The sequence below is a fragment of the Streptomyces caatingaensis genome (genome assembly GCF_001187435.1).
GTDB lineage: Bacteria > Actinomycetota > Actinomycetes > Streptomycetales > Streptomycetaceae > Streptomyces > Streptomyces caatingaensis.
In genome coordinates this window covers 343,952-401,622 of sequence record NZ_LFXA01000002.1, presented here as the reverse complement: position 1 = coordinate 401,622, position 57,671 = coordinate 343,952, and the positions used below count along the sequence as shown (strand labels likewise).

The 57,671-nt window shown below is 72.0% G+C and carries 45 protein-coding genes and 3 pseudogenes (2 of these 48 running past the window's edge); 13 read left to right on the top strand and 35 right to left on the bottom strand.

Translation table 11 applies throughout. The features are described 5' to 3' along the window. A protein-coding gene (locus AC230_RS02535) for a glycerate kinase (RefSeq protein WP_049714264.1) crosses the window boundary here: on the bottom strand, positions 1–953 show its 5' portion. It extends 163 nt beyond the left edge of the window; the window shows 953 of its 1,116 coding nt (coding positions 1–953); its start codon is at positions 951–953; the stop codon falls past the left edge of the window. Positions 954–1,050: 97 nt separating this feature from the next. On the opposite strand from AC230_RS02535, the gene AC230_RS02530 reads away from it, so the two are divergent. Together AC230_RS02530 and AC230_RS02525 are read left to right on the top strand one after the other, a co-directional pair. Continuing rightward, a complete protein-coding gene (locus tag AC230_RS02530; RefSeq protein ID WP_049714263.1) occupies positions 1,051–2,781 on the top strand; it encodes a BCCT family transporter in 1,731 nt (576 codons plus the stop codon). 76 nt (positions 2,782–2,857) lie between these two features. Next, complete coding sequence (locus AC230_RS02525; protein WP_049714262.1) at positions 2,858–3,802, top strand: MerR family transcriptional regulator; 945 nt, start codon at positions 2,858–2,860, stop codon at positions 3,800–3,802. Between the two features lie 229 nt (positions 3,803–4,031). On the opposite strand, the gene AC230_RS33355 is transcribed toward AC230_RS02525, so the two are convergent. Together AC230_RS33355 and AC230_RS34615 are read right to left on the bottom strand one after the other, a co-directional pair. Then, complete coding sequence (locus AC230_RS33355) at positions 4,032–4,331, bottom strand: hypothetical protein (protein ID WP_049714261.1); 300 nt, start codon at positions 4,329–4,331, stop codon at positions 4,032–4,034. 1,680 nt (positions 4,332–6,011) lie between these two features. Further along, positions 6,012–6,332 (bottom strand): annotated as a pseudogene (locus AC230_RS34615) (SH3 domain-containing protein); the annotation flags it as partial. A 480-nt stretch (positions 6,333–6,812) separates the two neighbouring features. Between AC230_RS34615 and AC230_RS02515 the strand changes: the two are divergent. Then, positions 6,813–8,138, top strand: coding sequence for a radical SAM protein (locus AC230_RS02515; protein WP_049714260.1), 1,326 nt, complete (start codon positions 6,813–6,815; stop codon positions 8,136–8,138). A gap of 132 nt (positions 8,139–8,270) precedes the next feature. Here the strand turns inward: AC230_RS02515 and AC230_RS02510 are convergent, their stop codons facing one another. From AC230_RS02510 to AC230_RS02500, 3 genes are read right to left on the bottom strand one after another with little or no spacing between them, the layout of a single operon-like run. Continuing rightward, positions 8,271–8,795: a hypothetical protein gene (locus AC230_RS02510; protein WP_157868489.1), complete on the bottom strand. Its 525-nt coding sequence runs from the start codon at positions 8,793–8,795 to the stop codon at positions 8,271–8,273. Positions 8,796–8,809: 14 nt separating this feature from the next. Continuing rightward, on the bottom strand, positions 8,810–9,325 hold the full coding sequence (locus tag AC230_RS02505) for a methylated-DNA--[protein]-cysteine S-methyltransferase (protein WP_049714258.1): 516 nt from the start codon (positions 9,323–9,325) through the stop codon (positions 8,810–8,812). Positions 9,326–9,330: 5 nt separating this feature from the next. Next, on the bottom strand, positions 9,331–10,818 hold the full coding sequence (locus tag AC230_RS02500; protein ID WP_049714257.1) for an AlkA N-terminal domain-containing protein: 1,488 nt from the start codon (positions 10,816–10,818) through the stop codon (positions 9,331–9,333). A gap of 97 nt (positions 10,819–10,915) precedes the next feature. Here AC230_RS02500 and AC230_RS02495 point away from each other — a divergent pair, with 97 nt between their 5' ends. Beyond that, complete coding sequence (locus tag AC230_RS02495; RefSeq protein WP_049714256.1) at positions 10,916–11,140, top strand: hypothetical protein; 225 nt, start codon at positions 10,916–10,918, stop codon at positions 11,138–11,140. A 4-nt stretch (positions 11,141–11,144) separates the two neighbouring features. Then, entirely contained in the window at positions 11,145–11,714 is a 570-nt protein-coding gene (locus AC230_RS02490) for a Clp protease N-terminal domain-containing protein (RefSeq protein WP_053160947.1), read from the top strand. A gap of 240 nt (positions 11,715–11,954) precedes the next feature. On the opposite strand, the gene AC230_RS02485 is transcribed toward AC230_RS02490, so the two are convergent. The 3 genes from AC230_RS02485 to AC230_RS02475 form a co-directional block, all read right to left on the bottom strand. Beyond that, complete coding sequence (locus AC230_RS02485; RefSeq protein ID WP_049714960.1) at positions 11,955–13,361, bottom strand: phytoene desaturase family protein; 1,407 nt, start codon at positions 13,359–13,361, stop codon at positions 11,955–11,957. 58 nt (positions 13,362–13,419) lie between these two features. After that, positions 13,420–14,241 (bottom strand): inositol monophosphatase family protein, encoded by an 822-nt coding sequence (locus AC230_RS02480; RefSeq protein WP_049714255.1) that lies wholly within the window; start codon positions 14,239–14,241, stop codon positions 13,420–13,422. A 78-nt stretch (positions 14,242–14,319) separates the two neighbouring features. Further along, entirely contained in the window at positions 14,320–16,044 is a 1,725-nt protein-coding gene (locus AC230_RS02475) for a gamma-glutamyltransferase family protein (RefSeq protein ID WP_049714254.1), read from the bottom strand. Between the two features lie 181 nt (positions 16,045–16,225). On the opposite strand from AC230_RS02475, the gene AC230_RS02470 reads away from it, so the two are divergent. After that, positions 16,226–17,281, top strand: coding sequence for a lipoate-protein ligase LplAB (locus tag AC230_RS02470; RefSeq protein WP_049714253.1), 1,056 nt, complete (start codon positions 16,226–16,228; stop codon positions 17,279–17,281). A 25-nt stretch (positions 17,282–17,306) separates the two neighbouring features. On the opposite strand, the gene AC230_RS02465 is transcribed toward AC230_RS02470, so the two are convergent. From AC230_RS02465 to AC230_RS02445, 5 genes are all read right to left on the bottom strand, one after another. Then, positions 17,307–18,212, bottom strand: a complete 906-nt coding sequence (locus AC230_RS02465; protein ID WP_049714252.1) for a hypothetical protein — start codon at positions 18,210–18,212, stop codon at positions 17,307–17,309. 71 nt (positions 18,213–18,283) lie between these two features. Continuing rightward, positions 18,284–19,282 carry a TIGR03842 family LLM class F420-dependent oxidoreductase gene (locus AC230_RS02460; RefSeq protein WP_049714251.1) on the bottom strand — a complete coding sequence of 333 codons (999 nt, stop codon included), beginning with the start codon at positions 19,280–19,282 and terminating at the stop codon, positions 18,284–18,286. Between the two features lie 18 nt (positions 19,283–19,300). After that, positions 19,301–20,686 (bottom strand): dihydropyrimidinase, encoded by a 1,386-nt coding sequence (hydA, locus tag AC230_RS02455; protein WP_049714250.1) that lies wholly within the window; start codon positions 20,684–20,686, stop codon positions 19,301–19,303. Then, positions 20,683–21,930 (bottom strand): aspartate aminotransferase family protein, encoded by a 1,248-nt coding sequence (locus tag AC230_RS02450; protein ID WP_049714959.1) that lies wholly within the window; start codon positions 21,928–21,930, stop codon positions 20,683–20,685. Before AC230_RS02450 ends, hydA begins: the two co-directional genes overlap by 4 nt. Before the next feature lie 32 nt (positions 21,931–21,962). Further along, positions 21,963–22,805 carry a nitrilase-related carbon-nitrogen hydrolase gene (locus AC230_RS02445; RefSeq protein ID WP_049714249.1) on the bottom strand — a complete coding sequence of 281 codons (843 nt, stop codon included), beginning with the start codon at positions 22,803–22,805 and terminating at the stop codon, positions 21,963–21,965. A gap of 172 nt (positions 22,806–22,977) precedes the next feature. On the opposite strand from AC230_RS02445, the gene AC230_RS02440 reads away from it, so the two are divergent. After that, positions 22,978–23,532 (top strand): isochorismatase family protein, encoded by a 555-nt coding sequence (locus AC230_RS02440; protein WP_049714958.1) that lies wholly within the window; start codon positions 22,978–22,980, stop codon positions 23,530–23,532. 92 nt (positions 23,533–23,624) lie between these two features. On the opposite strand, the gene ggt is transcribed toward AC230_RS02440, so the two are convergent. Continuing rightward, positions 23,625–25,430 (bottom strand): gamma-glutamyltransferase, encoded by a 1,806-nt coding sequence (ggt, locus tag AC230_RS02435; protein WP_049714248.1) that lies wholly within the window; start codon positions 25,428–25,430, stop codon positions 23,625–23,627. 192 nt (positions 25,431–25,622) lie between these two features. Continuing rightward, positions 25,623–26,516, bottom strand: coding sequence for an SGNH/GDSL hydrolase family protein (locus AC230_RS02430; RefSeq protein ID WP_078870899.1), 894 nt, complete (start codon positions 26,514–26,516; stop codon positions 25,623–25,625). Between the two features lie 174 nt (positions 26,517–26,690). Here AC230_RS02430 and AC230_RS02425 point away from each other — a divergent pair, with 174 nt between their 5' ends. Next, positions 26,691–27,137 carry an RrF2 family transcriptional regulator gene (locus AC230_RS02425; protein ID WP_049714247.1) on the top strand — a complete coding sequence of 149 codons (447 nt, stop codon included), beginning with the start codon at positions 26,691–26,693 and terminating at the stop codon, positions 27,135–27,137. 84 nt (positions 27,138–27,221) lie between these two features. Then, positions 27,222–28,412, top strand: coding sequence for a globin domain-containing protein (locus tag AC230_RS02420; protein ID WP_049714246.1), 1,191 nt, complete (start codon positions 27,222–27,224; stop codon positions 28,410–28,412). Between the two features lie 82 nt (positions 28,413–28,494). Here AC230_RS02420 and AC230_RS02415 read toward each other — a convergent pair whose 3' ends face one another. From AC230_RS02415 to AC230_RS02400, 4 genes are read right to left on the bottom strand one after another with little or no spacing between them, the layout of a single operon-like run. Continuing rightward, on the bottom strand, positions 28,495–29,364 hold the full coding sequence (locus AC230_RS02415; RefSeq protein ID WP_049714245.1) for an amino acid ABC transporter permease: 870 nt from the start codon (positions 29,362–29,364) through the stop codon (positions 28,495–28,497). After that, a complete protein-coding gene (locus AC230_RS02410; RefSeq protein WP_049714244.1) occupies positions 29,361–30,005 on the bottom strand; it encodes an amino acid ABC transporter permease in 645 nt (214 codons plus the stop codon). The genes AC230_RS02415 and AC230_RS02410 overlap by 4 nt, the downstream gene beginning before the upstream one ends. Beyond that, a complete protein-coding gene (locus AC230_RS02405; protein WP_049714243.1) occupies positions 30,002–30,925 on the bottom strand; it encodes a glutamate ABC transporter substrate-binding protein in 924 nt (307 codons plus the stop codon). Before AC230_RS02405 ends, AC230_RS02410 begins: the two co-directional genes overlap by 4 nt. Before the next feature lie 15 nt (positions 30,926–30,940). Then, positions 30,941–31,684, bottom strand: coding sequence for an amino acid ABC transporter ATP-binding protein (locus AC230_RS02400; protein WP_049714242.1), 744 nt, complete (start codon positions 31,682–31,684; stop codon positions 30,941–30,943). A gap of 255 nt (positions 31,685–31,939) precedes the next feature. On the opposite strand from AC230_RS02400, the gene AC230_RS02395 reads away from it, so the two are divergent. Continuing rightward, positions 31,940–32,713, top strand: a complete 774-nt coding sequence (locus tag AC230_RS02395) for a GntR family transcriptional regulator (protein WP_049714241.1) — start codon at positions 31,940–31,942, stop codon at positions 32,711–32,713. Positions 32,714–33,073: 360 nt separating this feature from the next. On the opposite strand, the gene AC230_RS02390 is transcribed toward AC230_RS02395, so the two are convergent. Then, positions 33,074–33,505, bottom strand: a complete 432-nt coding sequence (locus tag AC230_RS02390; protein ID WP_049714240.1) for a DUF6278 family protein — start codon at positions 33,503–33,505, stop codon at positions 33,074–33,076. A gap of 170 nt (positions 33,506–33,675) precedes the next feature. On the opposite strand from AC230_RS02390, the gene AC230_RS02385 reads away from it, so the two are divergent. After that, complete coding sequence (locus tag AC230_RS02385) at positions 33,676–35,505, top strand: SGNH/GDSL hydrolase family protein (protein WP_107082039.1); 1,830 nt, start codon at positions 33,676–33,678, stop codon at positions 35,503–35,505. A gap of 27 nt (positions 35,506–35,532) precedes the next feature. On the opposite strand, the gene AC230_RS02380 is transcribed toward AC230_RS02385, so the two are convergent. The 5 genes and pseudogenes from AC230_RS02380 to AC230_RS02365 form a co-directional block, all read right to left on the bottom strand. Then, complete coding sequence (locus tag AC230_RS02380; protein ID WP_049714238.1) at positions 35,533–36,312, bottom strand: exodeoxyribonuclease III; 780 nt, start codon at positions 36,310–36,312, stop codon at positions 35,533–35,535. A gap of 29 nt (positions 36,313–36,341) precedes the next feature. Then, positions 36,342–36,998 (bottom strand): MBL fold metallo-hydrolase, encoded by a 657-nt coding sequence (locus AC230_RS02375; protein ID WP_049714956.1) that lies wholly within the window; start codon positions 36,996–36,998, stop codon positions 36,342–36,344. Between the two features lie 21 nt (positions 36,999–37,019). Then, positions 37,020–37,313, bottom strand: a pseudogene (locus AC230_RS33340) (carboxymuconolactone decarboxylase family protein); the annotation flags it as partial. An 852-nt stretch (positions 37,314–38,165) separates the two neighbouring features. Continuing rightward, positions 38,166–39,077, bottom strand: a pseudogene (locus tag AC230_RS02370) (alpha/beta fold hydrolase); the annotation flags it as partial. Between the two features lie 94 nt (positions 39,078–39,171). Continuing rightward, positions 39,172–40,377 carry a tyrosine-type recombinase/integrase gene (locus AC230_RS02365; RefSeq protein ID WP_241833045.1) on the bottom strand — a complete coding sequence of 402 codons (1,206 nt, stop codon included), beginning with the start codon at positions 40,375–40,377 and terminating at the stop codon, positions 39,172–39,174. Positions 40,378–41,389: 1,012 nt separating this feature from the next. On the opposite strand from AC230_RS02365, the gene AC230_RS02360 reads away from it, so the two are divergent. Both AC230_RS02360 and AC230_RS30630 read left to right on the top strand, forming a co-directional pair. Then, complete coding sequence (locus AC230_RS02360; RefSeq protein ID WP_157868488.1) at positions 41,390–41,611, top strand: hypothetical protein; 222 nt, start codon at positions 41,390–41,392, stop codon at positions 41,609–41,611. Further along, positions 41,598–41,996 (top strand): hypothetical protein, encoded by a 399-nt coding sequence (locus tag AC230_RS30630; RefSeq protein ID WP_157868487.1) that lies wholly within the window; start codon positions 41,598–41,600, stop codon positions 41,994–41,996. Before AC230_RS02360 ends, AC230_RS30630 begins: the two co-directional genes overlap by 14 nt. Positions 41,997–42,055: 59 nt before the next feature. Here the strand turns inward: AC230_RS30630 and AC230_RS30625 are convergent, their stop codons facing one another. The 9 genes from AC230_RS30625 to drmD form a co-directional block, all read right to left on the bottom strand. Next, positions 42,056–43,267: a DUF4365 domain-containing protein gene (locus tag AC230_RS30625; protein ID WP_157868486.1), complete on the bottom strand. Its 1,212-nt coding sequence runs from the start codon at positions 43,265–43,267 to the stop codon at positions 42,056–42,058. A gap of 327 nt (positions 43,268–43,594) precedes the next feature. Continuing rightward, positions 43,595–44,290: a hypothetical protein gene (locus AC230_RS02350; protein ID WP_049714235.1), complete on the bottom strand. Its 696-nt coding sequence runs from the start codon at positions 44,288–44,290 to the stop codon at positions 43,595–43,597. A 146-nt stretch (positions 44,291–44,436) separates the two neighbouring features. Further along, the gene (locus AC230_RS02345; protein ID WP_198535391.1) at positions 44,437–45,042 is read right to left on the bottom strand and encodes a PIN domain-containing protein; all 606 of its coding nucleotides are present in this window, start codon (positions 45,040–45,042) and stop codon (positions 44,437–44,439) included. Beyond that, on the bottom strand, positions 45,039–46,145 hold the full coding sequence (locus AC230_RS34200; protein ID WP_198535390.1) for an XRE family transcriptional regulator: 1,107 nt from the start codon (positions 46,143–46,145) through the stop codon (positions 45,039–45,041). The genes AC230_RS02345 and AC230_RS34200 overlap by 4 nt, the downstream gene beginning before the upstream one ends. A gap of 110 nt (positions 46,146–46,255) precedes the next feature. Further along, positions 46,256–46,996, bottom strand: a complete 741-nt coding sequence (gene drmC, locus AC230_RS02335) for a DISARM system phospholipase D-like protein DrmC (protein ID WP_049714233.1) — start codon at positions 46,994–46,996, stop codon at positions 46,256–46,258. Next, positions 46,989–49,016 (bottom strand): DUF1998 domain-containing protein, encoded by a 2,028-nt coding sequence (drmB, locus tag AC230_RS02330; RefSeq protein ID WP_049714232.1) that lies wholly within the window; start codon positions 49,014–49,016, stop codon positions 46,989–46,991. The genes drmC and drmB overlap by 8 nt, the downstream gene beginning before the upstream one ends. Next, positions 49,013–52,741, bottom strand: a complete 3,729-nt coding sequence (gene drmA / locus AC230_RS02325; protein WP_049714231.1) for a DISARM system helicase DrmA — start codon at positions 52,739–52,741, stop codon at positions 49,013–49,015. The genes drmB and drmA overlap by 4 nt, the downstream gene beginning before the upstream one ends. Continuing rightward, entirely contained in the window at positions 52,738–56,766 is a 4,029-nt protein-coding gene (locus AC230_RS02320) for an Eco57I restriction-modification methylase domain-containing protein (protein ID WP_049714230.1), read from the bottom strand. The genes drmA and AC230_RS02320 overlap by 4 nt, the downstream gene beginning before the upstream one ends. Beyond that, positions 56,763–57,671, bottom strand: partial view of a DISARM system SNF2-like helicase DrmD gene (gene drmD / locus AC230_RS02315; RefSeq protein WP_078870896.1) — the end only. The gene runs 2,319 nt beyond the window's last position; 909 of the gene's 3,228 nt are visible here — the last part of the coding sequence; its start codon lies beyond the right edge, outside the window; its stop codon occupies positions 56,763–56,765. The genes AC230_RS02320 and drmD overlap by 4 nt, the downstream gene beginning before the upstream one ends.

Genomic DNA, 57,671 nt, shown 5'->3' with positions numbered 1-57,671 from the left:
ACGGCCGTCACGGGGACGCCGCGGGCCGCGGCGGCCGCGGCCACACCTGCGACCGCCTTGCCGCGCAGCGTCTGCGCGTCCAGCGACCCCTCCCCCGTGATCACCAGGTCCGCCCGTTCCAGCGCCGCGTCGAAGCCCAGCGCCTCCAGCAGCACCTCGATCCCGGGCCGGAAGGCGGCGCCGAGCCCGACGAGGGCCGCGTAGCCCACGCCGCCGGCGGCCCCCGCGCCGGGCGCGGACGCCTCGGCGGGGCCGAGGATCCGGGCCGCGTGGGAGAGCGCCGCGTCCAGCGCGGCGACGTCCGCCGGCGAGGCGCCCTTCTGCGGGCCGTAGACGGAGGCCGCCCCCGCCGGCCCGGTCAGCGGATTGTCGACGTCGCTCGCCAGGACGACGTCCGTCGTGGCCAGCCGCGGGTCCAGGGCGGACAGGTCCGCGCGGTCCAGCGCGGCCAGGGCCGCACCGCCCGGGGCGAGCGGCCGCCCCGCCGCGTCGAGGAGGCGGGCCCCCAGCGCGACGAGCATGCCGGCCCCGGCGTCCGTCGTCGCACTGCCGCCGACCCCGAGGACGACCGTCCGCACCCCCGTGTCCAGCGCGGCCCGCAGCAGCTCCCCCGTGCCGAAGCTCGTCGCGGTCAGCGGCGCGAAGCGCCCCGGCGGCAGCCGGCGCAGCCCGGACGCCTCCGCCATCTCCACCACGGCCGTGCCGCCGCGCAGCGCCCACGCCGCGGTGACGGGCTCGCCGAGCGGCCCGGTCACCCGCGCGGTGCGGCGCTCGAAGCCGGCGGCCACCGCCGCGTCCACGGTCCCGTCGCCCCCGTCGGCGACGGGCAGCGCCGTGACGCGCACGCCGGGCGCGGCCCGGCGCAGCCCCGCCGTCAGGTGTGCCGCGACCTCGACGGCCGTCAGCGAACCCTTGAACTTGTCCGCGGCGATGAGCACCTGTGCGTCCGTCATCCGCCCGACCCTAGCCCCGCGCCGCCGTACCGCCCACCCCCTCGACGCGGCGTGCCAGCCCGCGCAATGCGCACCGATCCGGCCATAGTGGGGCGTCATGAGCAGCGAGACCACCGACGAACACGCCCTGCCGCACGACCCGCGCGCCGCGCGCGACGAACGCCCGGACGCGCCCCTCGTCGTCATCGGCGCCGTCGCCGTCCTGGCGGTGGTCGCCTGGGCGGCGATCGGCAAGCACTCCTTCGACCGCGTCGTCACGGACGCCCTCGGCTGGGTGCTGTCCAACTTCGCCTGGCTGTTCGTCATCGCGGCCGACGTGTTCCTGGTGCTGTGCGGGGTCATCGCGGTCAGCCGCTACGGCCGGATCCGGCTCGGCGCGGACGACGACCGGCCGGAGTTCAGCAACCTGGCCTGGATCGCGATGATGTTCAGCGCCGGCATGGGCATCGGCCTGATGTTCTACGGCGTGGGGGAACCCCTCCAGCACTTCGTCTCCCCGCCCCCCGGCAGCGGCGTCGGGCCGAACACCCCGGCCGCCGCCCGCACCGCCCTGGAGTACTCGTTCTTCCACTGGACGCTGCACCCGTGGGCCATCTACGGCCTGTCCGGGCTCGCCCTCGCCTACGCGGGCTTCCGCAAGGGCCGGGGAAACCGGCTGAGTTCGGCCTTCGCCCCGCTGCTGGGCGAGGAGCGCGCCGACGGCTGGCCGGGCCGGATCATCGACCTCCTCGCCGTCCTCGCGACGGTCTTCGGCACCGCGACGAGCCTGGGGCTGGGCGCCCTCCAGGTGGCCAAGGGCCTCAACATCACCACCGGTGTCAAGGACACCACCTCGCTGGAGCTGATCATCATCGGCACGCTGTCGGCCGCGTTCGTGCTCTCCGCCTTCTCCGGCCTCCACAAGGGCGTCAAATGGCTCAGCACGCTCAACATCGCGCTGGCCGCCTGCCTGATGCTCTTCGTCTTCCTGCTCGGGCCCACCGTCTTCGTCCTCAACGCCGTGCCCGCCGCGGCCGGCGGCTACCTGCAGGACCTGCTCACCCTCGCGACCCGCACCGGCGCCTTCACCGACTCCAAGTGGCTGGGCGCCTGGACGGTCTTCTACTGGGCGTGGTGGCTGTCGTGGGCGCCGTTCGTCGGCACGTTCATCGCCCGGATCTCGCGCGGGCGCACCATCCGCGAATTCCTCGTCGGCGTCCTGCTCGTGCCCAGCGGGGCGACGGTGCTGTGGTTCTGCGTCATGGGCGGCAGCGCCCTGCGGCTGGACCTGACCGGCGCCGCCGACATGGCCGGGACGGTCGCCCAGGGCGCGGAGGCGTCCCTGTTCGCCCTGCTCGACACCCTGCCGCTGTCCACCCTCGTGTCGTGGATCGCGATGGTCCTGGTGATGACGTACTTCATCACCAGCGCCGACTCGGCGTCCCTGGTCATGGGCTCCCTCACCAGCCGCGGGGCGCTGCACCCGAGGGACTGGCTGGTCGTCACCTGGGGCGTCCTCATGGCCGCCGTGGCGGCCGTCCTGCTGCTGGCCGGCGGCCTGCGGTCGCTGCAGTCCGCGACGATCCTCGTCGCCCTGCCGTTCGTCCTCGTGATGCTCGCCCTGTGCTGGTCGCTCCTGACGGAGCTGCGCACCGACCCCGGCGCGGGCCCGGCCCGCCACCACGCGCTCCACGGCCTGCGCGACGCCCTCCGCACGATGATCGGCGAGGCGATCACGGAACACGGCCCGGTCCGGCACCCCCGGCTGCGCCGCGTCGCCGCCGGCGCCCGCGAGCGTGAACGGGGGCAGGGGGACGGCGGGACGGGCGGCGAGGACGGGGGAGCCTGACCCGCGCCGCTCGGGGTTGACCCTGCCCCCGGGGGCAGGGTTTAGCTTCTGCGAGAACGACGCGGAGGCGAGCGGGATGAGAATCGGCGAGGCCGCCCGGAGGGCGGGCGCGACGGTCAAGGCGGTGCGCTACTACGAGGCGCTCGGGCTGGTCGCGCCCGCGCGGCTGGGGAACGGCTACCGCGACTACGACGAGCACGACGTACGGGTCGTGCGCGAGATCCGGACGCTCGGCCGGCTGGGGATCCCCGTCGAGCTCACCCGCCCCTTCCTCGACTGCCTAGATTCCGGCCGGCCGCATGCCGACGACTGTCCCGCCTCGCTCGCCGGCTACCAGGACGCGATCGACGACCTGACCCGGCGGATCGGCGAACTGACCGCCCGGCGTGAGGCGTTGGCCCGCCGTCTGCACGAGGCCGCCCACCGCGACAGCACCGTTCCCCCAGGAGAACCCATGCACGACTTCACCCGGCTGCCCGCCGGACTGCCCGTCCCCGAGGACGACGGCGCCTGCGACCACCTGCCCGGCCTGCCCGTCCCCCGCCTCGAACTGCCGGGGACCGACGGCCGTACGGTCCGGCTCGACGCGCCGGGGCCCGGGCGCACGGTCGTCTACCTCTACCCGCTGACCGGCCGGCCCGACCGGGACCTCCCGGACGGCTGGGACTCCATCCCCGGCGCCCGTGGCTGCACCCCCGAGTCCTGCGGCTTCCGCGACCACCACGAGGAGCTCGTCTCGGCCGGCGCCGGGCGGGTGTTCGGCCTCTCCAGCCAGGACACCGTCTACCAGCGCGAGGTCGTCGAACGTCTCCGCCTGCCGTTCGCCATCCTCTCCGACCCGGCCCTGCGGCTCGCCGACGAACTGAAGCTCCCCACCTTCGAGGCCGGCGGGCAACGCCTCTTCACCCGCCTGACGCTCATCCTCCGCGACGGCGTCGTGGAACACGTCTTCTATCCGGTCTTCCCGCCCGACCGGCATGCTCAGCAGGTTCTGGAGTGGCTGGGTGGTCATTCGGGCTGATGGGGGTGGGGAGGGTGGGGCGGGTGGGTGGCTGGAGTTGGCCAGGTCGTTGGCCGGGTGGGCCGGGGTGGCCCCGGGGGCTGCATAGCCCCGGGGGGCCGGGCCGGGTTAGCCGGGTCAGCTCCATCGGCCGGGTTGGCCACGGGCCACCCCGACCGACCCGGCTGAGCCCGGCTGTCCGCCGCTGCCCGACCCGGCCCGGGTCAACGGGCCGGGTCAAGCGGGGTGTTCAGCCCGCGAGGCACACGCCGAAGACCTTCATGTCGACGGCTGTCGGGCTCGTGTTGCTGACGGTCACGAGGTAGTGGTTGCTGTTCGCGACCGGGTAGGCGTCGAGCTTTTCGACGGGCTGGTCCCGGTTGCCGGACTGGACGTATCCGCCACCGATGATCCGCATACCGGCGGGGCAGGAAGGGCTGGTGAGCGCCTGCTGCCGCGCCAGGGCGGGGACGGTGTAGTCCCGTTCGACGGTGCGGAGTTCCAGGGGGCGGGGCTGGCCCGCCGGTCCGGGAGGTCCGGCCGGGCCCATGGGGCCGGCGGGTCCGGGGGGTCCGGCGGGGCCGGTCGCTCCGGCCGGCCCGGTCGGACCCGTCGGTCCTGCGGGACCGCCGGGGCCCGTGGGGCCGGTCGCACCACTGGGACCGGGCGGACCCATGGGGCCCGCATCTCCCTTCGGTCCTGCCGGTCCCATCGGACCCTGAGGACCACCGGGGTCACCCGGGTCACCCTTCGGACCGGCAGGACCCATCGGACCGGGCGGCCCGGGGGGCCCGCCGGGATCGCCCGGGTCGCCCTTGGGCCCGGCAGGTCCTACCGGCCCGGCGGGTCCGGGCGGTCCCCCCGGGCCCGCAGGCCCCGGCATCCCCCCGGGCCCCATGGGACCGACCGGCCCTTGGTCTCCCCTGGGACCGGCAGGACCGGTGGGCCCGGGGATGCCAGGGTCGCCCTTGTCTCCCTTGGGACCGGTGGGCCCAACCGGCCCGGCGGGACCTGTAGGCCCAGCAGGCCCAACAGGGCCGGCGATACCGGGATCACCCTTGTCGCCCTTGGGGCCCGCAGGCCCAACCGGACCCACAGGGCCCACAGGACCGGGAGGTCCGGAGGGCCCGGCCACGCCAGGATCACCCTTGTCCCCCTTCAGCCCAGCAGGCCCGTCAGCACCAACCGGACCGGAAGGTCCGACAGGGCCCGTGGGACCAGCGGGACCGGCGACACCGGGGTCTCCCTTGTCACCCTTGTCACCCTTGTCTCCCTTGGGGCCCATGGCCCCAGGTGCACCGGTAGGGCCGGTGGGGCCGACCGGACCGGCCGGACCAGCAGCCCCCGCCGGTCCGGAGGGACCGACAGGACCGATGGGGCCCACAGGTCCCGTAGGTCCCGCAGGACCGGTGGGGCCCACCGGACCCGGGAAGCCCGTCGGTCCCAGAGGTCCGGGCGGGCCGACAGGACCCACTGGTCCGGGGGCGCCCGGGTCGCCCTTCGGGCCCGCGGGCCCGGTGGCACCCGCAGGGCCGGGGTCGCCCTTGGGCCCCTGGGCACCCGCCGCCCCGGGGTCTCCCTTGTCCCCCTTCACTCCGGCTGCCCCGTCAATCCCGGGCGCGCCGTTGTCACCCTTCGGTCCGGCAGGCCCCGGTTCCCCCTTGTCACCTTTCGGCCCCGTAGGTCCGACCGGACCGGGGTCACCCTTCTCCCCCTTCGCTCCGACAGGCCCGATAGGCCCGGCAGGGCCTGTGGGGCCACCAGGACCGACGGGGCCCGGAGGACCGGTAGGTCCTGGAGGGCCGGACGGTCCGGCCGGGCCCACGACACCCGGGTCACCCTGACTTCCTTTATCTCCCTTGTCTCCCTTGTCTCCCTTGTCGCCCTTGGGGCCCGTCGGCCCCGGCACCGGGTAACCAGCAGGCCCGGGCGCCCCGTCATGCCCGGCCGGTCCGGGGGGCCCAGCAGGGCCGGTGGGGCCGGTGGGGCCGGCAGGTCCGGTGGGCCCCACCGGGCCAACCGGGCCCTCAGGCCCCACGTCCCCCTTCGGCCCCGCCGGTCCGGGCGGGCCAGTGGGTCCGGGCGGACCGCTGGGACCCGGCGGGCCGGGAACCCCCGCCGGGTCGTGGTGGTGCCCGTCCCCGCCGTGGTGGCCATCACCCCCGTGATGACCGTCGCCGTCCCCCTGCCGGCAGAACGGCACCGCGCCCGACACCCGCACGTACCGCGCGCTCAACCACCCACGCCGTTCCACGAGTCGGTACCAGAGGCTCTCCCCCTGCACCCGCTCGCCGTTGGCCTTGCAGTCGATGCGGACGCGGGCGCCGGGTTGGTAGACGCCGATGACGGGGGCGCCGGTGCTGGGGGCGCTGCGGACGTTCTGGCCGGTGTCGGCGACGATCTTGCCCTGGACGGGTCCGTCGGTGCCGCCGCCCGTGGCGATGGCGCCGAGGGCGGTGCCCGATGAGGCGCAGAACACCGACAGCAGCCCGAGGGCGAGGGCTCGCCGTCTCGGGACCGGAACGTCGGGTCTCCTCCGAAAAATCGACATATCACTCCTTTCACTCTGCATGGCTCCAGGAGTGGCACAGGAACACGGAAAGAAGGCGGCATCGGCGAGGCGAACGGCAGAGGGGGCCGAACGCAGCCGGTATGCCACCCTCCCGGGGGACAAGCCGGGCATACAAAAGCATGAGAGGGCGCCGGAACCCACGGACGCCCCGGCGCCAAACAAGTCGACAAATCGCCATACGGCGGCTCGGGAGGCCGCCACCGCGCCGGGTGACACGGCGCGAACGCCCCCGCCCGCGGCGGTGGGGACGGCCGCGCACCGGCCCGCGCATCCGCCCCCGGACCTAGGTCGCCGGCGGCGAGAAGCCGCAGGCTAGCATCGGCGGAAGCGCCGTCCGGCCCCCGGAGGGCGCAAGTGCCGCCCCGGCTCACTTCGTTGTGCGTCGTTGCCCGCGCCGGGGCGGCACCTGGCCCGGCACCTGCCGGGCGACACCACGTGTGCACGGACGAGGGAGCGGTCATGGGACGGAGCCGGACGGACGAGGTCGAGGATCTGATGGCGCGCTTCCCCGGGGTACCGCGGGAAGCCGTGATCAAGGAGGACCTGCTGCGCGGCGGCGTCGCCTTCGACGACGAGGCCCTGACCGGCGACGAGGGCGGCGACGTCAAACCGAAGTCCTACTTCATCTTCTCCTTCGACCACGGCACCCTCCCCGAGCTGGGCGCCGCCGCCCTCAACCGCCCGCCGGAGGAGATCGTCCTCACCGGCGGCCCGTACGAGCTGCGGCGCACCGTCGTCTCGGTGCGCGTCAACCCGAACTCGCCGTACCGCGTCGGCGTCACGCCCGACGGCACGCTGGGCCTCATGCTCGACGGGCGCCACATCGCGGACGTGGGCCTGCCGCCGATGCCGGACTACTACCGGCACGCGCTCGCGAACGGCAAGTCGGTGATGGAGGTCGCGCCGACCATCCAGTGGGGCTACCTCATCTACCTGACGGTCTTCCGGGTCTGCCAGTACTTCGGCGCGAAGGAGGAGTGCCAGTACTGCGACATCAATCACAACTGGCGCCAGCACAAGGCGGCCGGCCGCCCCTACACGGGGGTGAAGTCGGTCGAGGAGGTGCTGGAGGCGCTGGAGATCATCGACAAGCACGACACGGCGGGCGCGTCCCGCGCCTACACGCTGACCGGCGGCTCGATCACGTCCCGGGTGAACGGCCTGGGCGAGGCGGACTTCTACGGCCGTTACGCGCAGGCGATCGAGGAGCGCTTCCCCGGCCGCTGGATCGGCAAGGTCGTCGCGCAGGCGCTGCCCAAGGAGGACGTCCAGCGCTTCCACGACTACGGGATCCGCATCTACCACCCCAACTACGAGGTGTGGGACCGCCGTCTCTTCGAGCTCTACTGCCCCGGCAAGGAGCGCTACGTCGGCCGCGACGAGTGGCACCGCCGGATCCTGGACTCGGCGGAGATCTTCGGGCCGCGCAATGTGATCCCCAACTTCGTGGCGGGCGTGGAGATGGCGGCGCCGGCGGGCTTCACCACGGTCGACGAGGCCATCGCCTCGACGGAGGAGGGGCTGCGGTTCTTCATGTCCCGCGGCATCACCCCCCGGTTCACGACGTGGTGCCCGGAGCCGACCACGCCGCTGGGCAAGCAGAACCCTGCGGGCGCGCCCCTGGAGTACCACATCCGGCTGTTGCAGACCTACCGCGGCACGATGGAGGAGTTCGGGCTGTCGTCCCCGCCCGGCTACGGGCCGTCGGGCGCCGGGCGCGCGGTGTTCTCGGTGAGCTCGTTCATGGACAGCCTGCCCGAGGGCATGCAGGGCGCCGAGGACTGAACCCGGGGGATTCCGCGGGGCGTTGGAGAGAGGGGCTGCCACGGCCTTCCCGGCCGCGTCGGCCCCGGGCAGGGAGCGCGGCAAGGTGACGGCCCGTCACCACCCGCCCCCGTCCCCACCCCGTGCGCCCCTTCAGTCGCCGTCCTTCCGCCCCCGCGCCCACTGGAGGCCCCAGCCGTAGAGCCGGTCGAGGTCGGCCTGGTAGCCGTAGACGTAGCGGGCCTCGCGGCGCAGGAGGAGGTGGCCGTCCCGGCTCTCGACGAGGGCGACGGCGCAGGAGCGGGCGTGCGGGTCCCGTTCGTGGAGCTCGACGACGAAGCGGCGGCCGGTGGGCGGGGAGAAGGCGACCGCCGCGTGCACCCGGCTGAAGGCGGGGCCGTCGCCGTAGAGGTAGACGAAGACCAGCAGGCGCCGCAGCTCCCCGGCGCGGTCCAGGTTGACGAAGAGCGTCTCCCCCGACGCTGAGCCGAAGCGGTTGTCGTCGCCCAGGGCCACGTAGGGCGGGCCGTGCAGGTCGCCGGCGAGGCCGCCCAGCGGCTGGACGACGCCCCGGCTGCCGTCGGCGAGTTCGTACAGGCAGGCCAGGTCGAGGTCGACGGTCACCATGACCGGGCCCGGCGCGACCCCAACAGGCGCGGCCCCAACAGGTGTGGGCACCAAGGGACCTCTCCTCAGAAGAGCCCTTCCTGCTCCTCCGTCCCCGCCACCTCGCGCTCGAAGGCCAGCAGCCGCCGCTTGCGGTCGAGTCCTCCCCCGTAGCCGGTGAGGCTGCCGTCGGCCCCGACGACGCGGTGGCAGGGGACGATGATCCCGACCGGGTTCCTGCCGTTGGCGAGGCCGACGGCCCGGGAGGCGCCGGGCGAGCCGATGCGGCCGGCGAGTTCGCCGTAGGAGACGGTGGTGCCGTAGGGGATCTCCTGGAGGGCGGCCCACACACGCCGCTGGAAGGGCGTGCCGTGCAGGGCGAGGGGCAGGTCGAAGCGGGTCAGCTCGCCCGCGAAGTACGCCGCGAGCTGCCGCGCCGTCTCGGCGAAGGGGGCGTCGCCGGGATCGCCGGGCGCCCCGAAGTCCTCCTCGGGCGGCCGGTGCCGCTGGTCGGTCATGTACAGGTGTGAGAGGGCCCCGTCGGTGGCGACCAGCGTGAGCGGGCCGCAGGGGCTCTCCAGGACGGTGTGGACGACGGACATCGTGGTCAACTCCGGTGCGGGGACGGTTCGGTGGGCATTCTGGCAGCCGGGTGGTCGTCCGCCGCCCACAGGTACTGGACGGCGTAGGCGCGCCAGGGCCGCCAGGCGGCGGCGTGCCGGGTGAGGGCGCCCGGGGTGGCGGGCAGGCCCGCGCGGGCGGCGGCGCGGCGCACGCCCAGGTCGGTCGGGATGAAGGCGTCCGGGTCGCCGAGGGCGCGCATGGCGATGATGCCGGCCGTCCAGGGGCCGATGCCGGGCAGGCCGTCGAGGACGGCGCGGGCGCGTGCCCAGTCGCAGCCGGCGCCGAGGTCGAGTTCGCCCGAGGCGAGGGCCTCGGCCAGGCGCAGGAAGGTCCTGCGCCGGGCGGCGGGCATGGCGAGGCCGCCCGGGTCGAGGGCGGCCAGCGCCCCGGCCGTGGGGAAGAGGCGGGTGAGGCCGCCGGGCCCGTCGACGGGGGTGCCGTGCGCGGCCGCCAGGCGGGCGGCGAGGGTGCGGGCGGCGGCGGTCGAGACCTGCTGGCCGAGGACGGCGCGGAGGGCGAACTCCCCGGCGTCCACGGTGCGCGGGACGCGGCGGCCCGGGCCGCGCTGCACGAGCGGCGCCAGGTGCGGGTCGGTGCGCAGCTGGGCGTCCACCGCCTCGGGGTCGGCGTCCAGGTCGAGCAGGCGGCGGCAGCGGCTGATGGCCTCGGCGAGGTCGCGCTGGTCGGTGAGGGAGAGGCGGCAGTCGATGTGGCCGGGGCGGGGCGTGAGGGAGACGGTGCCGTGCCCGTGGGACAGGCGCAGGGTGCGGTGGTACGCGCCGTCCCGCCACTCCTCCACGCCGGGTACGGCGGTGGCCGCGAGGTGGCCGAAGAGGTTGCCGGGCCGGAAGGGCGTGCGGAAGGGCAGGCGCAGGGCCAGGGTGCCGGGGGTGGCCGGCGGGCGGCCGTTCGCGGCGCGGATGCGCAGCTCGGTCGGGGCGAGGCCGAAGACCTCGCGGACGGTCTCGTTGAAGGCGCGGACCGAGGCGAAGCCGGCGGCGAACGCCACGTCCGCCATGGGCAGTTCGCCGGCCTCGATCAGGATCCGGGCGGTCTGTGCGCGCTGGGCGCGGGCCAGGGCCAGCGGTCCGGCCCCGAGTTCGGCCCGGAGCCGGCGCTCGATCTGCCGGGTGCTGTAGCCGAGGCGGGCGGCGAGGCCGGGGACGCCCTCGCGGTCCACCGTCCCGTCCGCGATCAGGCGCATGGCGCGGGCGACCAGGTCGGCGCGCTCGTTCCAGCGGGGCGAGCCCGGGCTCGCGTCGGGCCGGCAGCGCTTGCAGGCCCGGTAGCCGGCCTGCTGCGCGGCGGCCGCGCTCGGATAGAAGCTCATGTTCCGGTCCTTGGGCGGAACGGCGGGGCAGCTGGGACGGCAGTAGATGCGCGTGGTGCGGACGGCGGTGAAGAACCAGCCGTCGAAACGGGGGTCCCGGGACCGCACGGCCCGGACGCAGCGGTCGACGTCGGTGTGCATGCCGTCCAGGATCCGCCGTGGCGGGGGCGGTGGCTCGCGGAAATCCGACGTCAACGAGGGTTGACACGACGAGAGCGTGTCATCCAAGGTTGACACCATGGCCGGAACCGAAGCGAAGGACGCCCTCGGCATCACCGAGGGCGCCATGGACACCGATCCCCGCGTGGGTCTGCGCGCCGTCGCCGCGCTGCGACGGCTGGTCGAACGCCTGGAGGCGCTCCAGGTCGACAACGCCCGGCGGCACGGCTGGTCCTGGGAGGAGATCGGCACCGCCCTCGGGGTCAGCAGGCAGGCCGTCCACAAGAAGCACGCCAGGAGGTAGCGGCATGTTCGAGAGGTTCACGGAGGAGGCGCGCGCCACGGTCGTCGCCGCCCAGGAGGAGGCGCGTCTGCTGCGTCACGCGAGCATCGGTGCCGAGCACCTGCTGCTCGCGCTCGCGACGCGCGCCGGGACGCCGGTGGCGGCGACGCTCGCCCGGTTCGGCGTCACGCCGGACGCCTGCCGTACGGCGATCAGCCCGCCGGAGGCTCTGGACGAGGCGGACGCGGAGGCTCTGCGGCTCCTCGGCATCGACCTCCACGCGGTGCGCGAGCGCGCCGAGACGGCCTTCGGGCGCGGCGCCCTCGACCGCCCGCCGGCCGCGCCGCGCTCCCCGCTGCTGCGTCGTGCCGGTATCTCGGCGCGCCTGCCGTTCGGGGCGAGCGCCAAGCGGGCGCTGCGGCTTGCGCTGCGGGAGGCGGTGGGGCTTCGGAGCGGGGTCATCGGGGCCGAGCATGTGCTGCTCGGCGTCACGGCTCTCGACGATCCGGCGGTCGTCGGGCTGCTGCGGCGTCTCGGCACGTCGCCGGCCGCCGTGCGGTCGGCCCTCCTCTCCGGCCTCCGCCCGGCCGCGTAGCGGTTCTCCCCGCGTAGCGGTTCTCTCCCCCACCCGGCCCTTCCACCGTTTCCCCGGGGCTCCGCCCCGGGGCCGGGACCGCGCTCCGCGCGGTGGGCGGGGGCTTCGCCCCCTGCACCCCCTGATCGCGGCTTAGCCGCTCGTCATCGAGCTCCCCCAGAGGGGGTACCCCCGGGACGTGCTGGATCGGCCCGTCCCGGGCCCCTGGGGGCTTGGGCGCAACCACGCGGAGGGCGCGGTTCACCCCCCGCACAACCGCCGCCACACCGCCCGGGCCGCATGATGCCCCGACATCCCGTGCACCCCGGGCCCCGGCGGCGTGGCGGAGGAGCAGAGGAAGACGGCGGGGTGGGCCGTGGCGTAGGGGACGCGGGCGAGCTTGGGGCGGATGAGCAGCCGGAGGCCCGCCACGGAACCGATGGCGATGTCGCCGCCGACATAGTTCGCGTTGCGGGCGGCCAGCCGCGGCGGCCCCGCGACCGCGCGGGCGAGGACGAGGTCCCGGAAGCCGGGAGCGAAGCGCTCGATCTGCCGCTCGATGAGGTCGGTCGCGTCGCCCTCCCAGCCGTTGGGCACGTGCCCGTACGCCCAGAACGTGTGGCGGCCGGCCGGCGCCCGGCCGGGGTCGGCCACGGTCGGCTGGGCGGTGATGAGGAAGGGGACGGACGGGTCGCGCCCGGCGACCGCCGCGTCGAGGGCCGCGTCGATCTCGCCGTACGTGGGCCCGACATGGACCGTGCCGGCCCGCCGCGCCTCCGGGGCGGTCCACGGCACGGGCCCCGACAGGGCGTAGTCGACCTTGAAGACTGCGGGGCCGTAGCGGAAGCCGCGGTAGGCGTTGCCGAGCCCGGCGATGCGCGCGAGGGCGGTCGGCGAGGTGTCGAAGACGTAGGCGCGGGCCGGCGGCAGGTCGTCGAGGCGCTTGACCTCGAAGCCGGTGTGGATCGTGCCGCCCTGCTCGCGCAGGTACGAGCCGAGCGCGTCGGCGATCGCCTGCGAGCCGCCGCGCGGCACGGGCCACCCCCGTTCGTGCGCGGCGAGCGCGAAGAAGAGGGCCATGCCGCCCGTGCCGAGCCCGGAGAGCGGCCCGATGCCATGCGCGGCGAGGCCCGCGAGCAGCCCGCGCGCCATCGGACCGTGGAAGCGCCGGGCCAGCAGGGCCGCCGGCAGCCCGGCGACGAGCCCGAAGCGGGCGTAGCCGGCGGGGTCGCGCGGCGGCCCGTCCCACTGGGTGCGCAGGAAGTCCCGTGCGAGCGCGTCCCACTTGCCGTGGAAGGGGGCGAGCAGGCGGCGGTACGCCCCGGCGTCGCGCGGGCCGAGGGAGGCGGCCGTCTCGCCGACGCGCCGCGCGAGGACGGCGGCCGTGCCGTCGGGGAACGGGTGGGCCATCGGCAGCTCGGGGTGCAGCCACTCCAGGCCGTGCCGGGCGAGCGGCATGCGGGCGAAGGCCGGGGACCCGATGCCGAGCGGATGGACGGCGGAGCACGGGTCGTGGCGGAAGCCGGGGAGGGTCAGCTCCTCGGTGCGGGCACCGCCGCCGATCGCGTCGGCGGCCTCGTAGACCTCGACGGAGAGGCCGCGGCGGGCCAGTTCGACGGCGGCCGTCAGCCCGTTGGGCCCGGCCCCTACGACGACCGCGTCGAGCATGGTGGGCACGGACGCGCTCCCCTCGCAGAACGGAGATCCCGTGGCACGGGGATCTTGATCAGGACGCCAGCAGGGCCAGGATATGCCGGAGGGTCGCGGCGTCCCGCGCCGAGGCGAACGGCATCGCGTTGCCCCCGGCGATCCGGAACGGCTCGCCCGCCACCGTCCCGCTCGCCCCGCCCGCCTCCGCGACGAGCAGCAGCCCCGCGGCGTGGTCCCAGGGGTTCTCCCACGAGAAGGCGGTCGCGTCCAGCGCCCCGCGCGCCACGTTCAGATACTCCAGCCCCGCCGAGCCGCAGGGGCGCGGGGCCACCCCGTGCGTGCCCAGCCGGCCGAGCACACGCTTCTCCTCGTCGGTGGTGAAGTCGAAGTGGGAGATGGCCACCGTCAACTCCCGCCCGGGCTCGGGCGATCCGGACCGCATCGGGACGCCGTCCAGCCGGGCGCCCCCGCCCCGCACCGCGGTCGCCATCCGCTCCAGGGCCGGCGCGTACGTCCAGGACGCCAGCAGCTCGCCGCGGTGCGCCAGGCAGACCAGCGTCGCGAAGCCGGGGTCGCCGTGGACGAACTGCCGGGTGCCGTCCACCGGGTCCACGATCCACACCGGGTCGTCGCCGCGCAGCGCCTCCAGGACGGACGGGTCGGCGTGCACCGCCTCCTCGCCGACCACCCGGGAGCCGGGCAGCAGGGCCGTGAGCGAGGCCGTCAGATGCTGCTCGGCCAGCCGGTCGGCGACCGTGACCAGGTCGTGCGGGCCGTTCTTCTCGACGATCTCGTGCGCGGCGAGCTGCCGGAAGCGCGGCATGATCTCGGCGGCGGCCGCCTTGCGGAGCGCCTCGTCGACGGCGGTCAGGTCACCTGCGAGAAAGTCTTCGATCATATGGCCATCGAACCACGGCCCACCGACAGTCGGGGGCGTGAGAATGGCCTCACCGCGTACGGGCGGTGAACGCCCGGCTCAGCGGCCCACCGCGTAGCCCTGCATGCCGCGCGGGTTGGCGGCGGCCGACAGCACGCCCGTCTCCGGGTCGCGCGCCACCGCGCACAGGCGCCCCAGCGACCAGGCCCCGTCCACGGTCACGCGGTGCCCGCGCCGGCGCAGCTCGCGTACGACGTCCTCGCCCACGCGCCACTCGACGGTGACGGCGCCGGGCGACATCACGCGCGGGTGGAAGGAGCCGGGGAAGCTCTCCTGGTGCCAGGTGGGCGCGTCGACGGCCGCCTGGAGGTCCTCCCCGGCGGCGACGGCCAGGAAGAACGGCAGCTGCCACTGGTCCTGCTGGTCGCCGCCGGGCGTGCCGAAGGCCATGACGGGTTCGCCGCCGCGCAGGGCCAGGGACGGGCTGAGGGTGGTGCGCGGACGCCGCCCGGGCGTGAGGGAGTTGGGGAGCCCGGGCTCCAGCCAGGCCATCTGGAGCCGGGTGCCGAGCGGGAAGCCGAGCTCGGGGACGACGGGGTTGGACTGCAGCCAGCCGCCGCTGGGCGTCGCGGAGACCATGTTGCCCCGGCGGTCGACGACGTCGATGTGGCAGGTGTCGCCGAGCACCGGCACGGCCACGCCGGGCAGCACCTGCGGCCGGTCGGGGGCCGTGGCGTACCGGGGCAGGCGGGGCACGCGCCCGCCCGGGCCGCCGGGGCGCAGGTCGTACGAGGCGGTGGCGCCGATCAGCCGGCGCCGCGCCGCGTTGTACTCCTCGGACAGCAGGTCCGACAGCGGCACGTCGGCGGCGTCGCCGTACCACGCCTCGCGGTCGGCCATGGCGAGCTTGCCGGCCTCGACGAGGGTGTGGAGGTACTCGGGGGTGCCGCGCGGCGGGAGGTCGGGCAGCAGGGCGAGCTGCTGCGCGAGCACCGGGCCCTGGGACCAGGGTCCTGGCTTGCACAGCGTCCAGCCGTCCCGGTCGTGGGTGACCGGGTCCTCGTAGCCGGCCCGCCAGGCCGCGAGGTCGTCCCCGGAGAGGGTGCCGGTGTGCCGCTCGCCCGTCATGTCGAGCGTGGGGCGCGCGGCGGCGCGCAGGAGCGCGTCGGCGACGAAGCCCTCGCGCCAGACGCGGCGCGCGGCGTCGATGCGGGCCTCGCGGTCCGCGCCGACGGCCGCCTCGGCGATCAGGCGGCGCCAGGTGGCGGCGAGGGCGGGGTTGCGGAAGGGCCGCCCTGGCTTCGGGACCGGCAGATACACCTCGCCGGACGTCGTCCACTCGGTGGCGAACAGCTCCCGCACCGTCCCGACGGCCGCGGCGAACCCCTCGACGGCCGGGTGCCCGTGCTCGGCGTACCCGATGGCGTACTCCAGCACCTGCGCGAGCGACCGCGTCCCGTGGTCGCGCAGCAGCAGCATCCACGCGTCGAACGCCCCGGGCACGGCGGCCGCGAGCGGCCCGGTGCCGGGGACGAGGTCCAGCCCGAGCCCGGTGTAGTGCGCGATGCTCGCCCCGCCCGGCGCGGGCCCCTGCCCGCACAGCACCCGCACGGGCCCGCCGGCGGGCGCCAGGATGATCGGCACCTCCCCCGCGGGCCCGTTGAGGTGCGGCTCGACGACGTGCAGCACGAACGCGCCGGCCACGGCGGCGTCGAACGCGTTGCCCCCGCCCTCCAGCACGGCCATCGCCGACTGCGAGGCGAGCCAGTGGGTGGACGAGACCATGCCGAAGGTTCCGCGAAGGGTGGGACGCGTGGTGAACACGCGTCCAGGAACGCAGATCGCGCGGCGGTGCGCAAGACCAACCCGGCACCGGGGCGCGGCGGTTCGGCCACCGCCGCGCCACCTGCTCCGCCCTCGGCCGTCCGCCGTCCCGCGCCCCGGTTACGGTGGAGGGCGTCGCCGGCCCGTCGGCCGGCCGGAGGAGAAGACCGGAGGATGCGTCGTGCACGGTGAGTACAAGGTGCCGGGCGGCAAGCTCGTCGTCGTGGACCTGGAGGTCCGCGAGGGGGTGCTGCGCGACGTCCGCGTCGCCGGCGACTTCTTCCTGGAGCCGGACGAGGCGCTCCTGGACATCGACCGCGCGCTGGAGGGCGCTCCCGCCGACCTGCCCGCCCCGCAGCTCGCGGCCCGGATCGACGCGGCGCTGCCGGAGGGCGCGGTGCTGTTCGGCTTCACCTCGGAGGCGGTGGGCGTCGCCGTCCGCCGCGCGCTGGCGCAGGCCACGGACTGGACGGACTACGACTGGCAGCTCGTCCACGACGGCCCGCAGGCCCCGGAACTGCACATGGCCCTCGACGAGGTGCTGACGGCCGAGGTTGCGGCGGGCCGGCGCCCGCCGACGCTGCGGGTCTGGGAGTGGGGCTCCCCGGCCGTGGTGATCGGCAGCTTCCAGTCGCTGCGCAACGAGGTGGACCCGGAGGGGGCGGCCAGACACGGCATCACGGTCGTACGCCGCGTCTCGGGCGGCGGGGCGATGTTCATCGAACCCGGCAACACCATCACCTACTCCCTCTGCGTCCCCGACGCCCTCGTCCAGGGCCTCTCCTTCGCCGACAGCTACAAGTACCTCGACGACTGGGTGCTCGGCGCCCTGGAGACCATGGGCGTCAAGGCCTGGTACCAGCCCCTCAACGACATCGCCACCGACGCCGGGAAGATCGCCGGCGCCGCCCAGAAGCGGGTCGTCTCCGGGAACGGCGCCGTCCTCCACCACGTGACCATGGCCTACGACATCGACGCCGCGAAGATGCTCGACGTCCTCCGCATCGGCCGCGAGAAGCTCTCCGACAAGGGCACGACGTCCGCCAAGAAGCGCGTCGACCCGCTGCGCCGCCAGACCGGCCTCCCGCGGGACGCCGTCATCGCCAAGATGATCGATTCCTTCCGCGGCCGCTACGGCCTGACGGAGGGCTCCGTCACCCCGGAGGAGCTGGCCCGCGCCGAGGGGCTGGCCCGCACCAAGTTCTCCTCGCCGGAGTGGACCGCGCGCGTTCCGTAGCCCGCGCGCGGTCCGCGCGCCGGCCTCAGTGGTCGAGCGCGACCTCCTTGTGGACGTCGCCGTCCTTGCTGCCGCCGTTGGCCCTGAGGATGGCGGCGCCCAGGGTGCCCGGGTCGCCGATCTTGCCGTCGTGGCCGGTGATGGCCTTGAAGATCTGCTCGGAGAGGGTCTTCTCGACGCCGGGGAACGGGGTGAGGTGCGGCTCGACCTGCCAGTCGAGGTGCTCGCCGGTGGCGGTCTCCCAGGCGCGGCCCGCGAAGTTGGTGCAGTTCTGGTCGGGGGCGTACGCCTTGCCGCGCTGGGAGTCGACGAAGGCGAAGAACGCCTTGCGGCCCTGCTCGGTGACCGGCTTGCAGCGGCCGGTGCGGGTCTTGGTGGGGTGGTCCTCGGTGGCGGAGCCGATGGACTTCAGGTGGTCGGCGGGGGTGCCGCGGCCGAACTTGTCGGCCGCGTCGCCGTGGGCGTCGTTGCCCCAGTCGTCGGGGTAGTCGACGGCCAGGCCGCCGGGGAACGAGCTCTCCGTCCAGAACTCGGGGGTGTAGGCGAGGCCGTCCCAGGGGGACTGGAAGGAGTAGGTGCCCACGGTCTTCCCGTCGGGCGCGGTGTAGACGGTCCAGGAGTGGCCCAGGTCGCCGCTGCCCATGATCTCGGCGGCGATGTCGCCGACGGCCTTCGTGGGGTGCTTGATCTTCTGCTGCGCGATCTGCTTGACGATGCCCTTGACGTCGGCGGGCTGCTGGCGCTCGCTGAAGACGCAGAGGGCGCCGCCGTCGCCGAGCTTGAGGTCTTCCGGTCCCTTGATGGCGCCGACGCCGCCGTCGGTGACGGTGCCGGCGGTCGCCGCCGGGGCGGCGGCCGCGGTTCCGGCGAGGCCGAGGGTGAGGAGGAGGGCGGCGCAAGTGGCTGCGGAGAGGCGGGCGTTCGCACGCACGGGCGGTGTTCCTGTTCTGTGGTGATCCATCGTTTCGAGATCACCTTACTGGTGGGTAGGAGGTGGTCCGCCTACCCCAGAACCGGAATCACCTGCTCCCCATACGCGTCGATCACCGCCTCCCGCGCGTCGTGCATCGCGTACACCGCGAACTGGTCCACCCCCAGCGCCCGCAGCCGCTCCAGCTTCTCCACGTGGGCCTCGACCGGGCCCAGCAGGCAGAAGCGGTCGACGATCTCGTCGGGGACGAAGTCCGTGGAGGGGTTCCCGGCCCGGCCGTGGTGGCTGTAGTCGTAGTCCTGCCGCTTCTCGACGTACGCCGTCAGTTCCTCCGGCACGGCGGCGGAGTGCGCACCGTAGCGGGCGACCAGGTCGGCCACATGATTGCCGACCATGCCCCCGAACCAGCGGCACTGCTCGCGCGCGTGCGCCAGGTCGTCCCCGACGTACGCCGGGGCGGCGACGCAGATCGTCACGGACGACGGGTCGCGGCCCGCCGCGGCCGCGGCCTCGCGGACGGCGCGGATCATCCACTCCGTCAGGAAGGGGTCGGCGAGCTGGAGGATGAAGCCGTCCGCCTCCTCCCCGGCCAGGGCGAGGGCCTTCGGCCCGTACGCCGCCACCCACACCGGCAGCCGGCCGTCGCGCACCCACGGCAGGCGCAGGACCGTGCCGCCGACGTCCGCCTCCCTGCCCTCCGCGAGGTCGCGGATAACGCGGACGGAGTCGCGGAGGACGGCGAGGGTGTTGGGGCGGCGGCCGGCGACGCGCATCGCGGAGTCGCCGCGGCCGATGCCGCAGACGGTGCGGTTGCCGTACATGTCGTTGAGGGTGGCGAAGGTGGAGGCCGTGACCTCCGGCGCGCGGGTGGTCGGGTTGGTGACCATGGGGCCGACGACGAGCCGCTCCGTGTGGTCCAGGACGCGGCTGTGGATCACGAACGGCTCCTGCCACAGCACGGCGGAGTCGAAGGTCCAGCCGTAGCGGAAGCCGCGCCGCTCCGCGCGGCGCATCAGCTCCACCACGGCGGAGGCGGGCGGGTCGGTCTGCAGGACGAGGCCGAAGTCCAAGGGAGGGCTCCTCAGGGGTCAGGAGAAGGTGGCGCGGGGCACGTAGCGGCCGTGGCCGGGGCGTCCGGTGAACTCGCCGCGGTGGAGGACGAGTTCGCCGCGCGAGAGGACGGTCTCCACCCGGCCGGTGATCCGCTTGCCCTCGTACGCCGAGTAGTCGACGTTCATGTGGTGCGTGGCCGCGGAGAGGGTCTGCTCCGCCCGCGGGTCGTAGACGACGACGTCCGCGTCGGCGCCCGGCGCGAGCGTCCCCTTGCGCGGGGCGAGGCCGAACATCCGCGCCGGGGCGGCACAGGCGATGTCGATCCAGCGGCGCCGGGAGAGGTGCCCGTCGACCACCGCCTGATGGAGGAGGTCCATCCGGTTCTCCACGCCGGGCAGCCCGTTGGGGATCTTCGAGAAGTCGCCCCGGCCGAGCTCCTTCTGGCCCGCGAAGCAGAACGGGCAGTGGTCGGTGGAGACGACCTGGAGGTCGTCGGTGCGCAGCGCGCGCCACAGCGCCGCCTGGTGCTCGCGGGGCCGAAGCGGCGTGGAGCAGACGTACTTGGCGCCCTCGAAGCCGGGTTCGGCGAGGTTGTCGGTGGAGAGGTAGAGGTACTGCGGGCAGGTCTCGCCGAAGACCGGGAGCCCCTCGTCCCGGGCGCGGGCGAGCTCGGCGACGGCCTCCCGCGCGGAGACGTGCACGACGTAGAGCGGGCTGCCGGCGACCTGGGAGAGCCGGATCGCCCGGTGGGTGGCCTCGGCCTCCAGCAGCGCCCGGCGCACCTCGCCGTGGTACCGGGGGTCGGTGCGGCCGGCGGCGAGGGCCTGTTCGACGAGGACGTCGATGGCGGGGCCGTTCTCCGCGTGCATCATGACCAACGAGCCGTTGCCGGCGGCCCGTTGCATCGCGCGCAGGATCCGGCCGTCGTCGCTGTAGAAGACGCCCGGGTAGGCCATGAAGAGTTTGAAGGAGGTCACCCCCTCCCCCACGACCCGGTCCATCTCCTTCAGCGACGCCTCGGTCACGTCGGAGAGGATCATGTGGAAGGCGTAGTCGACGGCGCACTTGCCCTCGGCCTTCGCGTGCCAGGCGTCCAGCCCCTCGCGCAGGGCGCCCCCGCGCGGCTGCACGGCGAAGTCGACGACGGTGGTGGTGCCGCCCCAGGCGGCGGCGCGGGTGCCGGTCGCGAAGTCGTCCGAGGAGGCGGTGCCGCCGAAGGGGAAGTCGAAGTGGGTGTGGGCATCGACGCCGCCCGGGAGGACGTACTTGCCGGTGGCGTCGATGGTCCGGTCCGCCGTCCAGCCGTGGGCGAAGTCCGGCGCGGCCAGGGCCGCCACCCGGCCGTCCTCGATCAGGACGTCGGCGTACGTCTCGTCCGTCGCGCTGATCACCAGACCGCCGCGGATCAGGGTGCGGCTCACGGGGACGCCTCCTCCGCGTCGACGGCGCGCAGCGCCCGTTCGAGCATCGCGGCGCCCTCCCCGGCCTCGTCGTCGGTGAGCGAGAGCGGCGGGGCGATGCGCAGGGCGTCGCCCGCGCGGCCACCCCTGCCGATCAACAGGCCCTGTTCGCGGGCGGTTTCGAGGGCGCGGGCGGCGGCGCGCGGCGAGGCGAGCTCGACGCCGATCATCAGGCCGCGGCCGCGGACCTCGCGGACGACCGGGAGCGCGGCGGCGACGGCGCGCAGCCGCTCGGCGAGCAGGGCGCCGACGCGGCGGGCGTTGCCCTGGAGGTCGTGGTCCAGGAGGTACCGGAGGTTGGCGAGGGCGGCGGCCGCGGTGACGGGGCTGCCGCCGAAGGTGGAGATGGAGTTGGCGTCCAGGCAGTTCATGACCTCGGCGCGGGCGACGACGCCGCCGACGGACATGCCGTTGCCGAGGCCCTTGGCGAAGGTGAGGAGGTCCGGCGGGCCGTTGCCGGCATGGGCCTGCCAGCCCCAGAAGTGGTCGCCGGTGCGGCCCCAGCCGGTCTGGACCTCGTCGCTGATCCACAGGATGCCGTGCCGGTCGAGGACCTCGCGGAAGGCGGCGTAGAGGCCGTCGGGCGGCGCGGTGAACCCGCCGACGCCCTGCACGGGTTCGGCGATCAGCGCGGCGACGGTGCCGTGCGCCTGGCCGAGCATGTCCTCCAGGTCGCGCACGCTCGCGGCGATGAAGTCGGCGTCGGAGAGGTGGGCGTACGGGCCGCGCGTGCGGACGGCGCCGTGCACGTAGAGGGTCTGCAACGGGGACAGGCTCGTCGGCGACCAGGCCGAGTTGCCGGTGATCCCGACGGTGGAGAAGGAGCGGCCGTGGTAGCTGTTGCGCATCGCCAGCACCTGGTTGGAGCGGCGGCGGGCGGTGGCCAGGAGCAGGGCCGTGTCGTTGGCCTCGGTGCCGGAGGTGGTGAAGAAGACCCGGGCGTCGGGGATGCCGCTCGACGCGGCGACGCGCTCGGCGAGTTCGACCATGTTCCGGTCGAGGTAGAGGGTGGAGGTGTGCAGGATGCGGCCGGCCTGCTCGGAGACCGCCTTGGTGACCTCGGGGAGGGCGTGGGCGGTCATGGTGGTGAGGATGCCGCCGAAGAAGTCGAGGTAGCGCCGGCCGGACGCGTCCCATACGTGGCGGCCCTCGCCGCGCACGATCTCCAGCGGCTCGTCGTAGTAGAGGGCGAGCCAGGAGGGCATGACCGCCCGGTGCCGGGCGTGCAGGGAGTCGTTCACGGCCGGACCAGCCCCTCGTAGGCGTCGGGCCGCCGGTCCCGGTAGAAGGCCCACTGCCGGCGGACCTCGTCGACGAGCCCGAAGTCCAGGTCGCGGACGACGAGTTCCTCCTTGCCGTCGCTCGCCACCTCGCCGACGAACTCCCCGCGCGGGTCCACGAAGTACGACGTGCCGTAGAAGTCGTCGTCCCCGTACTCCTCGCGGCCGACGCGGTTGATGGCGGCGACGAAGTACTCGTTGGCGACCGCGGCGGCGGGCTGCTCCAGCTTCCACAGGTGGGACGAGAGGCTGCGCGAGGTGGCGGAGGGGTTGTAGACGAGCTGGGCGCCGGCCAGGCCGAGCTGGCGCCAGCCCTCGGGGAAGTGGCGGTCGTAGCAGATGTAGACGCCGATGCGGCCGGCGGCGGTGTCGAAGACGGGCCAGCCCAGGTTGCCGGGTTTGAAGTAGAACTTCTCCCAGAAGCCCTCGACCTGCGGGATGTGGTGCTTGCGGTACTTGCCGAGATAGCTGCCGTCGGCGTCGATGACGGCGGCGGTGTTGTAGTAGTGGCCGGGCTGTTCGGCCTCGAAGACCGGGACGATGATCACCAGGCCCGTCTCGCGGGCGAGGCGCCGCATCCGGGTCACCGTCGGGCCGTCGGGGACGGGCTCGGCCCAGCGGTAGTGCTCGGTGTCCTGCACCTGGCAGAAGTAGGGGGCGTTGAAGACTTCCTGGAAGCCGATCACCTTGGCGCCCTGCGCGGCGGCGGCGCGGGCGTGCTCCTCGTGCTTGGCGATCATCGACTCGGTGTCACCGGTCCAGGTGGCCTGGACCAGGGCGGCGCGCACAACGTTGGCCATGAGCTGCTCCTCCGCGAGGGCTTCGGGCGGGCCGGCACGTGAAGATCCGCGTGTGGAATGCGACCGTAGGGCGCGGCCCGCGCCGAGGCAAGACCGGGGTGTCATCCGGAAGACCGACCGAAAAATGAAGGCAACCTTGCAAGGCCGCCTTCGCTTCTCTAGGGTGTGGGCCATGTCTGTGACCACGCTCGACCCCACGACCGCCCTGATCCTCATCGACCTCCAGAAGGGCATCACCGCCCTGCCCACCGCCCACCCGGCCGACGAGGTCGTCGCCCGCGGCGCCGAGCTGGCCGCCGCGTTCCGTGCGAAGGGGCTGCCGGTGGTGCTCGTCACCGTGACCGGCTCGGCGCCCGGCCGCACCGAGGCCGCGCCGCGCGGCGGCGGGGCCTACCCGCCGGACTTCGCCGAGCTGCGGCCCGAACTCGGCCGCCACGAGGACGACATCCTTATCACCAAGCGGACCTGGGGCGCCTTCCACGGCACGGACCTCGACGGTCAACTGCGCCGCCGCGGCGTCACCCAGGTCGTCGTCGCCGGCATCGCCACCGCCATGGGCGTCGAATCCACCGCCCGCGCGGCCCACGAGCACGGCTACCACGTGACGGTGCCCGTCGACGCCGTCACCGACCCGGACCCGGAGGCACACCGCGTGGCCGTGGAGCGCATCTTCCCGCGCCTGGGCGAGACGGGCACCACGGCGGAGGTGGTGGGGCTGCTGGGGTGAGGGGGGCGGGGGGCGGCCCCGGCTCGGCGTCCGCACGGGGCCGCCCCCCAGCCGCAAGAGGCGACCGCGCGCCTACCGCAGCCGCCCCGCCGTCAGCCCGGCGTGACGACCATCGCCGAGCCGCCGCCGCGGCGCACCTTCTCCGCGGCGGCGAGCCAGCGGCCGTCGGGGAGGCGTTGGACGCCCGTGGCGGCACCGATTTCCGGGCTGAGCTTGAACGCGTGGCCCCTGGCCTCCAGTCGGCGGCGGAGGGGGCTGTCCCACAGGGCCTGTTCCAGGTCGGTGGTCGCGGTGTTGCGCTGGCTGGCGCGCGGCGCGGCGATCGCGTCGGCGAGCGGCATGCGGCGGTCCACGTGCCCCAGCAGGATCTGCAGCGCGGTGGTGATGATCGTCGAACCGCCGGGCGAGCCGACCGTGAAGGCGAACCGCCCGTGGTCGAGGACGACCGTCGGCGCGATGGACGAGCGCGGCCGCTTGCCCGGTCCCGGCAGGTTGGGGTCGTGGACGCCGGGGGTGACGGGCGTGAAGGAGAAGTCGGTCAGCTCGTTGTTGAGCAGGAAGCCGCGGCCCGGCACGGTGATGCCGCTGCCGCCCCACTGCTCGATGGTGAAGGTGTAGGCGACGACGTTGCCCCACCGGTCGGCCGTCGTCAGGTGGGTGGTCTGCTGCCCCTCGTACGGCGTGGGCGCGGCCCGGCCCGTCGTCCCGCAGGACGTGGGGTGCCGCGGGTCGCCGGGCGCGAGCGGGCTGGTGAGGGCCCGGCCGTCGGTGAGGAGGCAGGCGCGCGAGGCGGCGTACCGCTTGGAGGTCAGGGCGGCGGTGGGCACCTTCTCCCGCGCCGGGTCGCCGACCCACCGGTTGCGGTCGGCGAAGGCGATGCGGCTCGCCTCCAGGTAGCGGTGGAGGTAGGTGGCCTTGTCCACCCGGCCGAGATCGCCCTTCCGCTCCAGGATGTTGAGCGCCTCGGCGACGGTCGTGCCGCCCGAGGAGGAGGGGCCCGGCCCGTAGACGTCGAGGCCGCGGTAGGTGGTGCGGGTCGGGGCGGGCCGTTCGAGGGTGTAGGCGCGCAGGTCCCGCTGGGTCAGGTCGCCGGAGCGGACCACGCGGGAGGAGCCGTGCGCGACGGGGGGCTTGCGGACGGTCGAGACGATGTCGCGGCCCAGTTCCCCGCCGTAGACCGCGCCGGCGCCCTTCCTGCCGAGGAGTTCGTAGGTGCGGGCGAGGTCGGGGTTCCTGAGGGTGGAGCCGACGGCCGGCAGCCGGCCGCCGGGCAGGAACAGCCGGGCGGTGTCCGGGAAGTCGCGGAAGCGCTTCTCGTTGTCGGCGGTCATCTGCCGGAAGGTGGCGTCGACGGTGAAGCCCTGGCGGGCCAGCCGCTCGGCGGGCCGCAGCACCGTGGCGAGGGACCTGCTGCCCCAGGCGCGCAGGGCGGCGTCCCAGGTGGCGGGCGCGCCGGGGACGCCGACGCTGCGGCCGCTGGTGACGGCCTCGTCGAAGGGGATCGGGCGGCCCTTCTCGACGAAGAGGTCCTCGCCGGCGCTGAGGGGGGCGCGCTCGCGGCCGCCGATGGTGAGGACCTTGTGGTCCTTGGCACGGTAGTAGACGAGGTAGCCGCCCCCGCCGATGCCGCCGGAGTACGGCTCGCTGACGCCGAGCGCGGCGGCGGTGGCCACCGCCGCGTCCACGGCGTTGCCCCCCTGTCCGAGCACCTCGATGCCGGCAGCCGACGCGTCGGCATCGACGCTCGCGACGGCGCCGCCGCGGCCGGTGGCGACCGGCGACTTGGCGGGGACGCCCGGCCCGCCCCCGGCGGCGGCCGGCACGGCCCCGAGCCCGGCCACCAGCGCGGCGGACGCGCAGAGGACGATCAGCCGGCGGGGTCCTGGCGGTCTTGCCATGGTGCCTCCCTGTCGTCGAAGAGGCCCGTGACCCTACTCGCCGGGCAGCTCATACGACAGGGCGCGACACGGCTCCGCTCCGGTACGGCACTATCCGGGGGACGCCGGCCGGCCCCGGCCGGAACCGCGGGCCCGCGGACGGGCCGGCGCGGCAGCACGGACGGGCCGGGTCGGCCGTGCAGGCGGGCCGCCTCAGCGGCCGCGCGCCGCGCCGATCACCGGCCGGGCCATGGCCCGCTCCCCGTCGGCGTTCGGGTGGAAGGGCGCGGCCGGGCGGGAGGGCCGCGCGCCCTCGATCCAGCGGTCGGCCTCGGGCTTGCAGACGTCGTGGCCGACGGTGGCGCGGTAGGTGTCGGCGTAGCGGGCGCCGGCCTTGCGCGCCTGCTCGCGGAGCATCGCGTTCAGCTTCTTCTCGGTGTCGCGCAGGTACGGGACGTCACCGGCGGCCATCGGGACGGAGGGGAAGCAGCCGACCCCGTCGTCCGGCATGATCGACGGGTAGCCGGCGAGGACGACGCGGGCCCGCGGGGCCTTGCGGTGCACGGCCTTGAGCACCTCGGCGATCTTCGGGGCGGTGTCGGCGATGCGCCGGTTGAGCAGGTCGCCGCCGTCGGGGGCGGTGTACTTCTTGCGGCAGGGGTCGCCCGCCGGGTCGGAGGCGGAGAGCTGGGCGCAGGTGCCGATGATCTCGCCGAAGCCGATGTCGTTGCCGCCGATGCCGACGGTGACCAGTCTGGTGTTGCGCCCCACGGCGTCCAGCTGGGGCGGGTTGGCGCCCTGGGCGCGCCAGAAGTCGTCCGTCCTGGCGCCGCTGCAGCTGACGTCCCGGAAGGACGTGATCCTCAGGGCCTTCGCGGTGAGCGCCGGGTAGTTGACGCTGGACCGGGCACAGTCGCCGCCGCTCTGCTGCGGGACGCCGGGCGCGGAGGTGTACGAGTCGCCGAGGGCGACGTAGCGTTCGCCGCCGCCCTGTCCGGCGGCCGCGGTCGCGGGGGCGGCGGCACCGGCCGCCAGCGCCGTCGCCGCGCCGACCGCCGCCAGCGTCCGTCCGTACCGCCCGCCGTGCGCGCGTGCCTGAGCCCCCACCTGGTCCTCCGTCCGATCGTCCGATGACTGCGCACAGACTTACCGGCGGTTAACTTCCTGTCAATCTCGGGCTGTCGCTCAGGGCTGTCGATCCCGGGCTGTCGATCTCAGGGGTGGCCGGGATCCCGCCCCCTTAATTGGAGTCCTGGATGCCAATTGACTAACCTGACGGGTGTGCGACTGACCAAGGGCACCGACATCGCGCTGCGCATCGCCATGCGCCTCGCGGTGGAGGACGGAACCGGGGCCGCGCCGACCACCCGCGAGGTGGCGGCCGCGATGGGCGTGCCGTACACGCACGCGGCCAAGGTGGTCAGCCGCCTGACGCACCTGGGCGTCGTCGAGGCCCGCCGGGGCCGGGGCGGCGGGCTCGCGCTCACCACCGCCGGACTCACGGGCTCACTGGGGCGACTGGTGCGGGAGTTGGAGGGGACGGGCGACGTCGTCGGCTGCGAGGACGATCCGCCGTGCCCCCTGCGGGCGGCCTGCCGGCTGCGCGGCGCGCTGCGCCAGGCGCAGGAGGCGTTCTTCGCCGCACTCGACCCGCTGAGCGTCCAGGACCTGGTCGGGAGCCCGACCGGGCCGGTGCTGGTGGGCCTGACGAGCCGCCCCGAGGACTGATCGCCGCCCCCGCCGGGGCGGCGTTCGCACACAGAAAAATACGCATTCGAGATGCGTATTAAGCCGTGAACAAAGGAGCCGCCGGTGCTGTCACCGAAGTCGACCGAGATCGTCCGCGCCACGCTGCCCGCCGTGGGCGGGGCCATCGGGGACATCACCCCGCTCTTCTACGACCGCCTCTTCGCCGACCGGCCCGAGCTGCTGCGCGACCTGTTCAACCGCGGCAACCAGGCCAACGGCAGCCAGCGGCAGGCGCTCGCCGGCTCGATCGCCGCGTTCGCCACGGCGCTGGTCGAGCACCCGGACGTCCGGCCGGACGCGATGCTCGACCGCATCGCGCACAAGCACGCCTCGCTCGGGGTCACCGCCCCGCAGTACGAGCTGGTCCGCAAGCACCTCTTCGACGCGATCGCCGAGGTGCTGGGCGGGGCGGTGACGCCCGAGGTGGCCGCGGCCTGGGACGAGGTCTACTGGCTGATGGCGAACGCGCTCATCGCCCGGGAGGCGCGGCTGTACGAGCGGTCCGGCGTCGCGGCCGGGGACGTCCTCTTCCCCGGCCGGGTCGTGGCGCGGCACCGGGAGACGGCCGACGTGGCGACGTTCGTCGTCCGGCCCGAGGGGATGCCGGCCTCGGCGCTGCCCGCCCGGCCCGGACAGTACGTCTCCGTCCAGGTCGAACTCCCCGACGGCGCACGGCAGATACGCCAGTACAGCGTCTCCGGCCACCCCGACGGCGCCGTGCAGTTCTCGGTCAAGCGGACCGGCTCCGACCCGGCCGGCGAGGTGTCCTCGTTCCTGCACGAGCACGTGCACGCCGGGGCGGAGCTGCGCATCGGCGTGCCGTTCGGCGATGTCGTCCTGGAGGACGGCGACGAGCGGCCGGTCGTCCTGGCCTCGGCGGGCATCGGCTGCACGCCGGTGATGGGCATGCTCGCCCACCTCGCCGCCACAGGGTCGGGGCGGCGGGTCGTCGTGGTCCACGCCGACCGCGACGAGGCGTCGCACGCCTTCCGCAGCGAACTCGCCACGCTGGTCGGCAAGTTGGCGGACGCGGAGGCGCACGTCTGGTACGAGCGGCCGGCGGACGCGGCGTGGCCCGCGGAGCGCACCGGGTACGCGGACCTGTCGCTCCTCGACGTCCCGGCGGGGGCGGTGGCCTATCTGTGCGGGCCCCTGCCGTTCATGCGGGCCGTGCGGGCGCAGTTGCTGGCGGCCGGGGTCGCCGCGGCGGACATCCACTACGAGGTGTTCGGCCCCGATCTGTGGCTGGCCTAGCCCGGGCCGGCCTCGTCCGGGGCCGGGCGTGGGCGCCTAGGCCCTGCGCCCCGCCCCGGGGCTCCGCAACGCGGCCGCGCCGCTAACGCGGATGCCCCGCAGGCCCCGCCAGCAACGTCCCCGGCTCCGCGGGAGCCACCTCCACGGCCCGCGTCTTCAGGCTCCGCCGCTCCCGCTTCGCGACCCACGTCGCGAACCACGACAGCAGCATGCACATCCCGATGTACACGGGTGAGATGATCATGACGACGGGGATGAACGGCAGCCCGTAGTCCAGATTCCCCGCGATCAGCTTGCCCGCGTGCAGCAGTTCCTCGTACGTGATGAGGAAGCCCAGCGACGTGTCCTTGAGCGCGACGACGAGCTGGCTGATGATCGTCGGCAGCATGGCCCGCACCGCCTGCGGTACCAGGACGTACGTCATGACCTGCGTCTTGTGCAGGCCGAGCGCGTAGGCCGCCTCCCGCTGCCCGCGGTCGACCGAGTCGACGCCGGTGCGGAAGACCTCCGCGAGCACGGACCCGTTGTAGAGCGTGAGGCCGGTGACGAGCGCGGGCAGCGGCTGCACCTTGAGGGCGACGAAGACGAAGAAGATCATCACCAGGACGGGCATGGCCCGGAAGAACTCGACCAGCACGGTCGCCACCCACCGCACGGGCCGGTGGTCCGAGAGCCGGCCGACCGCCAGGACGGTGCCCAGGCCGAGCGAGAGGACCGCCGCGAAGCCGAAGGCGCGCAGCGTGTTGGCGAGGCCGCGGAGCAGCATCTCCTGAATGCCCTTGTAGGCGAAGGGCGTCCACTTCTCCGCGGTGAACTGGCCGGTGTCGAAGAGGAGGTAGAGGGCCCAGCCCACCAGGGCGAGGATGCCGGCGGTGGCCAGGACTCCGTAGAGCCGGTGCCGGCGCCGGGCCAGCGGGCCGGGGACGTCGTACAGGGCGGTGCCGCCGCTCATCGGGCCACTCCCCACCGCTTCTCCAGCACGTTGAAGACCGCGCTGATGGTCAGGGTCACGATCAGGTAGCCGACGGCGATCCAGACGAACGTCCAGATGATGCTGTAGCCCAGCTCGTTGAGCGTCTTGTACGTGCCGAGGAGCTCGGTGACGCTGAACGATCCGGCGATCGCCGAGTTCTTGGCGAGGGCGATGAGCGTGGAGCCGATCGGCGGGATGACGGAGCGGAAGGCCTGCGGCAGCACGATCGCCCCCAGGGTCTGGCCGAAGGTCATGCCGAGGCTGCGGGCGGCCTCCCCCTGCCCGACGGGCACGGTGTTGATGCCCGAGCGGACGGCCTCGCAGATGAAGGCGGAGGTGTAGCAGCCCAGCGCGAGGACCGCGAAGAGCTGGAAGGGCAGGACGACGCCGAACCTCGGCAGCCCGAGCACCACCGCGAAGAACAGCAGCGTGAGCGGGGTGTTGCGCAGCACCGTCACCCAGGCGGTGCCGAAGGCGCGCAGCGAGGCGACGGGCGCGACGCGGAAGGCGGCCATGAGGAAGCCGAGGACGAGGGCCAGCAGCGAGGCGTAGACGGTGAGTTCGACGGTGCCGAGCAGCCCCTCGCCGTAGCGGCCGAGGTTGTCGGTCAGGACGTTCACGCGGACCTCCCGGTGCCGTAGCGGTCGACGGCGGGCGGCTTCGGGGCGGGCACGCCGGAGCGGCCGAGGGTGGCGTCGTACGCCTTCTTCCAGTCGCCGTTCCTCTCGTGCGCCTCGATGGCGTCGTCGAGGGCGAGGCGCAGGGCGGTGTCCCCGCGCGGGACGCCGATGCCGTACGGCTCCTCGGAGAACGGCCTTCCGGCGAGCTTGAGTTCGTCCGGCGCCTTGGCGGCGAAGCCCATGAGGATGGTGTCGTCGGTGGTGACGGCGGCGACCTGGTAGCTGAGGAGGTTGTCGACGCAGATCGAGTACGTGTCGTAGGCGACGGCGACGGCCTTGGGGTAGTCCTTGCGGAGGCGGCGCAGCGGGGTGGAGCCGGCGACGGAGCAGACGCGCTTGCCGGCCAGGTCCTGGGGGCCGTGGATGTCGTCCTCGTCCTTGCGGACGAGCAGCGACTGCCCGGCGATGTAGTACGGCCCGGCGAAGCCAACCTGCTTCTTGCGGAGGTCGTTGATGGTGTAGGTGCCGACGTAGTAGTCGATCTGCCCGTTCTGGAGGGCGGTTTCGCGGTTGGCGGAGGCGATGGTGCGGTAGGCGAGTGTGCCCGGGGCGAAGCCGAGCGAGGCGGACATCATCTTCGCGATCTCGATGTCGAAGCCGGAGTAGACGCCGGTGGCGGGGTCCTTCTCGCCCAGATAGGGCTGGTCCTCCTTGACGCCCACGGTGAGGTGGCCGCGGCTCTTCGCGGCGCGCCAGGTGGGCGAGTCGGGGAGCCGGAAGCCGGTGTCCACGGTGTAGGCGGGCAGGCTCTCGGGCCTGGGGCCCTTGACGGGCGGGCTGCCCTCCTTCCCGCAGGCGGCGGCGAGGAGGGCGACGGCGGCGAGGGTCAGTGCGGCGAGGCGGCGTCCTGTGCGTGGCATGCGTCGTCCCCCCGCTCAGTGCTTGAGGATCTTGGAGAGGAAGTCCTTGGCCCGGTCGCTCTCCGGCGCGGTGAAGAACTCCTCGGGCGTGCGGTCCTCGACGACGCGGCCGTCCGCCATGAAGACCACGCGGTTGGCGGCGGAGCGGGCGAAGCCCATCTCGTGGGTGACGACGACCATCGTCATGCCGTCGCGGGCGAGTTGCTGCATGACCTCCAGCACCTCGTTGATCATCTCGGGGTCGAGGGCCGAGGTCGGCTCGTCGAAGAGCAGGGCCTTGGGCTCCATGGCCAGCGCGCGGGCGATGGCCACGCGCTGCTGCTGGCCGCCGGAGAGCTGCGCGGGGTACTTGTCGGCGTGGGCCAGGAGCCCGACGCGGTCGAGGAGTTCGCGCGAGCGCCGGTCGGCCTCCTCCTTGGGGCGCCGGCGGACCTTGACCGGGGCGAGGGAGACGTTGGCCAGCACGGTCTTGTGCGCGAAGAGGTTGAACGACTGGAAGACCATCCCCACGTCCGCGCGGAGCCGCGCCAGCGCCCTGCCCTCCTCGGGCAGCGGCTGCCCGTCCAGCAGGATCGTTCCGGACTCCACCGGTTCGAGCCGGTTGACGGTGCGGCACAGGGTGGATTTCCCGGAGCCCGAGGGGCCGATGATCACCACCACCTCGCCCCGGCCGACGGCGAGGTCGATGTCCTGCAGGACGTGCAGGTCGCCGTAGTGCTTGTTGACGCCACGCAGTTCGATCAGCGGATCGACGGCCATGCTCAGTCCAACTCACTCTCGCCTGTCCCGTCCCGGCCGGTCGGAGCAACCTATCCACCGCGTACGGGACATCTCCGAAGACACGCGTGCATCAGGCGATTTCACCGACTTTTCCCCCGCCCCTCCCGTCACCCGTCCGGGGCTTCCCCAGGCGGCTTTCCTGGGGGCTTTCCTAGGTACACAGACCCAGCCTGGGTACCTAGCCTGTGGTCCAGATGGGGGAACGCGGGGAAGAGGCGGGGGAAGGAGCCCGGAGTGGGGGACAGCAGGCCCGTATATCTGCGCATCGCCGACGACCTGCGGCGGCGGATCGACGAGGGCTCGCTCGTCGTGGGCGCCCGGATCCCCTCCCGCTCCGAGCTCAAACGCGCCTACGCGGCCAGTGACCAGACCGTCGACCGCGCGGTGCGCGTGCTGAAGGCCGCGGGGTACGCGCAGGGGCAGTTCGGGCGCGGCGTGTTCGTCACCGACCGGGCGCCGCTCGGGACGCTGCTGCGCACCACGGGGGCGGTCGACACGCCGTTCGCGGCGGAGCTCCACCCCGCCCGCGACCCCGGCTGTCCCGGCCGCCGGAACACCGTGCTGACCTGGGAGGCGTCCTCCAGCGAGACCTCCGCCCCCGCCCCGATCGCCGACCGCCTCGGCATCGCGGCCGGCGACGCCGTCCTCCGCACCGAGTACGAATACCTGGCCGACCGCCGCCCCGTACAGCTGGCCACCAGCTGGGAACCCCTCTCCGTCACCGCCGGCACCGACGTCGTCCACCCCGAACGCGGCCCCTACGCCCGGCGCGGCGTCCGCGGCCGCATGGCCGCCATCGGCATCCGCGTCGTCCGGGCCCGCGAACTGGTCGGCTCCCGGCCCGCGACCACCCCCGAGGCGGAGGCCCTCGGCTGCGCGGCGGGACAGTGCGTCACCGTCGTCGAACGCACCCACTTCGACGGCGACGACCGCCCCGTCGAAACCTCCGACATCGTCGTCCGCGCGGACCGCTGGCGTCTGGAGTACGTCATCGCTTTCACGACCTGAGGACTGTGCCCTCGGCCCGCCCCCTGCCCCCTCTCCCAGCGGGCCCCGCTTCTCGCACCGGGCTCCGCCCGGGGCCGCCCTTTGGGGCGGTGCTCTGGTGCGCGGGGCGGGCGGACTTCGGTCCGTTCCGGGGGTACGTCCTCTGGGGGAGCTGGAGGAGGGCGGGCGGCGAAGTCCTGATGAGGGGGTCCAGGGGGCGGAGCCCCGGTGGGGTGCGGGGGCGAAGCCCCGCCCGGCCGCGCACGGCGCGGTGCCGGTCCCCGCGCGCAGCGCGGTTCGGGGTCGAGGGGCGGAGCCCCGGGGGAAACGGTGAAAGGGCGGGGCGGGGGCAGGATCACCCGGCCCCGACGACGAGCCCGCTCAGCACTCCGACAGCTCCGCATACACCTGCGAAAGCTCCGGCGCCCCGTCAACCGCCCACGCCTGCCCCGCCCCCACCACATCCACCTCGCGCCCGCTCGCGAGCCGGACGACCGGCTGGCCGTCGGGCCACAGCTGCCACACCGCCCCCGGCACCGTCCGCACCACCACGGTGCCGAGGTACAGCCCCGCGTCGTTGCCCAGCCAGGACTGGAGCTCCTCGTCGTCGCGCCAGCGCGGCTGGAGCTGGTCGAGGGCCTCCAGGGACGCCGGCCCGTCGTCCAGCGTCACGCCCGCCGACTCGGCCTGGGCGCGCAGGAGTTCGCACTCCGACAGCAGCTCCGTCAGCCCCTCCGCGTCCCGCCGGACCGGCGCCCCGTGCGCCGCGCCGCCGTGCCGCCTGCGCCAACCGCCCAGAAAGGGAATGTTCATACCGGCAAGGATCGCACCCGCACGGAGGGGCCCACCACCGGCACGCGGCGCGAGGACGTGGCCCCCCGGCCTCCTTGACGTTCCCCGCTCGTCTCCTTAGCTTCATCCCGCCACATCCCGCCCTGGGAATCACGGAAGGCATGAGACGCATGCTCCGGACAACGAAGCTCATGGCACCACGGCAGAGCCGGCACAGACGCAACAGACGGTGGCGGGCGGCGGGGGCCGCCGCGGCCGGAGCGCTCTGCGCCGCCGGCCTCGTGCACGCCCCCGCACTCGCCGACCCGGGCCTTCGAGGCAGCGAGCCGCTCCCCCTGGAGCGGCTCTTCGACAATACGGCGGTCAGCGACGACGCCCGCCCCGGCGAAGCGGACTTCGACGGGGCGGGCGGCTCGTTCTCCGCCCAGGACCTCAAGGCCGCCGGCTGGACGCCCGGCCGCGCGCTCACCCTCGACGGCTCCCCGCTGCGCTGGCCGCGGTCGGCCCCCGGCAGGCCGGACAACGTGCGGGCCGCCGGGCAGACGGTCCGGCTGCGCGGCCGCGGCCAGGCGCTCTCCTTCCTCGTGGCCAGCAGCTCCGCCGCCGGCCCGGGCGGCGACGTGAGCGGCACCGGGACCGTCCGCTACCGCGACGGCTCGCACACCGCCTACCGGCTGACCGCCCCGGACTGGCGGCGCGGCCTCCTCAGCACCAAGGCCGTCGCCCTCCCCCACCTCAACACCCCCGCCGGCCGCCGGACGGAGACCACCCGGCTGCACGCCGTGACCGTCCCCGTCGCCCGGGGCCGCGAGGTCGAGTCCGTCGTCCTGCCGCGCGCCCCCCGCGCGTCGGTCCAGCTGCACATCTTCTCCATGGCGCTGCGCGCTCCCTCGAACGGGTGGACCGGCAGCTGGGCCGCTCCCCCGTCCGGGTACGCCGCCGTGGGCCCCTGGACCGACCGCACCCTGCGGCTCGTCGTCCGCAGCTCGGTGGGCGGTCAACGCACCCGGATCCGGCTGGAGAACACCTTCGCCGGACAGCCGGTACGCGTCGGGCACGCGACGGTGGCCCTGCGCGGCAAGGGCGCCGCGACGGCCGGCCGGCCGCGGACGCTGACCTTCGGCGACCGCGAGGACGTCGTCATCCCGGCCGGCGCCCAGCAGTTCAGCGATCCGCTGGGCTTCCGGGTGCCCCCCGACACCAGCCTGCTGGTCTCCCTCCATCTCCCGGGCACCGTACGGGCGTTGCCGGTGCACTACTACACCAACCAGCACTCGTACCTCACCCAGGACGAGGAGGGCGACCGGACCGAGGACCGGGACGCGGGCGCCTTCACGGAGTCGCTCACGAGCTGGCCGCTGCTCACCGGCATCGACGTGAGCGGCGGCACGGGCTCGGTCGTGGCCCTCGGCGACTCGATCACCGACGGGGAGCGGTCCAAGCCGGACGCCGACGGCCGCTGGCCCGACCTGCTGGCCCGCCGGCTGCGCGCCCAGAGCGCGGTCCCGGCGTACGGCGTGCTCAACAGCGGGATCTCCGGCAACCGCGTCGTGGACGACCGCTACCCGGGCAACGGCACCAGCTCCACCCTCAGCGGGGTGAGCGCCGGACACCGGCTGGAGCGCGACGTCCTGGCGCAGACCTCGGTCCGTACCGTCGTCGTCTTCGAGGGCGTCAACGACATCCGCGCCGGCACCACCGCCGCCCAGGTCATCGCCGCCCTGCGGTCCATCGCCGAGCGGGCGCACGAGCGCGGGGTGCGCGTCGTCGCGGCGACGATCGCACCGTGCGGCGGCTACTGGGACTGCACGGCGACGGCGGAGGCCCAGCGCGCGGCGATCAACCGGCACATCCGGGAGAACGGCGGGCTCTACGACGCGGTCTTCGACTTCGACCGCGCCGTCCGCGACCCCGCCCGGCCGGAGCGGATGCTGCCGCGCTTCGACGGCGGCGACCACCTGCACCCCAACGACGCGGGCATGAAGGCCTTCGCCGACACGGTCGACCTGCGGCGGCTGTGAGCCGCCGCGCGCCGGCCGCCCGGCCCGTCAGACGTCGAGGTCGACGACCACCGGCGCGTGGTCGGAGGCGCCCTTGCCCTTGCGCTCCTCCCGGTCGACGTAGGCGTCCTTGACGGCCGCGGCGAACGGGGCGTTGCCGTAGACGAGATCGATGCGCATGCCCCGGTTCTTCGGGAAGCACAGCTGGCGGTAGTCCCAGTAGGTGTACGGGCGGTCGTACTTGAGCGGGCGGGGGACGACGTCCGTCAGGCCCGTGTCGCGCAGGGCGGCGAGGGCGGCGCGCTCGGCCGGGGTCACGTGCGTGGCGCCCTCGAAGACGGCCGGGTCGTAGACGTCCTCGTCGGTCGGGGCGACGTTGTAGTCGCCGAGGACGGCGAAGGGGCGGCCGTCGGCGGCGTCGGCCGCGACGGCGTCGCGCAGGGCCTCGAACCAGCGGAGCTTGTAGCCGTAGTGGTCGTGCTCCACGTCCCGCCCGTTGGGCACGTAGACCGACCAGACCCGGGCCGGCCCGCACGTCGCCGAGATCGCGCGGGGCTCCTGGGCGCCCTCGTACTCCGGGCCGCCGGGCAGGCCCGGGACCACGTCCGCCAGGCCGGCGCGGGAGAGGATCGCCACCCCGTTCCACCGGCCGGTGGCGTGGACCGCCGCCTCGTAGCCGAGGGCGCGGACCTCCTCGTAGGGGAAGGCGTCCTCGGCGCACTTCACCTCCTGGAGGCAGAGCACGTCCGGAGCACTGCCCTCCAGCCAGGCCAGCAGGCGGGGGAGGCGGGCGGTGATCGAGTTCACGTTCCAGGTGGCGATGCGCATGCGGCCACCCTAACGGCCGGGTCCGACAGTCAGTCCCGGAGCGGCAGCTCCACGCTCTCCCCCGCCGCCAGGCGGGAGTGCTCCGCGCCCCCGACGCCCGGCCCGGCCGGGCCCAGCATCCGGTCGTACACCGGCCTGGCCAGGTCGGTCAGCAGCGCGTCGTGGATGTCGATCGCCCGGCGCGGGGCCACCTCGCGGAGGTAGTCGATGACGTCGGCGACCCTGTTCCAGGGCGCCATCACCGGCACCATCAGCGTGTCCACGGGACGGCCGGGGACGGTGAGGGCGTCGCCCGGGTGGAAGACCGTCCCGTCCACGAAGTAGCCGACGTTGGTGATCCGTTCGATGTCCGGGTGGATCACGGCGTGCAGCTGCCCGTGCACCTGCACGTCGAACCCGGCGGCCGTGAACGCGTCGCCCTCCCCGACCGTGTGCACCCGGCCCGGGAAGGCGGCCGCGACCTGCTCCGCGACGCTGCGCAGCGTCCACAGCTCGACCGCCGGGTCGGCCTCCAGGGCGCGCCGCAGCCGGCCCTCGTCGAAGTGGTCCGGGTGCTCGTGGGTGACGAGCAGCGCGTCCGCGCCGGCGACCGCCTCCTCCTCGGTGAACCCTCCGGGGTCGATGACGAGGCTGCGGCCGTCCTTCTGCAGGCGGACGCAGGCGTGGCCGTGCTTGGTGAGCTTCATGATCCCCATGGGTCCATGGTGCTACGGCCGCCGCTCGGGCGCACCGTCCTCCGCCGCGACGTGCGCCGTCACCTCGGGCCGCACGGCCGCGAACGCCGCCCGCGCGGCGGGCAGCCCCGCGTACAGCGCGGCGTGCTGGAGCGTCTCCTTGATCTCCTCCGGGCTCACCCCGAGCCGCAGCGCGGCCCGCGCGTGCGCGGCCAGCTCGTCGAGGTGCCCGCCGACGGTCAGCGCGGTCAGCGTCAGCAACGACCGCGTCCGCAGGTCGAGCCCCGGCCGCGACCAGGTCTCCCCCCACGTCGCCCGGTTCGCGAACTCCTCGAAGTCCCGGCTGAACGGGTCCGCGGCGGCCTCCGCCTCGGCCCGGTCGACGTGGGAGTCGCCGAGGACGCGACGGCGCAGGGAGGCTGCCTGCTCGTGGGGGTCGGCGGCGGGCGCCGCGCCGTCCGTCGCGGTGTGCGGACCGGCATGGGAGCCCGCGTCCGGCCCGGCGGGGACGGACCGCTCGCCGGCGCCCGCCGCCCGGGCGGCCCCGTACGGCTCCCCGGGGTGGTCCACCGGCGGCGGCAGGTGCGAAGTGCCGCTCGGGGAGATGCCGCTCGGGGAAGTGCCTCCCGGAGAAGTACCGCTCGGGGAAGGCCCGTTCGTCACCGACGTCGCGGCGCCCGGGGCCGAAGGAGCCCCCGGCGTGGGGGACTTGGGCTCGGCGCCCGCCGGCAGCGAGGCGCCGGAGTCGGTGTCCGCGGCCGGTGCGGCGGGGGGCGGACCGGCGGCCGGGGTCCGGGGAAGGATGGCGGTGGCCACGTCCTGGAGGGGCGCCGGCTCGGCCGGGACGGCCGGGGCCCGGCCGTCCGCCGGCCCGTTCACGCGGCCCGTGCCGGGCCAGTCGTCGTCCGTGCGGGCCGCCCGGCGGGACGCGCCGGCCCGGGGGCCGGGCACGGCGCCGCCGTACGCACCCGGGCCGGGCACCGCGGGCGGAGTGGCGGCAGCGGCCTCGGCACCGCCGAGGTGCGGCACTCCCGCCGGCGGCGTGTCCCCCGGCCCCCGGCCCGGGGCGCCCGCGAGGGGCCCTTCGGGACCGGCGAACGCCGCCGGAGCGGGGCGGAAGGGCTCCGCGCCGGGCGCGTTCGCCGTCGGACCGGCGCCGAAGGAGTCGCCCGCCGGGCCGGGGAACGGACCGGCGGCCGGCCCCGGCGGCGGCCCGAAGGCACCCAGCGGCGCGGCGGCGTCGGCGGCGTCCACGGGCGCCGGCTGCGGCAGCGGACCGGGCGCACCGGCGCGCCGCGCCGCGCCCGGCTGCCGCCAGGTGCCCGTGAAGTGCCCGACCAGCAGGTCCGTCACGGCGCCGGGCTGCTCGACGGGAGCGAGGTGCCGGGTGCCCGGCACGACCGCGAGCCGCGCGTCGTGGATGCCGGCGACCAGGACCCGCGCGTCGGCCGGCGTCGTGACCTGGTCCTCGGCGCCGACGAGGACCAGTGTGGGCACGTCGACGCGGCCGAGCCCCGGCCGGGCGTCGAAGGCGGCGAGCGCCTCGCAGGCGGCGGAGTAACAGGGGACGTCGGTGGTACGGACCATCTGGACGGCCCAGTCGACGATCGCGGGCTGGGCCGCCGCGAAGCCGGGCGTGAACCAGTGCTCGGGCGCGGTGCGCGCGGCCGGGCCGAGCCCGTGGGAGCGGGCCTCGGAGGCCCGTACGCCCCAGCTCTCGGCCGTGCCGAAGCGGGCCGCCGCGCCGACGAAGGCCAGCGAGGCGAGCCGGTGCGGATGGCGCAGCGCCAGGTCGGCACCCACGGCGCCGCCGACGCAGCAGCCCGCGTAACCGAACTCCTCGACGCCCAGCCCGTCGAGGGTGGCGAGGAGCCGGTCGGCGAGGTCCCCGACGGTGGCGGCGGGGACGGCGGGCGCCCCGCCGTGCCCGGGGAGGTCGAAGCGCAGGACGCGCCAGGTGCGGGTGAGCTCCGGGATCTGCCGGTCCCACATGTGCCATGTGGTACCCAGCGCCGGCCCCAGAACCAGGACTGGGGCGCCTTCTGGCCCGTCAGAGCGGTATTGCAGGGTGTTCACCGGTGTCTCACTCACCCGCCAGACCCTCTCATCTGTCACGAGAAGTCACATCGCCGGGGTCTGCTGGCCATGCGGCTCGGCAAGCCGCCCGGCTGGTGGAGCGCGCGGCTCACGCTCGCCCCTCCACCGCAACCCCGTGCAGGCCATCCCATGTGGTGGCGGCTCCGCGGAGGTCCTCTACGTCCGGCTTGACGTACCACCTCTTGGTCGTCTTGACGTTCGTATGCCCGGCCCATCGCGCGAGGATGTGGTCCGGCACGCCGTTGTTGGCCAGGTAGGTGAAGCACGACGAGCGTGCGTCGTAGAGCCTGACGCGACGGAGGCCAAGGAGCTCCATGAGCCGGTACGCGCGCCGACGAAGTTGCTTGATCGTGAAAGCCTCTCCCGACTCATGGACCAGCACGTAGCCGGACGCCACGTATGCCTCCCCCAGAGCGAGCCTCTCCTCGGCTTGGAGAGCCCTGAACGCCTTGAGGGCGGCTAGCACCAGAGCAGGCAGCGGCAAGTCCCGCTCGCCCGCAAGAGACTTGGTGTCCTTCTCCACCACATGCCGGTTGCCCATCATCGTGCGCGTGTTGGCGATGACAATCGTGGCGTTTTCCAAGTCAACGTCTTCCCAACGAAGGCCGCAGACTTCAGCTGGACGGAGCCCCATCAGCGAAAGCAGAAGCGCAGCGTAGAGACGTTCCCCACTAATGCCATGGATGAATTTCTGAACCTCCTGGACATTCCATGGCTGCACCTCTTCTTTGTTCTTCCGCTCCGCTTTGCGCGCCCTGCGGGGGATGGTGACGTGGGCAGCGACATTGACGTACACCAACCGCCGGGTAACGGCCCTCCCCAGAGCTTCCTTCAGCCGAGCGAGGCTCATATCCACACTCGTGACACTAAGTGGCGTCCCTGCTCTTTTGCCGCGCATACGACCATGAGCCAGGGCCCAGTCCCTCCACTCCACCACATGCTCTTCAGTAAGATCCTGGAGGGGGATCTTGCCAAGTCTCCTCCGAACTCGATCCAGGGTAACCGTGTAGTTGTAGATGGTGGTTTCTTCGAGATCATCGGCTTTCATGGCCAGCCATCGGTCGAGCCACTCGTTCACGGTGATCTTGTTGGGCGGAACGAATGAGCCCTCGTTCCGCCGGTTAGATATGTTCGCGTACTCAGCCTTCGCCTCCTTCAACGAATCGAAGGTGCGCCTCAACTGCTTACGCTTCCCAGATTCGGGGTCGACTCCTACGTCGACAACAAACTGGTACCTGACCTTCCCCTTCGAGTTCGGCGGAAGTTTCTTGATCGGATCGGACAGAATACTCACTCTCCTCGAATGCGTGGAAATTCCTGCACTACGCCGCCTTCGCCAATGAGAGGCTAGGCGAATGGGCTACACCGTCCGCTAGGGCTCCACCGCCAAGCACAGCCGAAGACGAACAACACCGATGGTCCGCAAGATCCCCGGTTTCGCTAACCGGGGATCACCTGCTATGCATCGCCCAGCGGGACGTGCTTCCGGCCTTCGGGAACGATTTCGCGGCCGTCAGGACGCCAGTCGGCAGGACCGCAGCGCTGAAGCCGAGCCGCCAGTGACGAGCACAAGCAGCCCGTCGTCGGTGAGGCGGTCGAGGTTTCGCGCGACGACACGCTCGGGGGCTCTGACGGCTCGGGCCACATGGCGAGTCACCGCTCCAGGGTGCGCCGCGACGTGCGCCAGAACCACGCAATCACGGCGGTATCCGCGTTGCAGCAGACCCTCGCCGAATAGCCCGGCCGCACAGAGGCACAGACATAGGGCCGCGGACAAGGAGCCGTAGTCCTCTGCCCGGGGCTGTCCACGCGTTCATGGCTCCCAAGCGCCAGGACGGGGGCGGCGAAGCGGGCGGATCGGATAGCGGCGTTCGACAGGTGGACCTCCGTGGGGTCGGGCGCTCGGAGGCGCGGTCGAGGGCAGGGGTGCGGGCTCTCGCAGGGCTGACCTGCGATTTTCCGGACACCCGTACGTTGACATGGGTGGCGAGCAGGTCTCCAGTCTGTTCGGGCCGATCACCGTCTGCCGTAGGCGAACTGAACCCACGGCTCGCGGAGGCCGGCGCCACGTTGTTGGTGGATGCGCCACAGGTGCGGGTGGATGCGGGGGCTTTGGTGAACGCCGTGGATGCGTTCGCGCCGCGCCACCGGGTGCACCACCGGCCGCCGATGCCTAAGAAGTCGCCGGAGCGGGACCCGTTTGGCGCGGTGGTCGAGCGAGGGTGCGGGAGCGGGCACGTCGCGAACGGGCTGCCGATCGCATGCTCCTGGAGCGCGACCGCGTCGAGGTGACTGAGGAGTTGCGGATGTCGCGGTGGCCTCGGGCCGTCCGGCTCCTGACGGATCTGATCATGCTGGATGCCGACCCCCACGCTCCGTACCATCTGGAGATCGGCTCCGAACTGATCATCGACCGTGAGGCGTGGGTGACCTCCCTGCATCCGGTCACGGTCCACCGCACGGAGCGTCCTGCGGCCACCGCGCCGGAGGACTTGGTGGCAAGCGAGCACGGTGATGAAGAACCCTGATGTGCCCCTGACCCTGGCCGCCGCCCGAGCCGGTGGCGCACTCGCCCCTGGGAGCCTGCCGCCCGGGCTGCTGGCCGAGGCCGATGAGAAGGCCCGGATCGCAGGACGCAGCCTCGTCGAATGCGACTGCCCGCAGCCCACCCTGTCCAGTTCGGGCGGCCGCCCGGGCCCACTGGGCCGTGCGCTCGCGCTGGGCTGGTCACAGGCGCCGACGCCCGAGGACCTGGGCACCTATCCCGTCGCCCGACTCACCCCCACCCAGATGATCACCTTCGCTCTGTGCCTGGCCCGGGCGTGGCCCGACCTGAACTGGCCCCCTACCCTGGCCGCTCGTTCGCGCGCGCCGACATCTTGGACGCCGCCGGGGACATCGGACTGGACGTGAAGTTCACCAAAGCCGCCCTCGACGGAGAGCTGCTGTTGCTGTTGCTGTTGCTGTTACTGTTACTGATCGTCCGCGAGGGACAGCGGCTGCGGCTTGGGCCGGCGGTGGCCGCGCTGCCCGCCACCTTCGCCGAAACCATGCGGCGCTTCCACGACCAGCTCCCGGGCGCGGGCCAAGCCCCGCCTATGCAGCAGGACGACGATGAGTGACATACCGCTCTCCGACATCGACGGGGCCCACGTCCAGTCCGCCCTCGTGGCCTTGGAGACCGCCGACGGGCTGGTGCCCGGCGAGGCGTTTCCCGCAACCTCATCTGAACTAAGCGGATGACGCGAAGTCAACCGCTGATCCTCTCTTCTGGCCGCTTCACGGCCATCAAGCCTGACCATCACGAGATCAGCACCAGACTTCGTCGGGCTCGCACAGCCAGCGGATGGCGTGTTCCATCGCAGTTCGCAGATCTTCATCGCCCCCGGTCTCAGGGCTCCATGCAGCGAAGAAGAGCGGTGGATCGATTGTGAGCCCCGTAGCTGAGGGCACTCGCTCAGATTCTGGGCGCCGCAAACGACGGCCACAACGGGGTCGAAGGCGTCTTTACCCCGGGCGAAGAGTCTGTCCAGACGGCTGGAGGGATGAACCAGAGCAACATCAATGTTGCGTCCCATAGTCAGCCATACCGTCATGTCCACCGGCATGGAGTCGCGACGCACCTCGGTGATTCCGGCAATGCTGCTGAATAGCATGTGCAGGCGCACGCTCAAGAGGTGGCGGTAGAACTCGGCCTTCTCCGGCCAGGAAGCCCACGTGTTTTCGCCTTCAATGTTCCAAGCGAGTAGCCTCTGAAGACCGTGGAGCTCGGATGATGGCCGTGCAAACGGCTGGATCGCCACAACGGACTGTGCGCTCAGCTCCTGAGTAACAGGCACGTGGATCTTCCACCCCTTGCCCGTCGAAATCGCAGTCTGCCTGCTGACGTGCTGCCAGTAGACTTTCTGAGTTCCAGGGTTGTAGAGCATCACAAGTACTGGCAGTGAATGCCCCAGCCAGTACTCCATGTGCGCCGTGTCGCCGACGAACCACCAGCCATCTTCGGTAGGTGACGCGAAATAGCTCAACCCTGCCTTGATCTGCACAGCAAGGAGTTGGCCTGTCGCCTTTGAGGTGATGCTGTCCACAACCTCCAAGTGTGCGTCGATGCCCACATCGACAGTCGGCTGCTCCCTGAAGACCCAACCAAGCTCGCGGGTGACGAGATGGCTAATCCAGGTCACTCCCTCTCGCTCAAGTTGCTGTGACTGCCGAACCTGCACGACCGCAACGCCCCCTGCCGTAGTGGAGAGTATGAGCACACCGCATCAGCATCGTACGGCGCAGAGGTTCCAGAGCCAGCGACGCCGTCGCGTTCGTCCTTGCATCTGCCGACCTCGCAGCCAACAAAGAGTCACAGGATCAGCAGAGAACTTTGCCGGGTACGCTTAGATGTCGCAGATCACCATCCAGCGCGACCGGTGGGCGGGCTGCTTCGTACGCAGCGCCCCCAATACATCCGGCGCCATCTCCCCCGCCATCGATACAACTCCCTCTTGCGGCCAGCCCTCTCAAGCAGGAGGAGGACCAGCGGCTTCGGCTGCTGCCTGGGCGTTGAGGATGACGAAGCTCACGTCGCGTTGCTGAAGTGCGGGGCTGGCGCGGTGAAGAGCCGTCCAGGGGTCGACAGCTGCCGGGATTCGGTGGGTACCCAATGCTGCGTCGTAGCAGAAACCCGCCTGCTCAAGAACGGAAGCCACGGCGCTGTCGTACGGACCGTCAACGATCCAGCCATGCTCCGGGTGCTCCCCGAAAAGGAGGGGACCGGAGGCATTGACGCACTCCTCGGCCGCCGGCCCTTGCGCCTCTGTCTTGGGCGTCCCGTCAGCTGGTGCATCCTGTGCAACCCCTGCGTCGGCCTCCTTCGGCTGATCCAGCAAGCGCGCCAACCGTCTCGAGCCAGAACCAGCGGTGCTCTGCTCAGCGAGCGCGGCAGCCGTAAGAACGCGGCGCAGCGCGTCCGGTCCCCGGTCGCCGAGATCGGCCTTGCGCGCGGCATAGACAAGCAGTTCGTCGAATCCCGAGGGACCATACCCGTCAAACCACTCGTCCAGGGTGAGCTCACCGCCGAAGTTGGCACGATAATCAGCCCTATCACGCCGCTGGACGGCAGCGATCACGTCCACCGCGTACTCGACCGCCGACGGGGAGACACCGTGGCGTTCGGCCTCGGCTCGCACGAGTTCCTGGCGAGCATTCTGATCCACTGCTCTCCTCCACGCTCTAACCGCGTCCCCGCACCCTCGAGCGCTAATGCACTCGGTCGTACGAGGCTCCTTCTGTCGGGGGTGCTTCGCATGGACCTGCACCCTTGACGCAGTCGGGCCGCCATGCAGATGACTGAGGAAGCAGGTTACATGGCATGGCCAGCGGTTTCATCGTCGCTCTGTCCAGGGAGCAGTTCGGCAAGTGACCAGGGGAGAACGGTGAGGTCGGTGACGGACTGGGGAAGCCGCGGATTACGGTCCAGCTGGTGCATTTTCTGCATCAGGGCGTAACCGTCCTCCGCCGTAACGAATCCCGATTTCACAGCCAGCTGCATGATGCCGAGTGTCTCCGCCGTCATGATGCCCTGCCCGATCGCATACTCCAGTGCGGATTTATCATCCGATATCCACCATGCACCGGCGAACTGGGGCCAATGTTGGATGATGTGGCAGGTCTCGGCCTCGCCGAGGTGCTGCAGGTTCCGGTCGGCTTGGCCGCCGAACACGGCCGTGCGGAGGTGGCCGACGCTCTCGCGGTCGTCCGGAGCCGTTACTCGGATGGCTTCGCCGAGCCAGCCTTGCTGTCTCAGGTCGTGCAGGGCAGGCAGCTTGTCAGCCGATTTGCGAGCCTCTCGCGCCACGGCCGCGGTCCACTTGCCGCGGCCGTCCAGGACCGCGCGGAGCAGGTCGAGGCATTCAACGGCGGCAAAGTTGCACAGGACGGTGTTGTCCGGAAACAGGATGTCGCTCATGCGGCACCGCCGTTGTCCTGTTCGGTCGCGAGCTGGCCTCTGAGCTCGTCAACATCCAGGCCGAGGAGGGACGCGTACGGACGCAGGGTCGCCTTGCCGGCCTCATAGGCGGCGCGCGTATCGCGTGCAAGGAGTCCGGGGAGCCGCTTCTTCTCCGAGGCCGCGACTCGCCGGTCGAGTTCCTCTGCGCGGTCGGCGACGGCGGCTGCCTCGCGGACGGTCATGCGCTTGTAGTAGTCGCAGGCGCCAGCGTCGATCACGCGCAGCTTGAGCAGTCTGTAGGCCAGGGTCTCAGGGCTGACCATGAAATCGCAGCACAGCGTGCCAAAGCTTTCCCTGGTCAGTCTCGCTGCGCCGACCGCTTCGCGCAGGCTTTGCTCGGGCAGCAGGAAGACGGAGGCGAAGGCGTTGGCTCGCTGCTCGCTCGGATCTTTCTTCTGGGCCCGGTCGAAGATGTCGCGATCGAGGTGGACGTCCTGGTCGTCGTCGGCGAGGAGGTGCCCGAGCTCGTGGGCGAGGGTGAAGCGCTGACGTGCCGGGTTTGATGTCGTGCCCAGGAGGATGAGCTTGGCACCTTGGCCCATAGCAGCGAGACCGTCGAAGCCGTCGCCCAACGGCTCGACAGCCACGTCAGCACCGAAGACCGCCTCGATCTGTTCCGGCAGGCCGTCTTGAGTCACAGACCACCCCTGGCTCTCCACCGCCCTCAGAGCTGATTTCGCCAGCGCCTCTCCCTGGGCGGCGTAGCCATTGCCGGAACGCGCTGTCGAGGAGACGGACTGCCAGGGCTGCGGATAGCCGAGCTTGTCCAGGTCGGCGCGCCGGGCCATGTAGTCCCGGGCGGCTGCCAGTGCTTCGGCTGCCCTTCCCGTAGTTGTTCTCGCTGCCACGGCCAGTGGGGGCTCGGCTCCCGTGAGCAGCCAGTCCATGGAGACATGGAATTCATCGGCAATGACCGCAAGGTCGACGGTTGAGAAGGGGCTCGTGCCGCTGAGGCACTCAGTGAGCTGCTCGGCGTCGAGGTCGGCCTGGTCGGCGAAGTCGTGGAGGCTGAGGCCCGACTGATCGATCAGGCTTCTCACGCGATCGGAGATGCTGGACACCCGTGGACAGTAGTCCGCCGTCTGCACAGTTCACAAGGCGCGCCGCCGACGATCTCCCAGGTCGGATCGGGCCCCGGCTACGACTCGGTGCAGCAGGCGACGGTCTGACCCTATCTGGCCATCGCCTGCTCATACAGGGTGCCTTCCGTCTCGCTCATCTCGCGCTCGACGGTCTCGGTGAGGGCCGGGTTATCGATGAGGACGCCGAATTCGACGTTGTTGTTCTCCGCACTCCACGAGAAGTTGGCGCTGGTCACCAGGAGAAGGTGATGGTCGATGGCGAGAAATTTGGCGTGGTTTCGTACATAGGTTCCGTCGAAGGTCTTGGTCCGCCACACCGCGGCGGGCCTCAGGTGCGCAGCCACCTCTGTGGTGGTGGGAACCCTGAACGCCGCGCTGTCGTCTGCGGCCCTGGTGTCGAGATAGACCCGTACGGAGACCTCGGCGCGCCGGGCCGCTCTCTGCAGGGCAGTCCACAGGCTGGATGTGCGCTGGAAGTTGAAGGTGGAGCAGGTCACCGCATGGCGTGCGTTGTCGACGAGGTAAGGCACGGATGTGGTGAGCGGCCCGCTCTGGGCCAGGTGCCCGGGCATGGTCCACAGCGGGGTGAGGGTGGTGGGCAGCGTCCGCGCCCCTTCCACCGCGCGCAGGAGGGCTATGTGCTGGATCGCTGCCCCGGGTCCGTCGGCGATCGCCTCCAGGAGCCTCCTTGCCTCCTCGCGTTGGCCGGGGGCGACGGCCTTGAGCGCGGCGGTGAGGGTGTCGCCGTCGGCGAGCCGGTCGGCGACACCCTTGGCCTCGCTCCGGGTGAGGAGTCGGCCCAGGCGCAGGGCAGCCTGGGCGTCACTCATGGGCCGAGAAGTACCCGAGGCCGCTTCCGGGCAGGTCGATCAGGAAGCGGCGGTCGAGGAAGCGGTTGGCCCGCTCGCAGGAGGTCTCCGAGGCCATGACGCAGCAGTGGCAGGCTGCGCCGTGCAGGAAGTCCTCGGGAGTCTTGGGGGTGCGCATGGAACAGATGGGGTCCGAGGAACAACGCCGTGCTTTGCGGAGAGCGCTCGCGACGACGCGCTGGAGCCGGTTGGGTTCGCTGAGCTGGACCAGGCCGCCGAGGGTGCCGTCGCTGTCGGACGCGGTGGTGCAGATGAGCAGGCCCGCCGCGGGCTCCCGTCCCTCGGCAGCGGGCCAGGCGTAGAGGCGTTCGCTGAGGCTGGCCGCCGAGTATCCGCAGGTGAGAGCGAGCTCACGGATCAGGATGTGGGCGAAGGTGTGAATCATCCAGTAGCGCGGCGGCTTGAGCCGGCTGTCGGGGTCGACCTTGCTGGCCGTCTCGGAGAACCGCCGCTCGAAGTTCCTGCGGTGCGCCGCGCGGTGGGCCTGCCACAGGTCGGTGTCCAGTATGTGCTTCTCCCAGGCCGCGACGGAGTCCTCGTCGAGCTGGAGGAAGATGCCTTCCCCGCGGTCCTCGGTCGCCACGGTCCAGGCCGGTCGAGGGGTGCGTGTGAGGGGGACCAGGCGGCGCGGCAGGTCTCCGACGCGGTCCATGTCATCGATCCGGGTGAATCCGACGAGCGCGTTGACCTTGCGGAGCTTTTCTACGGCCAGGACTCTGGTGATCTCGGGCTGGAGCTGCTCGCCGCGTTGGCGTGTGGCCAGGGAGAGCCCGCTCTTGGGGTCTTCGACGCGTGTGCCGAGGATGTCGAGCAGCAGGTAGCGCCATTCGGGCACCAGCAGGTCGACGGGGTCCCAGTCGCGCATCTTCTCTGCCTGCTCCTCCGGCGTGGCCGGCGGAACGCAGGCGGCTTCAACGGCCGCCTCCAGCTCGTGGTCGGACAGGCCGGTGACGTCGACCCGGCCGTCCAATAGGTCCCGGATCATGTCGAGATGCTGCCGGTACTTGCTCAGCTTGTCGCCGAGCGTGGTGCGGATCCGGTCGGCGAGGTCGCTGGCCTTCTCCTGCTGGGACTCCGGCATGACGATGATCGACTGAGTGGCGGGGAACCACAGGTTGGAGGCGCCGACCAGCATCAGCCGCGTCTCGTTCTTGCAGCCCCGCGGTTCGAAGGCGTCCAGGTGGGGGTGACGTCCCCGGCACTTCGGCAGCTTGGCCCTGCCGGCCTCGCCCTGGGCCTCGTTCATCGGCCGCTGCATTTCGCAGGCTGCGCAGTGGATGATGGCCGACGCGCCCTTACCAACGGTGCGGTCGACCATCTTCAGCGGCGGGACCTCGGCCTTGCTGCACCGTTGGCCTCGGTGGACCCACAGCTCGTACGGGAACTCGTCCAGGTGCCCGTCAACGCACGCCAACAGGTACCGGGCGGGCACAGCGGGGCGCCGCATCGGCTTGCGACTGCGATTGCCGGACCGCCCGGTGCATTTGGCGTGCTCGAAGGTCGCCAGGTCCGTCCGGAAGGGGTGGGTGTTCTTGTAGTCGAACTGCGAGAGCATCCCGAGCATGTCGCAGCCGGTGCAGCGCAGCCACTGGGGGAACACGCGCGCCGGGACGCCGAGGTCGTTGCCTTCGGCGGAGCGGCTGTTCTTCTTCGGCTGCCAGGGGTGCGGCCGCAGTTGCGCGTCGGGCGAGTACAGCATCGTCCGAACGACATCCCGCAGCCGCGGCGCGTGGATGGTCGGGGGCAGCGAGTCGCGTCGCCTCCAGATGGGTTCCCAGTCGTCCAGGCCCGTGGGCATGATCGTGAACTGCGGCAGGTCCATGATCGAGCCAGGGCCGTAGGTGTAGAGCAGGGAAGAGGGGCGGGCCGAACCGACCCTGGCGCGGTTGTGCTTGACCGCCTTCTCCGCTTCCTCCTGCAAGTCGCCGAGCGGGTCGACGGCTTTGGTCGCGTCGTAGACGAAGCGCGTCTGGTCGGTCATGCGTTCTCCTCCGGCATCACCCACTGGGGCGCGGTGACGGGTGCCACGTATACGAGTCGTTCCTTGATCGGGCTCACCAGGAGGTTGATCTCCGGCTGCACCTCACGCATCGAGTTGGCCACGATGAACGGCGGCGCGTCTCGGGTGTCGATGCCGGCCTTGGCGTTCTCCGCGCTCATCATGAGCGCGTCGTGCCGACTGTCGTCGACGATCTTCTCGTACACCAGCGATTTACGCAGCTCTTCGAGGTGCTTGCGGCGCTTGCCCCACTGGTCCAGCCGGTTTTCCAGCCGGTTCCGGGCACGCTCGGCCGCGTCCTCGTCGCCGGCCTGGGCGACCCGGCGCACCAGCGCCTCGATGAGCTCGACGGCGAAGTGCCGCTCGGCCTCGATCCGGGCCGCTCCGTCCTCCGGCGACAGGCCCTGGGGTCGTACGGCCTGCAGCACCCGGGCCGCGCTGACAAGTACGCCGTCAAGACCGCGCTCCAGCGAGGTCACCGAGAACGGCGTCACCGACAGCGCCTCGACCTGTGCGTAGAACGTTTCGTGATAATGCCGGAACTGCTCGAAGTGGGCGAGGTCGCGGGGCCGCGCCCAGTTGCCGAGCGCGACGACCAGGCCGGGCCGGGCCGCTTCACGGCCCACGCGCGAAGACGCCTGGATGTACTCGGCGGTGTTCTTCGGCTGGCCGACCACCAGCATCAGACCAAGCCGGGTCACGTCGACGCCCACCTGAAGCATGGAGGTCGCCAGTACCACGTCGTACGGGTTCACCTCCCGCTCCGTGGAGCGTGCCTTCGCCTCACGCAAGGTGCGCCGGTTCCGCTTGCCGGCGGTCGAGTCGAAGCCGGGGTCGAACGGCACCGCCATCTGATCGAGAGTGGCGGTGATGTCCGCACTGGCCACGCGGGAGGTGAGCTCGGCCACGTGCAGTGCGCCGAAGTTGGTGCCGCTGCGGCTGGGCAGCTTGGACCAGGGGCGGCGCTTGGCCAGCGCGGTCTGGATGTCGTCGCCCATGTATCGGGCCATACCGGCCAGTTCGCGCGTCGCGCTGAAGTAGCCGACCAGCGTCATGTACGGGTCGGCCGCCTTCCCCGAGCGGTCGAGCAACAGCTGCCCGCCCGCCATGAGGACCTCGGCCACACGGATCTCCGCCGTGGTCAGACGCACCCCGGTCGTGTTGATCCCGAGGTAGCGCCGGCCCGGCGCCTTCTCGGAGACCTCGACCTCCTTGGAGAAGAAGGTGTTGCCGGCATCCAGCACCTGTGGCGGGAAGATCGTCACGTACCGCCCGTACAGGGCCTTCACCTGGTCCGCTGCGTTACGGGCGGTCGCCGTGGAGGCGACCAACAGCGGGCGCACCGGGTGTCCGTCCTTGGTCCGCCAGCCGGTCATCACATCGACGGCCACCTCGAACAGGCCGACCGTCGTGCCGAGAGCACCGGTGATCAGGTGCAGCTCGTCCTGGATGATCAGGTCCGGGGGCCGCAGCCGGGTCGCGGGATGCACGGCAGCGGCCGGAAGGCCGTCCTTGCGCGGGTGCTTGCTGCCGTCCTTGATGTCGCAGTGCGGGTAATCGCGATGCACTAGGCCGTGCCGCTCGCAGCGCCGCGAGACGTACCCGAACAGCGACGCCGCCTCCCCTTCCCGCGCGAGCCGGGCGAACTTGTCCACCGTCGCGATCACGAAGGCGGGAGCGAGCCGGTAGATCTCTTCGTCGACGGTCAGAACCGGCAGTCCTTCGGCGACATCGCCACCGTCGGCGAAGGGACATTCGGCCAGCTCGTCGCCGCAGTAGACATAGACTCGGCGCAGTGTCTTGTCCGCCCGCACGTCCCGCGCCTCGATACGGGCACCACACCACGGGCAGCGCTGGATCTGGAGCACCGTCAGTCGGTAGCCGCGCCCCTGGTTCGCCTTCTGAAGCTGCGCCTCGGCCTCATCGTACCGCTTCGGGCTCACATCGGTACCGACCCACAGCCCGATCCGGAACGGCTCATCCCCCCACGTCGCCGGATCTTCCATGCGTGCCCGCTCCGCCGCACACACCAAGGTCGTGGCTCGCTGGAACTGCTGGGCAGTCAGCAGCCGTAGTGTGTACCGCATCAGCACGGCCACGCCGGACCGGCCATCCAGCGGTCCGTCGAACGCCTCCACCACACCCTGGCGACGCCTGATGGCGAATGTGTACGCGGCCAGACCCAGGTACGCCTCCGTCTTGCCACCACCGGTCGGGAAGAACAGCAGCTGCGCCTTGGCCAGATCGCCCGATCGCTTCTCAGCCACCGGATCCGACAGCAACGGCAGCTGCATCAGCACGAAGGCAAGCTGGAACGTACGCCACGAGTGCGCCCCGGCCCCCTTCTCCTCCAGGATCGCGTCGCGGGCGTGATCGAGACTTTCGCGGTTGTCCTCACTCTGGTTGGCGCGCCGCTGCGCGACCTGGGACTGGACACGCTGGTCGGCCATCACCCGGTTCATGAACCGGAAGCAACGCAACGCCTCCTCGTCGGCCAGCAGGAACTCCAGGCCCTCCGCGAGCTGGCGCTGCACCCGCCGCGCATCGGCGATCGCGTCAAGCCCCTCCGAGCGAAGATGCTCAGGCAGCTCACGGGCCCGCTCCTCCTCCGCATCCAGCCAGGCAGCGTAGCTCTCGACGATGGGCTCAAGGCCGGCGCGCAGCTCGGCGGCGTCGGCCGTCTCCAGCTTGCGCATGTCGAGCAGAGCTGTGCCGATCTCCTCGGCCGCGGTCTGCGGCGTCTCGCAGACCGGCAGCCAGGCCGTCCACACCTCGCTGGCCCGGCGCGCGCCCTCGGCCACCTGCCAGTCCACCGAACAGGTCCGCCCGACCGCGAACTCCAACCGGTTGCGGTACTGCAGCCGCAGGCGACGCAGCTCGTCGTCCGGCTCCTCACGCGTGTCAAGCAGCGCGTCGTTCACCGGCAGGAACACGGCCGCACCGTCGGCCGCCGAGACCGACAGCTTGGTCTGGTACAGCCACGCCTCAACCGGGATCTTCCGGGGGGTCTCCTTGTCATTGCACAACGCGATCTCGATCAGGCGGCAGCCGCGCTCGACGTCGTCGTAGCGGTCCACCCGGAGCACGACCTTGTCCTCCAGCACGAGCGTCGCCGTGTGGGAAGGCACCAGCTCGGAGACCTTGATCGACAGGCTGTACTCATGAGGCTTGCGCTGGTAACGGCGAAGGCGCGAGACGGGCTCTCCGCCCTCGCCCTGCTTCTCCTTCACCGGCTCGTACGTGCCCCACGAGGCAGTCACAGTGAACTCGTCGAGGTCGTCAGGTACCTGGCACCGCAGCCCCATCGACGCCGGGATTACCAGCCCGCGCTTCTGCGGCTGATCCTCGACCTCGTCCTCATCCGCTCCCGCGCTGCTCTCGTCCACCGCAGTCACGGGCACGCCCCGGCTCTCGGCGGCGTCCACGGCGTCACCGACGTCGGTCGCAGCGTCGTCGGAGTCCGCTTGCGTGGGGTCGTCACGGCCGTCCATGAGCCGGACAGGGGCGACACGGCCGACCAGATATGCCGCGTCCGGAGCACCCTCGAGGATCTCCTCGGGACCATCCGCCGGCCCGAGGAGTTCACGCTCCAGGACGTCGACAAGATTCTCGCGCACCGTCCAGGAACGCTCGTCCGGGTCACAGGCGAGGCGGTACGCCTGATCCTGCCGGGCAGCGAGCTGCTGCGGCTTGGGTGCGGTGGTCACTCGTCGCTCTCTTCCTCGTCACCTTCACTGTCGCTGTCCGGTAGTACAACATCCCCCCGGGCAGCAGCGCGACGGTGATTCTCCTCCAGCAGCCGGTCCAGGATCTCCACACGGGCTTCAGGACTCACCGTCCAGCGCTCCATCTGCCGGTAGGTGTGAAAGCCGTGATCGAGTGGGACATCGTCCCAGCCGTAGGCGGCCATGACAGCTCGGTCGAGCTCCACGTGGATCTCCCGCATACGGGCCACGTCCGAGTCGGCGGAGTTGGGAACGTCAGGATCGTTGACCATGTTGTAGAGCTTGGTCAGACCAAGTGGCCGGCGGAGCATGATCTCGCGACGCTCGCTGTCGAGGGCCTGCCCAACCGGCACCAGTGCCCTGGCGCCTCCAGGACGGGGGAAGGTAAGGAAGACATCCGATGGCGCATAGCGCGGATCGCTCCGCATACCAGACCCATACTTAATCGCCCAGGTCTGGTGCAATGCCGAAGATAGAACCGCCTGATCACTGTAGGAATCTGTCGCAAAGACAACGACAGCCTCGCTCGGAACCAAGTTGGTCGTCACCCTGAGCGGCATCACAGTTTTGCTCACCCGTGTGAGAACGAGCATCTCATCAAGCTCGGCGATGGCCTCCCTCATAGCGGGCGCCAATTCAGCAAACTGCCACCACCGTTCCCGCCGAGGCTTGCGCTTGTTCTTCGCACGCTCGGGCTTGACACGCTCCAGTAGGCGGGCATACGGCAATTGGTACTTTCTCGCTACCTCCTCTGAACGGTCGCTGAAATCGATCACCCATCGCGATGGCGAGCAATCCGGCCGGGAGTTGAGATCCTCGCCATTGAGATAGGGAAAGAGGACCTCCCTATTGCGGGGGTCGGCTTCGATCCAGGTGACGGCTTCATCAGGTTCGAGTACGAAGCCCATGCCCAGCACATAGCAGCCGATGTACGCGATCCCAGTGTTCTCAGCCAGCCGCGCCGGATCGCCGACCACCCGTCCGCCCGGTTCTAGCAGTGTAGAGATCCGCTTAACCTCGATGTCATCCGCGATCCGCGGCACCTCAGATACGACCACGTCGCGGCTCCCCCACACCGCCGCGTACTCCAGATTGGCACTTGCAGCTGGCCAAGATCGGCTCTGCACGGCCCGGGTGATCGTGAAACTCTGAGCGACCAGTTGGTCAAGTCCGACCTCCCGAGTGTCACCTTGAGCGACCGTGTTCGTCGCAATCAGCCCCAACCCGCCTCGGGACGAGAGCAGTTCGTAGGCACGCCGGAAGAAGTACGCAACAAGGTCGGCGCTCCCCTTCTGACCGTGGGCAAGGATGTTGACAAACCAGTCGCGGACATTGGTGCCCATCGTTCCGGTGAGCTTCTGCCCGCCGAGAAACGGCGGGTTGCCGACGATCGCATCGAACCCGCCACGTTCCATGACATCTGGCACGGCCAGTATCCAGTGAAGCGGCTTCCACCGCTCGTAGTCCGTAGAGACCGTAGGTGTGAGTCCTGCTTCCAGGATGCCGTCGAGCATTGCCCGGTTCGGCGCCTCTCTCTCCCCGGGGTGGGCGAGGTCGACAGCGATGCGCAGGTTCTCGTATGCCTCGCGCAGCTTCTTGCCCGGCTTGCCACCCAGCCTCAGCCCGGCGGCGATCACGCTGTCGGCGATGTCGGTGAGCTGGGCGACGTGCTCCTGGTAGGCGCGCCACTGGCGGCGCTTGGTGGCGGCCGAGCGCTGCGGATCCTTGTTGTCGACCTCAGTAGCGAGCTGACGGCGCAGGCGGGCAGCCTTTTTCAGGGTGCCGTCTATGTCGAGGTCGAGAATGCTGATCTGAGAACCTGCTACCGCTGGGTCAATATGGAGCTCACTCAATTGCCGTGCGTCGGTCAAGCCAAGGAGCGAATTGCCGTGTAGGACCTTGTCGTCAACGAACGAGAACGGCAGTTTGGGGTCGAGGGAGACCAGCCACAGCGACAACTTGCACATCTCCACGGCCATACCGTTGATGTCCGCGCCGTAAAGGCAAGTGGCTACGACCGTCCTTATGGCGTGGACGTGGAGGTCGTGCGGAGTCTGGCCGTGCGCGACGCCTTCACGCTGCCATGCCTCAACCAGCCGGTTAGCGAGGTACCGGGCCGCGGCGACGAGGAAGGCGCCCGACCCGCATGCGATGTCGGCGATCTTCAGGTCGAGGATCTCGTCGGAGGAGACCAGTCGCCAGGCGTCCTGATCGGCCGTCTGGTGGGGACCGGGTGAGTAGACGAGCGGTTCGAGGGCGTAGCGGACGACTTCTTCGGCAAGGTCGCGTGGCGTGTAGTGGGCGCCTGCCGAGGCTCGTGAGGGGGTTTCCACCAGGAGGACGCCGCCGGGTTCGACGACGAGGGGCCGGTTGCGCAGGTCGCGGCGGATGACGCCGATGAAGGGGCGCAGTCTCTCGCGCAGGTCTGCGTCGTCGGTGAGGTCGCGCAGGGCGATCTCGGTGTCGTCGAACGTGTCGCCTACCTTGAGGGCCTTGGCGAGGGCAGCTTTGGTGGGCGGCTTGGCAGCCGGCTGGTGCTGCTTGACCCAGGCGAGGATCGCGTCAGCCAGCGCGGTCTCGGTGCGCTTGGACTCGGCGAGGTTTTCGAGCGTGGCCAGGGGGATCTCGGGTTCGGAGCCGGCGCTGCCGGTGAGGCCGACGGTGACCTCGTCCACGTTCTCGCAGGAGTAGCCGAGCAGGCCCTCGTAGATGTAGCCGATCTGTTCGACGTCGATGTCGCGGAAGGAGATACGGCGTGCGCCGCCGGTCAGCTGGGCGATCTGGACGGCGCGCAGGACTTCGAGCATGACGCGGTCGCTGACCGTGATGGCCAGGATGCCCTGGGAGTCGCAAGCGGTGAGGAAGGGGAAACGGACGGGGTCGAAGAGGGATCCGCCGTACTCGGGCAGGCGCAGGTCCTCAAAGGTGGCGCCCTGGTAGAGGGCCTGGGAGGTGGCCAGGAGGCGGTGCCAGGTGAGAGAGGTGGCGTCGAGTGCCTGGTCGCCTTCTTCGTTCTGCCGGGCGTCGAGCTGGTCGAGTTCGTCGCTGACGCCGTAGCCCATCGCGAACAGCTGGTTTTCGGGGAGCAGGCCGCGTTCCTCGGCGAAGAGGAGGAAGACGACGCGCATCATGACGGTGACGGCGGCCTCGTAGACCTCGCCGCGCCGGGCCGGGAGGGGGTCGGGTTCGCCGCGTCGTACTGCGTCCAGGCCGCCCTCTGACAGGGCTTGGACGATGAGTTCGACGGCGCGGCGGACCTGGGTGCCGAGCGCTTCGGTGATCTTCTCGGCGGCGGTGACGGACTCGCCGAACAGTTCGGTGAGCCGATCCGCGGCCTTGCCGCCGATCAGCCGGCGGCGCTGGAGGAGTTCGATGAAGGCGTTGCGGGTGGCGGGTTCTTCGATCCAGGTCTGGGCGTCCACAATGCCGGAGGCGACCATCGTCTGCGGGCGGGCGCTGACGATCGCCCACCAGCGGCCGTCGGTGACGACGCCGATGGGGACGCCGGAGGCGCGCAGCAATTCCTCCATGCGGTCGATGGGGCTGGCGGACCAGCCGTCGGTGAGCGGGTCGCGCAGGGAGTCGGCCGGGTCGGCGACGAGGACGAGCGCGCCCAGCTTCTCGCCGTGGACGAGAGCACCGTCGGCGCGGACGGTGACGGTGTAGTCGGGTGAGTGCACCTCGGCGACGACAGGGGTGGGGACGGTGTAGTCGGTGCCCCAGCGCAGGCCCTGTCGAAGGACGAGGTCCACCCAGCTGTCGCGGGCCTCGCGATAGAGGTCGAGGGCGGCCTCGTCGTCCCGGTGGGTGTCCCAGTGCTCCCACGCCTTCTCGAAGGCGGGTTTGGCGTCCTTGATGGTGGCGAGCGCGCGGGCGTCGGGCTGCGGGATGCCTTGGGGCCAGACCCGTTCGAGGGCGGGGACTGCGAGGAACGGGCCGTCGGCGTCTACCAGTTCGAGCCAGGCGCGGTGCAGGTCGGCAGCCGTCGGGGCGTACTTGCGGCTCATGCCTCAACCTTTCCGTTCTTCGCATCTTCCGGGGTCAGGGCGAACACGACGGCGGCGGCCGACACGTAGGGCCGGATGTCGCTGTAACGTTCCCGGATCGAGGCGATCTCGCGCTGCTCCTCGTCGTCCAGGCTCTCCAGACGGTCGTTCATGTGCTGCAGGTCCCGGCGGCGCTGCTTTTGCTGCTCGTCCGTGAACAGGAAGTTCTCCTCCTGGTCCCGGATTGCCTGCTCCAGCCGGTCGCGGGATTCACCCAGGTTGACCCGGAACGCGCCGAAGATCTCGCGGGCACGGGTGATGTCGGTCTCCTGGCGCCGTTGGAGTGCTTCAGTGACCTTCTCCTGGCGGCTTTCGCTCTTGCGTTCCATTGCCTTCAGCAGCCGGGTGCGCAGCCTGCCGCCGTCGTCGTTCCACAGGGCAGCGAGGGTGGTGCGTACTTGCTCGTCGGCGAGGATCAGGTTCTCGGAGTCCAGGGTCTCGTCCAGGACCTGCTCGACCTTGGACTCGGCGAGAGCCTGGCCACGCAGCCGGACGCCGGTGAGGAAGACCTCTTCGTGCAGCCGCAGACCGCCGCGGCCGACCAGGACGAGCCGGGAGACGGCGGCGACGCAGGACTCCTGAAGGCCGGGAGTGACGACGGCGGTGACCCGGTTGACGGGTGCGTCCACGCTGAACAGGGCGCTGCGCAGGGTGCGGGTGGCGCGCTGCATGAGGGCGTGGCCGAGGTGGATGTGTACGAGGTCGGTGCGTCCTCGCGCTGCCTTGTCGTCGAAGGTGATCGGCCGCAGGACGCCCGGCTCCAGGCGTGTGTCCAGGCCACGCAGGGCCATCTGCCAGGAGCGGCCCAGGTTCGGAACTTCGAAGACCTGGGCGTCGGTCCGATCGTCACCGAGCATGGCCAGCGG

What these genes read in the sequence shown, in the direction of transcription:
- AC230_RS02380 (WP_049714238.1), bottom strand. Translation starts at nt 36,312, where the DNA reads ATGCGCATCGCCACCTGGAACGTGAACTCGATCACCGCCCGCCTCCCC.
- AC230_RS02320 (WP_049714230.1), bottom strand. Translation starts at nt 56,766, where the DNA reads ATGAGCCGCAAGTACGCCCCGACGGCTGCCGACCTGCACCGCGCCTGG.
- AC230_RS02415 (WP_049714245.1), bottom strand. Translation starts at nt 29,364, where the DNA reads ATGAGCGGCGGCACCGCCCTGTACGACGTCCCCGGCCCGCTGGCCCGG.
- AC230_RS02400 (WP_049714242.1), bottom strand. Translation starts at nt 31,684, where the DNA reads ATGGCCGTCGATCCGCTGATCGAACTGCGTGGCGTCAACAAGCACTAC.
- AC230_RS02345 (WP_198535391.1), bottom strand. Translation starts at nt 45,042, where the DNA reads ATGAGCGACATCCTGTTTCCGGACAACACCGTCCTGTGCAACTTTGCC.
- AC230_RS02505 (WP_049714258.1), bottom strand. Translation starts at nt 9,325, where the DNA reads ATGTCCGTCGTCCACACCGTCCTGGAGAGCCCCTGCGGCCCGCTCACG.
- AC230_RS02360 (WP_157868488.1), top strand. Translation starts at nt 41,390, where the DNA reads ATGTCGCGGTGGCCTCGGGCCGTCCGGCTCCTGACGGATCTGATCATG.
- AC230_RS02515 (WP_049714260.1), top strand. Translation starts at nt 6,813, where the DNA reads ATGGGACGGAGCCGGACGGACGAGGTCGAGGATCTGATGGCGCGCTTC.
- AC230_RS02500 (WP_049714257.1), bottom strand. Translation starts at nt 10,818, where the DNA reads ATGCACACCGACGTCGACCGCTGCGTCCGGGCCGTGCGGTCCCGGGAC.
- AC230_RS02490 (WP_053160947.1), top strand. Translation starts at nt 11,145, where the DNA reads ATGTTCGAGAGGTTCACGGAGGAGGCGCGCGCCACGGTCGTCGCCGCC.
- AC230_RS02390 (WP_049714240.1), bottom strand. Translation starts at nt 33,505, where the DNA reads ATGAACATTCCCTTTCTGGGCGGTTGGCGCAGGCGGCACGGCGGCGCG.
- AC230_RS02480 (WP_049714255.1), bottom strand. Translation starts at nt 14,241, where the DNA reads ATGATCGAAGACTTTCTCGCAGGTGACCTGACCGCCGTCGACGAGGCG.
- AC230_RS02485 (WP_049714960.1), bottom strand. Translation starts at nt 13,361, where the DNA reads ATGCTCGACGCGGTCGTCGTAGGGGCCGGGCCCAACGGGCTGACGGCC.
- drmC (WP_049714233.1), bottom strand. Translation starts at nt 46,996, where the DNA reads ATGAGTGACGCCCAGGCTGCCCTGCGCCTGGGCCGACTCCTCACCCGG.
- drmB (WP_049714232.1), bottom strand. Translation starts at nt 49,016, where the DNA reads ATGACCGACCAGACGCGCTTCGTCTACGACGCGACCAAAGCCGTCGAC.
- AC230_RS33355 (WP_049714261.1), bottom strand. Translation starts at nt 4,331, where the DNA reads ATGGGCCCGGCCGGACCTCCCGGACCGGCGGGCCAGCCCCGCCCCCTG.
- AC230_RS02375 (WP_049714956.1), bottom strand. Translation starts at nt 36,998, where the DNA reads ATGAAGCTCACCAAGCACGGCCACGCCTGCGTCCGCCTGCAGAAGGAC.
- AC230_RS02440 (WP_049714958.1), top strand. Translation starts at nt 22,978, where the DNA reads ATGTCTGTGACCACGCTCGACCCCACGACCGCCCTGATCCTCATCGAC.
- AC230_RS02530 (WP_049714263.1), top strand. Translation starts at nt 1,051, where the DNA reads ATGAGCAGCGAGACCACCGACGAACACGCCCTGCCGCACGACCCGCGC.
- AC230_RS02445 (WP_049714249.1), bottom strand. Translation starts at nt 22,805, where the DNA reads ATGGCCAACGTTGTGCGCGCCGCCCTGGTCCAGGCCACCTGGACCGGT.
- AC230_RS02495 (WP_049714256.1), top strand. Translation starts at nt 10,916, where the DNA reads ATGGCCGGAACCGAAGCGAAGGACGCCCTCGGCATCACCGAGGGCGCC.
- AC230_RS02450 (WP_049714959.1), bottom strand. Translation starts at nt 21,930, where the DNA reads ATGCCCTCCTGGCTCGCCCTCTACTACGACGAGCCGCTGGAGATCGTG.
- AC230_RS02405 (WP_049714243.1), bottom strand. Translation starts at nt 30,925, where the DNA reads ATGCCACGCACAGGACGCCGCCTCGCCGCACTGACCCTCGCCGCCGTC.
- AC230_RS02385 (WP_107082039.1), top strand. Translation starts at nt 33,676, where the DNA reads ATGGCACCACGGCAGAGCCGGCACAGACGCAACAGACGGTGGCGGGCG.
- ggt (WP_049714248.1), bottom strand. Translation starts at nt 25,430, where the DNA reads ATGGCAAGACCGCCAGGACCCCGCCGGCTGATCGTCCTCTGCGCGTCC.
- AC230_RS30630 (WP_157868487.1), top strand. Translation starts at nt 41,598, where the DNA reads ATGAAGAACCCTGATGTGCCCCTGACCCTGGCCGCCGCCCGAGCCGGT.
- AC230_RS02525 (WP_049714262.1), top strand. Translation starts at nt 2,858, where the DNA reads ATGAGAATCGGCGAGGCCGCCCGGAGGGCGGGCGCGACGGTCAAGGCG.